Origin of the sequence: Cupriavidus neocaledonicus (assembly GCF_000372525.1) — a bacterium.
Classification (GTDB): Bacteria; Pseudomonadota; Gammaproteobacteria; order Burkholderiales; family Burkholderiaceae; genus Cupriavidus; species Cupriavidus neocaledonicus.
This window is the reverse complement of the sequence record NZ_AQUR01000074.1, coordinates 1-56,462: the sequence shown is the minus strand read 5'-3', so window position 1 is coordinate 56,462 and position 56,462 is coordinate 1. Positions and strand designations below refer to the sequence as shown.

Below are 56,462 nucleotides of genomic sequence, written 5' to 3'. Positions count from 1 at the left end.
GCGGCGGCCAAGGCGCTGGGGATCTCGCGCAATACGGTCTACCGCAAGATGGAAGAGGCGCGCGGACTGCCGCACCAGGGCAGCTGACCCGGGCGGCGCGCCGGTTCAGGCCAGCGGTCCACCCTGCATCCACGCGTCTTCCAGCTGGCCCCAGGCGCGCTGCAGGTTCAGCGGATGGCGCGTCGGGAAATGGCGCCAGTGGCGGAACGGCTCGGCCACCACGGCATCGGCAGCCTGGGTGGCATCGCGGCCCGCGGCCAGCGCGGCGCCGATGCCCTGCGCCAGCGCATCGAGATAGGCCAGCGTCGGCACCAGCGTCTGCGCGGGCGTGCCGGTCGCGGTGGCGACGACGGTGTCCGCCGGCAGCGCGATCAACTGCCGCAGCGCCCGGCGCCAGCCCTGCAGCGACGCTTCCTGCATCTCGGGCACACGTTCGCGGTACGCCAGGCCGCCGGCACACAGCAGCCGCAGCTGCGGCGCGTACAGCACGGTATCGGACGCGCTGTGCGCGGGCGCATGCACCTGCACCTGCCACGCGGTATCGCCGGTTTGCAGCCAGGCGCCGTGCTGCAGCGCCGGCTCCGGCAACACGATCGCGGTGCCGCGCATGGCCGCGTGCCCGAGCAGCGCGGCAAGACGGGCCAGGCAGTCCGTGCATCGTTGCCGCATCAACGCGGCGGTGGCCGCCGAAGCCAGGAACCGCGGCCGCGGCCGCAGCCCGGCAAAGGCGGCATTGGCCAGCACGTTCTCCGGATGGGCGTGGCTGTTGACCACCCAGCGCACCGGCTGCCGCGTCAGCGCGCGGATCGCGCCGAGCAGCGCCCTGCCCCACGCCGCCTGCGGCCCGGGATCGACCACCAGCACCCCCGCGCGCGTGACATGGACCAGGCAGGGCACCACCGCGCCGGCGTTGGCGCGCATGGCTTCGGCATTGGCGGCGCGGGCGACGTAGACGCCGGGCCGCAGCGGGTCCAGCACGAGCCGCGTGCCGGCCGCCGCGGCCGGCCAGGCGTCGAGCGCCAGCGCCAGCGCGGTCCCGAGAAAGGCACGACGCGTGGCCATCAGCGCTGCCAGGCGCTGGCGCGGATCGCGTCCGCGAGCGCGTCGCGCATGGCGCCGTCGGCCAGGTGCCCACCGTCGACCCAGGCCAGTCGTGCGGCCGGCATGGCGTGCCGCAGCCGGAGGGCATTGGCGGGCCGGCACACCGCGTCGGCGCGGCCATGCAGCAGCGTCACCGGCAGGCCGTGCGCGGCGATGCCCCGCGCCGCGCGCAGAAGCGCCGGCTTGCCCAGCCCGGCGCGGTGGCGCAGGTAGTGCGCCTGGATGCGGTACTTGCGCACCATGGCCAGGCGCTCGCGCGCGGGCTGAAGGCGTTCTTGTGCAACGCCGCGCAAGCCCAGCCGCTCCAGTTCGAGCCTGCGCCACGCCGTCGCAGTGTCCCGTTTTGACACAGCCGTCCCACTTTGCAACAGTCGAGACACCGTCAGCAGCCGCGCGCGCGCCTCGGGCAGCCGCTCGCCCGCCGGCGCGACGCGGCGCAGCAGGCTGGCGCCGGGGCGCGGCGCAAACAGGCCCAGCACGTCGTCGCGCCCGGTCAGGAAGGCGCCGCGCAATACCAGCGCCGCGACCGCATGCGGATAGCGCGCGGCATAGGCCAGCGCCAGCGCCGCGCCCCACGACCCACCCACCACGCCCCAGCGCGCGATGCCGAGCGCCGCGCGCAGCTGCTCCAGGTCGGCCAGCAGCGCGCCGACGTTGTTGCGCCGCAGGCCGCCCGCCGGCGTCGAGCGGCCGGCGCCGCGCTGGTCGGGCATCACCACGCGGTGCCGTTGCGGGTCGAACCATGCCGCCATCGATGCCGCGCAGCCGCTGCCCGGCCCGCCGTGCAGGACCAGCCAGGGCTCGCCGTGCGGCGGGCCGACCAGTCGCACGTGCAGGCGCTGCGCGTCGGGCGTGCGCAGGTGGAAGACGGTGGCGTCCAGGGTTGCGTCGGGCATGGTTGTTGCCTTTCCGGGCATTGCGGCAGACACGCTGCCATGCCGCGACGCTAATCACTAACCATGCCACCCAAGGAGACCGACATGACCTGGACCACGCCCGCCTACACCGAGCTGCGGCTCGGCTTTGAAATCACCATGTATATCGCCAACCGCTGACCGGCCGCGCGTTCCCCAGGCGGGCGCCGCCGGTGGTTGCCGGTATGGCGCCTGCGCGGGGCAGCCGTGATCCACCCTCGAGCGCTCGCGCCATGACAACCATCCGGGTACTGGGATCGGCCGCCGGCGGCGGCTTTCCGCAATGGAACTGCAATTGCCGCAATTGCGACGGCGTGCGCCGCGGCACCGTGCGCGCCACCCCGCGCACGCAATCGTCGATCGCGCTGTGCGGCGACGGCCCGGAAGCGATCCTGGTCAATGCTTCGCCCGACATCCTGCAGCAGCTGCGCCAGGCCGGCGCGCTGCAGCCCGCGCGCGCGCCGCGCGACACCGCGATCGCCGCGGTGCTGCTGATGGATGCGCAGATCGATCACATCACCGGCCTGCTGATGCTGCGCGAACATCGCCGGGCGCTGCCGCTCTATGCCACCGCCAGCGTGCTCGACGACCTGGCCGGGGCGTTCCCGCTGACGCGCATCCTGTCGCACTACTGCGGGCTGCAGTGCCACATGCTGCCCTGCGACGGCACCGCGTTCTCGGTGCCGCCGCTGGACGGCGTGGCGCTGACCGCGGTGCCGCTGCAAAGCAAGGCCCCGCCCTACTCGCCCAGGCGCCATGCGCCGCAGCCGGGCGACAACATCGGCCTGCGCATCGAAGACCGCCGCAGCGGCCGCAGCGCCTTCTATGCGCCCGGGCTGGGCCAGGTCGATGACCACGTGTTCGCGCAGCTGCGCCGCGCCGACGTGGTCCTGGTCGACGGCACCTTCTGGCGCGACGACGAAATGCAGGCGCTGGGCTTCTCCACGCGCAGCGCCGCCGACATGGGCCACCTGGCCCTGTCCGGGCCGGGCGGGATGATCGAGGTGCTGGACCGACTGCCCGCCCGCCGCAAGATCCTCATCCACATCAACAACACCAATCCGGTGCTGGCGGAAGACTCGCCCGAGCGTGCCGAGCTGACCCGGCACGGCATCGAGCTGGCCTACGACGGCATGGAAATCGCGCTATGACAGCCACCGTTGCCTGGACCCCGGCCGAGTTCGAGGCGCGCCTGCGCGCCCGCGAAAGCGGCTACCACATCCACCACCCGTTCAACCAGCGCATGGCGGCGGGCCAATGCACGCCCGCGCAGATCCGCGCCTGGGTGGCCAACCGCTTCTACTACCAGGCCAGCATCCCCCTCAAGGATGCCGCGATCCTGTCCAACTGCCCCGACCGCGCCACGCGCCGCGAGTGGGTGGTGCGCATCCTCGACCATGACGGCACCGATACCGAACCCGGCGGCATCGAAGCATGGCTGCGGCTGGGCCAGGCCGTGGGGCTGGAGCGCGACACGCTGCTGGATCACCGGCAGGTGCTGCCCGGAGTGCGCTTCGCCGTCGACGCCTATGTCAACTTCGCGCGCCGCGCGCCGTGGCAGGAAGCGGTGTGCTCGTCGCTGACCGAGATGTTCGCGCCGAAGATCCACCAGGAACGGCTGGCCGGCTGGCCCACGCATTACCCGTGGATCGAGTCCGGCGGGCTGGACTACTTCCGCTCGCGCATCCCGCTGGCGCAGCGCGACGTCGACCACGGCCTGCGCGTGACGCTGGACTACTTCCGCAGCGCGGCGCAACAGCAGCGCGCACTGGACATCCTGCAGTTCAAGCTCGACGTGCTGTGGTCGATGCTCGACGCCATCCAGCAGGCCCATCCATGACCGACGGCCCGCAAGACCTCGCCACCCCGACCCTGCACCGCACCTTCCGCCTGCAGTGGGAGGCCTCGCAGCAAAGCTGGGTGCTGCTGTATCCGGAAGGAATGGTCACGCTCAACGACAGCGCCGCCGCGATCCTGCAGCGCTGCGACGGCAACCACACCCTCGACATGCTGATCGACGACCTGCAGGCCGCCTTCGGCGTGCAGGGCATCGCGCCGGAGGTCCACGCCTTTGTCAAACATGCCACCGAACGCGGCTGGCTGGTCTGAGCCGGCGCCGCCCGGCCCGCCGCTGTGGCTGCTGGCGGAGCTGACCTACCGCTGCCCGCTGCACTGCGCGTTCTGCTCCAACCCGGTCGACTATGCCCGCCATGCGCAGGAACTGGATACCGCGCAGTGGTGCGACGTATTCAGCCAGGCGCGCGCGCTGGGCGCGGTGCAGCTGGGCCTGTCCGGCGGCGAGCCGCTGCTGCGCAAGGACCTGGAGACGCTGGTGCGCCATGCGCGCGGCCTGGGCTTCTACACCAACCTGATCACCTCCGGCGTGGGCCTGACCGATGCCCGCCTGGCGGCGCTGCGGGAGGCGGGCCTGGACCATATCCAGCTGTCGTTCCAGGACTCCACGCGCGAGCTCAATGATTTCCTGTCGAGCACGCGCACGTTCGAGCTGAAGCAGCGCGTGGCCAGGCTGATCAAGGCGCACGGTTATCCGATGGTGATGAACTGCGTGCTGCACCGGCATAACCTGCCGCACGTCGGCACCATCATCGAGCTGGCCGTGCAGCTCGGCGCCGAATACCTGGAGCTGGCCAACACGCAGTACTACGGCTGGGCCTGGGAAAACCGCCTGGCACTGATGCCGACCCGCGAACAGCTGATCGAGGCCGAGGCGGTGGTGCGGCAGTACCGCGCGCGCATCGGCCGGCAATGCCAGATCCTGTTCGTGGTGCCGGACTATTTCGAGGAACGGCCGAAGAAATGCATGAACGGATGGGGCACCACCTTCCTGGGCGTGGCGCCGGACGGCACCGCGCTGCCGTGCCATGCGGCGCGCATGCTGCCGGACCTACTGCTGCCCGACGTCAGGACGGAATCCCTGCACGACATCTGGCACCACAGCGACGCGTTCCGCCGCTTTCGCGGCACGCAGTGGATGCCGCAACCGTGCCGCTCGTGCGAGCACAGGGAGGCAGACCTGGGCGGCTGCCGCTGCCAGGCCTTCCTGGTCACCGGCGATGCCGCCGCGACCGACCCCGCCTGCGCGCAGGCTCCCGGGCACGGGCGGCTGCGCGAGATCGTGTTGGAGGGCCGGCTGGCGGCGGCGCGGACGAACGAATATCCGCTGGTGTTTCGAAGCGATGGAAACTCGTTGAGACTGGGTTCATCGCGGAGTTCGCGGGGATGAGGTTGGGCAGCGCGGACGGATGCGATTGACTTCGTGGATGCTCCGGCCCTCTCCCCCGCCCCTCTCTCGCAAGCGGGAGAGGGGAGAAAACCCGCAGCGTCATCAACGGCCTCGAACTTTCCAATTCCCGCTTGCGTACTCCCTCTCCCGCTTGCGGGAGAGGGTTGGGGTGAGGGCGGGAGCATCAACGAAGTGAAGGTCATCGCTATTGCCACCGCCGGCCCTCACCCCCGCCCCTCTCCCGCAAGCGGGAGAGGGGAGCAAACCAGCGGGGGCCCGCCCGCGATAGCGCGTGCGAGCGCAGCGACGCACTCCGTGCCAGTGCACAAGACCTGAGATTGGGAGCGCGTGCAGCGCAGCCGAAGGCGTCCCACCAATAACGCCGTTAGCAGGCGGCCACCGACCTAAAGTCGGGTTCGTCCATCCGACCTCGAACGCCAGGCACATCCAGGTAGCGTCAGCAGGGTCGAACCACCAACCGCCTCACCGCAAGTCACCACCGTTTGAACCACCAACGCCGCCTTAGCCAGCCGCTTAGGCAACGCGCTCTTTGCCTCCTTTCTGTCGCTCGGACAGAAAGGAGGTCGCCGGTTACGCCGGCGAAACAGCCACGCCCGCCAAGCACGACAAACCAAGAACCGACGGATGCGGCGAGCGCTGAATCAACGCCCGCGCCGGCGCCGCCGCAAGCGGGTCTTGCGCCGGCCGCCCACGACGGCCCCGCGGCCGACGCAGCGCCCGCAGCCCACGCCCCGCCCCGGCTCAACCGACCCCAAGCACCCACTCCGCCAGCTTCTTCGCATCATCCTCTCCCAGATTTCCATGCGGCGGCATGGGGATCCGGCCCCATGCCCCCTTGCCGCCCTCCCGGATCTTCTTCGCCAGCGACGCGGCCGCCTGGCCGTCGCCCTTGTAGCGTGCCGCCACCTCGGCAAACCCTGGCCCCACCAGCTTCGACTGCATGCCATGGCAGGAAAAGCAGCCGCTCTTGTCGGCCAGCGCCTGCATCTCCGCCGCCGTGGCGGCCAGCGCCGCGCCCGGCAACATCGCGCCAACCGCCGCCAGCGCCATCCATTCTTTCTTCATACCCGTATCCGTATCCGATGCTGTTGCTACCGGGCCGCGCGCACGCCCCGCATCGACGATGCAATGGCGTGCGCCGGCCGTGTCCCCCGTTACCCGTTCAGCTCTTGTGCAGCTTGAACACCCACACCGAGCCACCCTGCTCGAGGAAGTTCACGCGCTTGGCCACCTCGCCGCCCCACAGCGGCACCGCGCCGCCCCAGCCGGAGACCACCGCAACGAACTGCTCGCCGTTCTCTTCCCACGTGACCGGCGGCGCGACCACGCCGCTGCCGGTCTGGAACTGCCACAGTTCCTTGCCGGTCTTTGCGTCGGCGGCCTTCAGGTAGCCTTCGGGCGTGCCCCAGAACACCAGCCCGCCGGCGGTGGTCATGGCGCCGCCCCACAGCGGCGCGCCGTTCTTGATCTCCCAGACGATCTTGCCGGTCTTGGGGTTGATCGCACGCAGCGAGCCGATGTAGTCCTCGTTGAGCGGCTGGATGGTGAAGCCCGCGCCCAGGAACGCGGCGCCCTTCTTGTAGCTGATGGGCTCGTTCCAGATGTCCATGCCCCACTCGTTGGCGGGCACGTAGAACAGGCCGGTCTGCGGGCTATAGGCCATCGGCTGCTGGTTCTTGCCGCCCAGGAAGCCGGGCGCGGCGAACACCGACTTGCCCTTCTTTTCGCCGTTGGCGGCGGCCGGGTCACCGGGGCGGCCCTCGGCGACGTAGTTGGGGCGGCCGCTCTTCAGGTCGATGCCGGTGGCCCAGGTGATCTTCTTCACGAAGGGGAAGGCATTGACCAGCTTGCCGCTGCTGGCATCGTTGACGTAGAAAAAGCCGTTGCGGTCGGCCTTGCCGCCCATGCGCTTGCCGTCCAGGTCGAAGGTGACGAACTCGTTCACGCCGTCGAAGTCCCAGCCGTCGTTCGGCGTGTTCTGGTAGTGCCAGACGATCTTGCCGGTGGCCGGATCGAGCGCCACGGTGGAGGCAGAGTAGAGGTTGTCGCCCTTGCGGATATGGCTGTTCCACGGGCCGGGGTTGCCGGTGCCGAAGTAGGCCAGGCCGGTCGCCGGGTCATAGGTGCCGCCCAGCCACGTGGCCGCGCCGCCGGTCTTCCAGGTCTCGCCGGGCCAGCTGGCGTTCTGGGTACCGGTCATGCCGATCTCCGTCTTGTTGCCGTCCTTGTCGTACTTGTAGCCCATGTGGCCCTCGACCACCGGGCGCGACCACACCAGCTGGCCGGTCTTCGCGTCGCGCGCCTCGACGCGGCCGACCACGCCGAACTCGCCACCCGAGATGCCGGTCAGCACCAGCCCCTTGGCCACCAGCGGCGCAGCCGTGTACGAGTAGCCGGCCGCGTAGTCTTCGAGCTTCTCCTTCCACACCACCTTGCCGCTGTTCTGGTCCAGCGCCACCAGCTGCGCGTCGAGCGTGCCGAAAATCACCAGGTTGTCGTACAGCGCCGCGCCGCGGTTGACTACGTCGCAGCACGGCATGATGCCTTCGGGCAGGCGGTGCTCGTACTTCCACAGCTTGCGCCCGGTCTTCACGTCGAGCGCATAGATGCGCGAATACGACGCGGTGACGAACATCTTGCCGTCGTGGATCAGCGGCTGCGACTCCTGCCCGCGCTGCTTCTCGCCGCCGAACGAGAACGACCACGCCGGCACCAGCCGGCCCACGTTCTTCGTGTTGATGCGCGCCAGCGTGGAATAGCGTTGGCCCTGCGGGCCCATGCCCCACGACAGCACGTCGCCGGGGGATTTGGCGTCGTTCTCGATCATGGCGTCGCTGACCGCCGCGTGCGCGGCAACGCTCGCCGCAGCGGCCGCGATCGCCGCGACCGCCAGCCCAACTCGTATCGTCCTCATTGTCATCTCCTCTCTTGTTTTCGATTGCGCCGGTGCGCCACTGCGCCACACACCAGCACGCAAATGGCAAATCCCATGCCAGTGGGCCAGGGCCCGCTCAAGCGCCCGGTGGGCCATGGGCACGGCCGTGGTCCGCGCCAGCGTGCAACACTGCGTTGCAGCTGCGCCAGAATTGAACAGCCAGGACCGGCACCTTCACCGGCCCAGCGCGGCGTCCTCGTGCGCCGGGTAGAGATGGATCACGTTGCGCAGGTATTCGGCGGGCAGCGCGCCCCAGCGCGCATACGGCTCGGGCACCGGCATGGCCATGACCTCGGCCAGGTCGCGTCCCTGCGCCGCGGCCTCGCGCAGGCGCGCGTCGAGCCACTGCAGGTAGGCACGCGTCTGCGCGATGGCTTCCGTTCCGCCCAGTGCGGGGCCGTGGCTGGGCACCAGCAGTCGCGCCCCGCTCTGCTCCATCAGCGCCTGCAGGCGTGCCAGGCTGTCCAGCCAGCGGCCGATGTGCGCGTGCGGCGTGGTCGGGATGCGCTCACGGAACACCAGCCCACCGGCAAAGACGATGCCGGCGCCGCGGTCCAGCAGCACCAGATCCGCGTCGGTATGGCCTTCGAGGCGGATCAGTTCCAGCGTGCGGCGCCCGATCGTGCGCACGCCGGGTGCCAGTGCGTGGACCGGCGGCGCAGGCTCGGTGCCGCGCATCCAGTCGCCGCACAGGCGGTAGAGGTTATCGGCATAGGCCGCGCCCTCGCGGCGCGCGCCGTCGATGGTGGCGGGCAGCGCGCTGGCGCCCACGTCGGCATAGGCCTGGTTGCCGAAGAAGTAGTCGGGATGCAGGTTCAGGTTCAGCACCAGCCGGACCGGCGCGCCGGTCAGCGCGGCGATGGCGCGGCGCTGCTGCTCGCCGTACTCGCGCGACGGGCCGGTGTTGATCACCACCACGCCGTCGCCGGTGTCGATAAAGGCGGTATTGATGATGTTGCAGCCATTGGCCGGGGCGAAGTCGGCATTGGCGCCTTCCAGCAGCCACACGCCGGCGGCGATCTCGCGCGGAGCCAGGCGGTAGTCGGGCGGCTGCGCGGGCGCCGCGTGGGCCGCAGCAGCGGCCAGCCACAGCAACAGCGACAGCAACGCCGGCTTCATGGCGACACCCCCGCCGCGATGCGGTTGCCGTTGTTGTCATGACCGGTCACGGTCAGGCCCGGCACCACCGCCTCGCGCAGGTCGAACGAGAAGATCGGGTTCTCCGCCACGGGCTCGTGCAGCGTCAGCCGCAACAGCGGCTGCCGTGCCGCGTCGGCCAGCACTAGGGTCTCGAGATGGAACGCCGGGATGCCGGCGACCAGGCCGGTGTCCATCGGGTGCATCACGCGCAGCCGCACGCGCGCGCCGGCCTGGCCCAGGCCCGGAAACACGCGCGCCTCGACGCGGTTGAGGGTGCGGCTCCAGCTGCCGTCGCGGCGGGTCGCCCCGGGCACGGTGCAGCCACCGCCGCCGGCGTCGACCCATGTGCCGCCGACATGCCAGGTGCCGTCGCGCGTGCGCGCCGCCACCCGCACCGGCGAGGCCTGCTCCAGCTTGAAGCGCAACGACATTGACGGCCGCACCCGCAGCGGCTCGAACACCAGCACCGGGCGGATCGGGTTGCGGTCCACCGCCACCACGATGCGTTCGACCTCGCCCAGCGCCGACGCGTCGAAGGCAATCGGCACGCGCATCGGGTCTTCCGCGAAGGCGGGCGCGGTGACGCGCACGCGGCTATCGAACACCACCGGCCCCTGCTGCAGCAGCTCCTTGTGGATCCAGGCCCATTGCGGCGACTGCATGGGATCGGTTTGCGCCATGACCGCCCTGGCACCGGTCTGCGCGGATGCGATGGGACCGGCCAGCGCAAGCCAGCCCAGCGCCAGCAGCGCCACGCCCTGCCGGCGGCCCCTCATGCCGGCGGCCCGCGGCGCGCCATGCCGCGCTGCGGGTCATAGCCGCGCAGCGCCAGCGCAAAGAACACCACTGCGCTGGCCGCGACGATGGCCAGGCTGTGCGGCGCCAGCTGCCCGTACAGCGCGAAGCGGATCGCCTCGACCGCATGCGTGAACGGGTTCAGCCGCGCCAGCTGGTACACCGCGTCGGCGCCCGACTCCTGCAGGCGCCACAGCGGATACAGCGCCGAGCTGATGAAGAACATCGGGAAGATGACGAAGTTCATGGTCCCGGCAAAATTCTCCAGCTGGCGCACGTGGACCGACAGCAGCAGGCCGAGCGCGCCCAGCATCAGCGCCGCCAGCGTCATCGCGCCCAGCCCGGCCAGCAGGTGCAGCGGCGCGAAGCGGATGCCGAACCCCGCCGCCACCAGCAGGAACGCCGCCATCTGCAGCAGCGACAGCAGCGTGCCTGCCGCCAGCTTGCAGCCCAGCAGCCAGCCGCGCGGCAGCGGCGCGGTCAGCAGCAGCCGCATCACGCCCATCTCGCGGTCGTACACCATCGCCAGCGACGACTGCATGCCGTTGAACAGCGCGATCATGCCCAGCAGCCCGGGCGCGACATAGACCTGGTATTCGATGTAGGTCTGGTACGGCGGCGCGATCGCCACGCCGAGCGCGTTCTGGAAGCCGGCGGCGAACACCAGCAGCCACAGCAGCGGGCGCACCAGCGACGACAGCAGCCGCCCGGGCTGGCGCAGGTACTTGCGCAGCTCGCGGCCGCAGACCGCGCGCAGCGCGCGCCAGCGATGGCGCATCAACGGTGGCAGGGTGGCGGGCATGGTCATGGTGTCAGGTCGGGGCGCGGCACGCGGTGTCCGCTTCGTCGGCGCCCAGGGTGTCGAGGTTGTTTTTCGGATGCAGCACGCCTTCGGCCGGCGCCGTGCCGACCACGCCGTCCGGATGCGCCAGCAGCAGCGGCTGGCGCAGCTGGCGGTCCCAGCGCCGGAACGACAGCGGCGGGCCCTTGAAGCCGTCCACCACCACCTGCCCCGTGGCCAGCGCCTGGGCCTGCGCGGCAAAGCCCGCGGGCTGCCGCACCACGCTCTCGGCAATCGCCTTGACCGCGACCCACGCGGCCCAGTCGTAGCCGGTCATCGGCCGGCCCGCGGCGCGGGCGAAGCGCCGGTTGAGCTGCGGCCCGCCGTTGCGCTCCCAGGCCCAGTGCCACGCCTGCGCGCCCAGGCCGCTGGCGCCTATCACCGGGCGCGGCAGCTGCGTGGCATAGGGCAGGCCGCGCGCGAACTCTCCGTCGGCGTCGGCCACCACCACCACGTCGTAGTCGGCGCCGCCGCTCAGCAGCCTGACGTTGGCCTGGTCGCGCTCGCGCGGATCGTTGGACAGCCGGAACGCGCGCTGCGCGCTCCAGGCAATGCCGAAGCGCCGCGCCGCGCCCACCAGCGCGTCGCGCTGCGCGGCGTCCGCGGGGGACGGTCCGCTCAGCAGCAAGGCGCGACGCCACTTGCGCGCGGCCAGGTACTGCATCAGCGCGTCGGCGCGCATGCGCATGCTCGGCAGCGTATGCAGCAGGACCGGCGCGCACCCGGCGCCGCGCAGCGCATCGTCGTCGGCCGAGACATTGAACAGCAGCGCCTCGCCCGGCCTGACCGCGCCCGCCGCGGCGCGGACCGCGTCCGGCGGCAGGTCCAGCAGGATAAAGCGCGTGCCCTGGCGCGCCAGCGCCGCGACCAGCGTGGCCACCTCGGCTTCGGCGCGGGCCTGCTGCGCCTCGAGCCGCAGCGACTGGCCCGCGGCCTCCAGCGCAAAGCGCGCTTCCGCCGCCGCCACCTGGGCGCCGTCGAGCGCGCGGCCGTGCGGCTGGTCGGGATAGCGCAGCGCCAGGCGCCGCGGCGCATGGCGGGCATCGTCGGCCAGCGACACCACCGCCACGCGCACCTCGGCGGCGTGCGACGGCGCCGCCAGCGCCGCCAGCGCACATGCCAGCACGGCCAGCACCCGCTCAGTCATCGACCGCCACCGAATGCGGCACGCGGCCCGCCCTGAGCGTGGCCACCGCCTTGCGGCTGGCGGTGTCGACCACGCTGACATCGTCGGACAGGCCGTTGGCGACGTAGAGCCGGGCGTTGTCGCGGCTCAGCGCCAGCCCCCAGGCGCGCCGCCCCACCAGCACGTAGTCCTGCACGCGGCGCGACGCCACCTCCACCACCGCGACATGATTGGCGCGGCCCAGGCCGATATAGGCGTGGCTGCCGTCGCTGCGCGCCGCCATCCCGACCGGCGTCACCTCCTCGGCGCGCATGCCGCGCGGCGCAAAGGCGATGGTCTGCACCACCTCCAGCGTATCGGTGCGGATCACGCTGACACTGGCCGAGAGCTCGTTGGAGACCCACAGCTCCTTGCCGCCGCGCACCAGCAGCAGCCGGCGCGGCCGGTTGCCGACGCGGATATTGCGCACCACCTTGCGCGAGGCGACATCGACCACATGGACCAGGTTGGCGACCTCGGAGGCCACGTACACGTGCCGTCCGTCCGCGCTGACCCGGACGCCCTCGGGCTCCTCCCCCACCGCGACCGCGAACACGCGCTTGCCGGAGCCGGTATCGTAGGCCGACAGCAGCGCATCCTCTTCGTTCGACACGTAGAGCGTGCGGCCATCCTGGCTCAGGTCGAACAGCTCGGGGTCGTCGCCCACCGGCAGCGACGCCACGGTCTTGCGGGTGGCGACATCGACCACGTCGACGCGGTGGTCGTCGCTGCAGGCCACGTACAGCCGCGCGCGGTCCGGCGACAGCTGCAGGTGGCGCGGCCGCCGGCACTGGCGCCACGACGCCAGCTGCCGCCCGCTGCCGGCATCGTAGGCGGTCAGCGCGTCGTCCTTTTCGCTGGAGACAAAGACCTGCCCGGTGGCGGCGCGGGCGGCGGGCGCGGGGCCATCCTGGGCGCCCTGCGCGCCCTCGGCCACGCCGGCGGCAACCAGCAGCGCGGTCGCGAGCAGCCAGGCGCCGGCAAGCCAGGCGGGGGATGGCATCGGCTTCATGCGGTGGGCTCCGGTTGCGCCGTGCGCACGACCGACGGCGTCATGGCGAGGAAAGCGGCTTCCAGCGACGCCGCCGCGGTGACCCCCAGCAGCGCCGCCGGGGTGCCGTCGAAGCGCACCGCGCCGCGGTCGAGCACGATCACGCGGTCGGCCTGTTCCACCTCCTGCACCAGGTGGGTGGCCCACAGCACGCCGGCACCGTCGTGCCGCGCCAGGCGCCGGGTCTCGGCCAGCAGCTGCGCGCGCGCGGCCGGGTCCAGCCCCACCGTGGGCTCGTCGAGCAGCAGCATGGCCGGTTCGTGCAGCAGCGCGCGCGCCAGCTCGACCTTGCGCCGGCTGCCGCCGGACAGCTCGCGCACCGGCGCTTGCGCGCGCGCCGCCAGGCCGAAGGCCTGCAGCAGGCGCGCGCTCCGCTGCGCCGCCTCGCGCCGCGGCAGGCCGTGCAGGTCGGCATGGAAGCGCAGGTTGGCCAGCACCGGCAGGTCCAGGTCGATGGCGGGCTGCTGGAACACGATGCCGAGCTGCGCCAGTGCGCGCACCGGGTCGCGTCGCATGTCGCAGCCCATCACCGTGACCTGCCCGGCATCGGCGGCGAACAGGCCGCTGAGGATCTGGAACAGCGTGGTCTTGCCCGCGCCGTTGGGTCCCAGCAGCGCCACGAACTCGCCGCGGCGCACGCACAGCGAGGCCCCGTCGAGCGCGACACGGCCGCCGAACGCCTTGCGCACGGCGTCGCAAGCGAGCGCCGGTGCTGCGTGGATTGGCAGCGCGTTCATAGCTGCTCCTTCGCCCGCGCCGTGCCCGTGCGCGCGGCAAAGGTGCGCTCGGTCTCCCATGCCTGGCGCAGGAAGGCTTCGTATGGCGCGGTGCCCAGGTAAGTCAGCTCCTGGTCGTAGCGGGCCAGCTCGGCAAGATGGCGCGGATGCTGCATGGCGGCGCGGAACGCGTCGTGCAGCCGCCGGACGATGGCGGCATCGGTGCCGCGCGGCACGCCGATGCCATAAGGCGAGTTGTGGACCGCATCGGCGAAGCCCAGCTCGGTCACGGTCGGCACCTCGGGCCAGCGCGCCGAACGCTGCGCGCTGAATACCGCCAGCAGGCGCAGCTTGCCGGCCTCGACGAAAGGCGCGAAGCCGGTGGAATTGACGCCCGCCATCAGCGAGCCGTTGGCCACCGCCAGCATCTGGTCGGCGGTGCCGTGGTACGGCACGTGCAGGTAGCGCACGCCGCTGCGGCCCATCACATCCTCCATCGCCAGATGCGCGGTGGTGCCGATGCCGGTCGAGCCCACGGTGAGCTGGCCCGGATGCGCGCGGCCCCAGGCGATCAGCTCGCGCAGCGAGCGCCACGGGCTGTCGGCGGGCACGACGATGCCGAAGGTATAGCCCGAGATCATCAGCACCGGCTGGATGTCGCGCAGCGGCTGCCACGCGGTCTTCTGCTGGTGCGGGAACCGGTACACCGTCAGCGGCAGCTGGCCGATGGTGTAGCCGTCCGGGCGCGCGGCGGCAAGCAGCCCGCCCACCAGCGTGCCGCCGGCGCCGGGCCGGTTCTCCACCACGATCGGCTGCCCCAGCTCGCGCCCGGCCAGCTCGGCCAGCACGCGCATCGAGATATCGGTGGCGCCACCGGCCGGCCACGGCACCACCAGCGTGAGCGGACGCGACGGATAGGCGGGTGCGCCCTCGGCCCGCGCGAAGCCCGCCGGCAACAGGCCGAGGCAGATCGACAACAGGCAGGCAAGGCAACGGAACATGGCGGCGGCACGGGTCGGGGTTGCAATGCGAGTGACAGAGCAAGCCCGATACCATGTGCGTCGCAGCAAGACGTGCCGGACCCGGCGGATCTTGTCAGGCCGGCGTTCCACGGCGGTGGGCCGCCACCGCGTGGCGGCGCGTGGTGCAATGCGCCGCGCCGCACTGTGTCGCGATGGAACACTGGCCCGCTGGCGGCAACGCCAGGCTGTCCTGTTTTGTGACAGGCCGCAGCCCACGCCGTCGCCCAGTGCCGCGCCACGCGCCTGAACGGCGGCCGCCGCACGCGCCACGGTACGAAACCTGCTGAAGGCCTGCCGACAGGCGCGCCCGATGCAGGCATGCGCCGCCATCCGGAGGAGACGGACCATGCCAGCCATCCCGCGCCCTGCGCCGCCAGGCCAGCGGCCATCCCAGTTCCCGCGGCGCGTCGCGGCCCGCCTGCGGCGCCGCGCGGGCACGCGTGCCGCGATGCTGTCCGTGGCCATCACGCTGCTGTGCCAGCGCGCCGCTGTGGCGCAACAGGACACCGCTGTGCCAAACCAGGACAGCGCGGTGCTGCCCGAGGTGCTGGTGGTGGCCGCCGCGCCGCTGCCCGGCATCGGCGTCGCCAGCGACCTGGTGCCCTACACCGTGCAGACCGTGCGCGGCAGCGAGCTCGGCGGCGCGCGCGCCGGCAACCTGGCCGACTACCTGAACCGCCATCTCGCCGGCGTCAACGTCAACGACATCCAGGGCAGCCCGTTCCAGACCGACATCACCTACCGCGGCTTCCGCGCGTCATCGATCCCCGGCGTGCCGCAGGGGCTGTCGGTGTACCTGGACGGCATCCGCGTCAACGAGCCCTTCGGCGACGTGGTCAGCTGGGACATGATCCCGGAGGCGGCGCTGGCGAACGCGTCGCTGGTGTCCAGCGCCAACCCCGCCTACGGCCTCAACACGATCGGCGGCGCGCTCGCCATGACCACGCGATCCGGGCTGGACTCGCCCGGCTTCACCGCCGACCTGTCCTACGGCAGCCATGCGCGCAAGCGCGCCGACCTGTCCGGCGGCGTGCGCAGCGACGGCGGCTGGCACGCCTTCGCCGCCGGCACGCTGTTCCAGGAGCACGGCTGGCGCGACCATTCCGAGGGCCGGCTCGGCAATGTCTTCGCCAAGGCGGGCTACGCCGGCGCCAGCACCAGCTGGGACGTCTCGCTGCTGCACGGGCGCAGCACGCTGACCGGCAACGGCCTGGTGCCCAGCTATCGCGCGGCTGACGGCGGCACGCTGCCCGAGCTGTACCAGTCCAACCGGCGCGCGGTCTACACCTATCCCGACCAGACCCGGAACATGGTGACGCAGGCCGCGCTCAACGGCCGCCACTGGTTCGACGACAAGACCAGCGCCGCGGCCATGGCCTATGTGCGCAACAGCCGCCGCGACACCGTTAGCGGCGACGTCAACCCGGACTACGAGGCCTATGCCGAAGACTGCGAGGACGGCTTCAACGCCGACGGCAGCCCGCGCGGCGGCGACTGCGGCGTGACCCGCGCCGAAGGCGCTGCGCTGCACCCGGCGGTGCTGAATACCAGCCATATGCGGCAGCAGACCGTCGGCATGGCGCTGAGCCTGGCGCGGGAGGGCGAGCGCCACGTGCTCAATGCCGGCCTGACGCTGGACCGCAGCCGCCTCACCTATTCGCAATACGCACAGCCCGGCAGCTTCACCGACGACCGCGGCGTGGTCGCCGACCCTGCCGCGGCCAACGCCCTGTTCTCCGGCGTCAGCGGCAACGCGCGCACGTTCGGCCTGTACCTGTCCGATACCTGGTCGCTGACCCCCACCACCTTCCTGACCGCGTCGGCGCGCTGGAACCACGTCACCGTCAGCAATACGCTGCGCAACAGCGACGGCAGCGAACAGCCGCGCGAGAGCTTCACCTACCGCCGCCTCAACCCGGCGCTGGGACTGGCGCAGAAGCTGGGCGGCGGCGTCACGGTATTCGGCGGCTATGCGCAGAACAACCGCGTGCCGACCGTGCTCGAGCTCGGCTGCGCCGACCCGGAACGGCCCTGCCGCCTGCCGGCGGGCCTGCAGGCCGATCCCTACCTGAAGCAGGTGGTGTCGCACTCGTTCGAGGCCGGCGTGCGCTGGCAGCCGCGCCCGCACACCGAGGTCACAGCGTCGCTCTATCGCATCGACAACCACGACGACATCCTGTTCGTGCGCGCGCCGAATACCCGGCTCGGCTACTTCGCCAACTTCGACCACACCCGCAACCAGGGGCTCGACCTCGCCGCGCGCCACCGCCTCGGCGCGGTCACGCTGCGGCTGGCCTACAGCTACCTGCAGGCCACCTACCAGTCCGCCGGCGCGCTGGCCGCCGGCGAACGCACCATCGAGATCCGCCCGGGCATGCGCATGGCCGGACTGCCGCGCCATACGCTCAAGCTGAGCGCTGACTGGCAGGCGCTGCCCGGGCTGGTGCTGGGCGCCGACCTGGTGGCGGTGTCGGGCTCCGTCTCCAGCGGCAACGAGGACGGCCTGCGCAGCGACCCGCAGCCGGGCGAAGCGCCGCAGGCCGCCGACTGGCGCACGCCCGGCTACGCCACCATCAACCTGCGTGCGGCGTATCAGGTCAGCAAGCGCGTCGAGGTCTACGCGCGCGTGGCCAACTTGCTGGACCGGCGCTACGAGACCTATGGCCAGATCGCCAACGACGTGTTTCCCGGCGGCAGCCTGGTGCGGCCGCACGTGGCCCCGGGCGATGCCGCGAGCGCGCTGTTCGTGGCACCGGGGGCACCGCGCAGCTTCTGGCTCGGCGTGGTGCTGCGGATGTAGCGCCGGCGGTGTTCACGATTCCTTACAGACAATGGCGCTGGCACAATCTATTCTCCTGTCGCAAACGGAATCCCCCACAACAAGGAGAATGCAATGAAATCCGTCCTGGCCCTTCTGGTCGCGTGCAGCGCGCTGCTCGGTGGCTGCGTGGTCGCCCCTTACGACACCTACGGCGACGGCCCGCAGGGCTGCCCGCCGGGGCAGGCCAAGAAAGGCAACTGCCGCATCGACCCGTACGGCAACGAGTCGTTCTGCCCGCCGGGCCAGGCCAAGAAGGGCCGCTGCTAAGCCGGCGCGGGTGCCGGCCGGCTGTGCCCGCTTGCACCGGCAGGGCCGGCGGCCGGACAATGGCGGCTGCGGACATCCCCTCCTGCAGGAGCGCGCCATGCCACTCCGGTCCCTGCCCCGCCGTCAATTCGTCCTCTTTTGCATCGCCGCGGCCCTGCTCGGCGCCTGTGCCACGCTGCAGCCGGAGCAGACCGGCCGGCAGATGATAGGCAGCCCGGAAAGTGCGGTACGCCAGACTTTCGGGCCACCCACCGAGACTCACCGCCTGGCCGACGGCACCACCCGCTGGCTATGGTCGCGGCAACCCTTCGGCCATGAGGTCTACGCCGCCGATTTCGACGCCGCGGGCAGGCTGACCCGCTACCGCCAGATGCTGACCGAGGCCGAGATCTATCGCGCCCGGGTCGGGGTCTGGACCAAGCAGGACGTGCAGCAGCATTTCGGCCTGCCGCGCGAGCCGGTGCAGTATTACCCGCTGATGCAGCGCGAAGCCTGGTCCTGGCGCATGTACAAGGATGGCCTGCAGACAGCGCACTTCAGCTGCTACTTCGACAACGCCGGCGTGCTGCGCCAGACCATGATCATCGTCGATCCGCTCGGCGGCGACGCGCGCCGCGCGCGCTGACGCTGGCCCCGCCGCCGGTGCCAATGCCGGCAGCAGGGGCTCCCCGGCCCCGGCACCGTTTTGCGCGCAGAATGGAGGCGATGCGGCAATGCCCGCCAACCCTCCATGCGGAAGACCAACGTGACCACAGCCATCCTGCTCGAGAACATCCACCAGAGCGCCAACGCCCGCCTGGCCGAAGCCGGCCTGCAGGTCGAGCGCCGCACCGGCGCGCTGGCCGGTGCCGAACTGCGCCAGGTGCTGGCCGATCATGACGTGATCGGCATCCGCTCTGCCACCCACCTGCGCGCGGACGATATCCGCAGCGCGCCCGGGCTGCTCTCGATCGGCTGCTTCTGCATCGGCACCTCGCAGGTCGACCTCGACGCCGCCACCGCCGCCGGCATCCCGGTCTTCAACGCGCCCTTTTCCAATACCCGTTCGGTGGCCGAGCTGGTGGTGGCCGAAGCGGTGATGCTGCTGCGCCGGATACCCGAGAAGAACACGCTGGCGCATGCCGGCAAATGGGCCAAGGGCGCCGCCGGTGCGTTCGAGACGCGCGGCAAGACCATCGCCATCGTCGGCTACGGCAATATCGGCTCGCAGGTGGGCGTGCTGGCCGAATCGATGGGCATGCGCGTGGTCTACTACGATGTGCTCGCGCGGCTCTCGCACGGTTCGGCCCGCGCCGCCGGCTCGCTCGAAGAAGCGGTGTCGCAGGCCGAGGTGGTGACGCTGCACGTGCCCGCCACGCCGCGCACGCGCAACATGATCGATGCCAGCATCCTCGCCGCCTTCAAGCCCGGCGCGATCCTGATCAATGCCTCGCGCGGCAGCGTGGTCGACATCCCCGCGCTGGCTGCGGCGCTGCGCGAGAAGCGCCTGGGCGGCGCGGCCATCGACGTGTTTCCGGAAGAGCCCAGGACCAACCAGGATCCCTTCACCAGCGAACTGCAGAACCTGCCCAACGTGCTGCTGACCCCGCACGTCGGCGGCAGCACCGAAGAAGCGCAGGAGAACATCGGCACCGAGGTCGCGGCCAAGCTCGCGCACTTCCTGGCCACCGGCGGCACCATCGGCGCGGTCAATTTCCCCGAGGTCGATCCCGGCCCGCTGCATGCGCCGGCGCGCCTGCTCAACGTACACGGCAACGCGCCCGGCGCGCTGGCGGCGCTGAACACGCTGCTGGCGCAGGAAGGCGTCAACATCACCGGCCAGCATCTGCAGACGCGCGGCCACACCGGCTACGTGGTCACCGACCTCGACCGCGCGCCCTCCGGGCAGCTGATGCAGGCGCTGCAGACCCATGCCGGCTTCGCGCGCTCGCGCCTGATCCTGCGCGGGGCGGCTTAGCATTGGCCCGGGCCGTCGGCCATGAGCGCTGACATGGTCGCTGCCCCGCGCTCTTTAATCTCCACCAAACTGTCTGAAATCCCAAAATGGCTCTGCAGCAGGGACTATGCTGAATGCAGCCCACACGCATTGGTGGGCCTGCACGCTAGCGATGACAATGGCGGCGCCGCCTTGGCGCCGCACTAACAATCGTGAGGTTCAGCTATGTCGCTTGAACGGAGCAGGAAGGCCGCCCTGGTCGCGCGGCTCGCCGCAGCCACGCTGCTGGCAACCGCGGCGATCGGCAGCGCGGCAGCACAAACCGGCACCATTACGTTCCTCGGTGCCATCACCAACCCCTCTTGCGGATTACGTCCGTCCGCGGACCTGGTACAGGCCAGTTGCCGCCAGCCCTCGGGCCAGATCGTCTCGGCGCCCTTCGCCGTGGCACCGCACCAGCGGGCGACGCGCATCGGCGTGGCCACGCTGGAACTGCAACCTGCCCTCGCGGGCAAGCGCAGTGCGGTGCCGGCCTACCTGGTCATGGTGACCTATCTCTAGATGACAGCTCCGGCCGCGCGCGCGCTGCCGGAGCGCCTCAGCACGGCAACGCCGCGCGCAGGCTGGCCAGCATGTCGGCCACCATCTCGCGCAGCCCGTACTGCGCGCGCCAGCCCCAGTCCGCGCGCGCCACCGCGTCGTCGATCGAATCCGGCCAGCCCTGCGCGATCGCCTGGCGATAGTCCGGTTCGTAGCGGATGCGGAACTCCGGCACCTGCTCGCGGATGGCAGCGGCGATCTGCGCAGGCGTGAAACTCATGCCGGCGATGTTGTAGCTGCCGCGCTCGCTCAGCCGGTCCGCCGGCGCTTCCATCAGTTCGATGGTGGCGCGGATGGCATCGGGCATATACATCATCGGCAGGGCCTCGTCCTCGCGCAGGAAGCAGGTGTAGGGCTGGCCCTTGACCGCCGCATGGAAGATGTCGACGGCATAGTCGGTGGTGCCGCCGCCGGGCGGGGTCTTGTGCGAGATCAGGCCGGGATAGCGCACGCTGCGCACGTCGACGCCATGGTTGGCGTGATACCAGCGGCACCAGCCCTCGCCCGCCTGCTTGGAAATGCCGTAGACCGTGGTCGGCTCCATCACGGTCTTCTGCGGCGTATCCACGACTGGCGTGGTCGGGCCGAACGCCGCGATCGAACTGGGCCAGAACACCCGCTCCAGCCCGTTCTGCCGCGCCAGCTCCAGCACGTTGAGCAGGCTGGTCATATTGAGGTTCCAGGCCCACTGCGGCGCCTTCTCGCCGGTGGCGGACAGCGCCGCGGCCAGCAGGTAGACCTGGGTGATGCCATGGCGCTCGACCACCGTGGCCAGCTCGCCGCGGTCGGTGGCGTTGAGCATTTCGTGGGTCAAGTGCACGTGCCGGCCGGTGGGCACCACGTCGGAGGTGACCACGTTGGCGCGCCCGTAGCGCTCGGCCAGCGCCAGCGCCAGTTCGGAGCCGATCTGGCCGTTGGCGCCGACGATCAGGATCTTCGGTTTGGCATCCGCCATCAGATCAGCCCCAGTTCGCGGCCGGCCTGGCCGAAGGCGTCCAGCGCCGCCTGCAGCGTGGCCTCGTCATGCAGCGCGCTCATCTGCACGCGGATGCGTGCCTGCCCCTTCGGCACCACCGGATAGAAGAAGCCCACCACGTACACGCCCAGCTCCAGCAGCCGCTGCGCCAGCTGCTGCGCCTTGTCGGCGTCGTAGACCATGATCGGGATGATGGGGTGGTCGCCCGCCTTGACGTCGAAGCCGAGCCGGTCCAGCCCGGCGCGGAAGAACGTGGTGTTGCGCTCGAGCCGGTCGCGCAGCTCGGTGCTGCCTTCGAGGATATCGAGCACCGCGATCGACGCCCCCACGATGGCCGGCGCCACCGTGTTGGAAAACAGGTAGGGCCGCGAGCGCTGGCGCAGCAGCGCCACCACTTCCTTGCGCGCACTGGTGAAGCCGCCCGATGCCCCGCCCAGCGCCTTGCCCAGCGTGCCGGTGATGATGTCGATCTTGCCGAACACGCCGCGCGCCTCGTGCGTGCCGCGGCCGCGCGGGCCCATGAAGCCGGTGGCATGGCATTCGTCGATGCCCAGCAGCGCGCCATACTCGTCGCACAGCGCACGCATCTGGTCCAGGCGCGCGACGGTGCCGTCCATCGAGAACACGCCGTCGGAAAACACCAGCGTGTAGCGCGCACCGTCGGCGCGGGCTTGTTCCAGCTGCGCGCGCAGGTCGTCCATGTCGTTGTGCTGGTAGCGGTAGCGACGCGCCTTGGACAGGCGGATGCCGTCGATGATCGAGGCGTGGTTGAGCGCATCGCTGATGACCGCGTCCTCCGCCCCCAGCAGCGTTTCGAACAGCCCGCCATTGGCATCGAAGGCCGAGCCGTAGAGGATGGTGTCCTCGGTGCCGAGGAAGGCCGACAGTCGCGCCTCGAGTGTCTTATGCAGGTCCTGCGTGCCGCAGATGAAGCGCACCGAGCTCAAGCCGAAGCCGTGGGTGCGCAGCGCTTCGTGCGCGGCCTCGATCACGCCCGGGTGCGACGACAGGCCCAGGTAGTTGTTGGCGCACAGGTTGATGACCTCGCGGCCGTCGCTGGTGCGCACGCGCGCGCCCTGCGGGGTGGCGATCACGCGTTCGTTCTTGTACAGCCCGGCGTCGCGGATGGACTGCAGCTCGTCGCGGATGGACGCATAGAACGCCTGGGCATTCGGCATGGCTTGGCTCCGTTGGGTCGATGGGTCGATGAGGGTGACGGCGGATGTGCTACGATCCGATCGATAAATCGAACATGTTCTGTATATCGAACGTTTTGCGCAATATAACGAACATCATTCCATGACGCAAGCCCTGCTCCAGACCCCGCCGGCCGAGGGGCCGCCCGCCGTCGGCATGGCGCTGCAGGCGCTGCGCCAGCAGCAGCGGCTGTCGCTCGACGAACTGTCGCGCCGCGCCGGGGTGTCCAAGTCGATGCTGTCGCAGATCGAACGCAACCTGGCCAATCCGACCGTGGCGGTGCTGTGGCGCCTGGCCAATGCGCTCGGCGTGAGCCTGACCGACTTCCTCGCCGGCGGCGCCGCGGAGCGTCCCGGCGGCGGCATCACCGTGGTCCAGCCGCACGCGATCCCTTCGCTGAAGAGCCCGGACACGCGCTGCGACCTGCGCATCCTGGGCCCGATCGAGCTGGCCGGGCGCTTCGAGTGGTATGAGCTGACGATCCAGGCCGGCGGCGTGCTGGCCTCCGAGCCGCACGAGGCCGGCACCCAGGAACACCTGTCGGTGCTGAGCGGATCGATGACGGTGCGCGCGGGCGCCGATGAAAAGAAGCTGCGGCACGGCGAGACCGCGCGCTATGCGGCCGATGTCGCACATGCGATCTCCAATGGTGGCAAGACCACGGCCACCGCACTACTGGTTGTAGTGCATCCGGGCTGACGCGCAAAGGCAGGCGGCCGCGCCCGCCGCGGCGCGGCCCGGGCCGCTCAGCGTGCGCCGGCGGCAGCGAGGATTTGCTCGATCTGCCAGTAGCCGCGCTGGCGCGCATGCTGCAGCGGCGTGACGCCATCGCCGTCGGCGAGGTTCACGTTGGCCCCGGCCTGGACCAGCAGTCGCACGATCTCGGTATGGGCGGCACCGCCGTTGCCGAGGATGATGGCTTCGAGCAAGGCCGTCCACGTGAGCCGGTTCACGTGATCCACCGCCACGCCGGCCGCGATCAGCATGCGCACGGTTTCGACATGCCCGCGCTCGGCGGCGGGAATCAGCGCGGTGCCGCCGTAGCGGTTGGTGCTGCGCAGGTCGGCGCCGTGCGCCAGCGTCAGGCGCAGGATCTCGTTGAGGCCGCGCGCGCCGGCATACAGGTAGGGACTGTCGTGGATCGCGTCCTGCGCGTTCACGTCGGCGCCGGCATCGATCAGCACCCGTGCCGCCTGCACGCGGTTGTGGTGCGTGGCCAGCAGCAGCGCGGTGCGTCCCTGCGCGTCGCGCGCGTCGATGCTGGCGCCCTGGGCCAGCAGCGCGCTGACCTGCGCGGCGTCGCCGCGTGCCGCGGCCTCGCGCAGTTGTTGCTCGGGCGCTGCGTCCGCGGCGGCGGCAACGGATGTCAGCATCGCAATGAACAGGGACAGGGAAAGGGAAAGGAACCGGCGCGCCACCAGCATGTGGAATCCTTCAGGGGTGCATCGGCCGCATTCTGGCACGCCGCCCGCGCCAGGCGAAGTTAAGGATTCGAATGCGCGCCAGTGCCAACCGCAATAGCCAGGCGGCGCCCGAATACGCTCTATAGCAACCCGCGCCACCGTGCCCGCGCACGCTGTCCTATAGTCGCCAGGCCCGCATCACGTCCGCCTGCACGGGCCAGGCCCTGACCGGAGACAATGCGTGTCGACAACCGAAGCCTATCTGCTGGATTCCATCCGCCTCGCCATGGAGAACGTGCGCGAGCGCAATACCTGGCCCTTTGGCGCCGTGGTGGTCAAGGACGGCATGGTGCTGGCGCGCGCGGTCAACGAGGTCGATGCCACCTGCGACCCCAGCGCGCATGCCGAGATGCAGGCGGTGCGCGCCGCCAGCCGTGCGCTGGGCAAGCCCGACCTGAGCGGCTGCACCGTGTACGCCAGCGGCTATCCCTGCCCGATGTGCCTGACCGCGATGTACCTGGCCGGGGTCGAGGCGGTCTACTACGCGTATTCCAACGAGGATGGCGCCCCTTACGACCTGTCGGCCGAGCGCGGCTACGTCGAGCTGGCCCGTCCGCTCGACCAGCGCGAGATGAAGCTGGCCTACGTGCCGGCCCGCGACCAGGGCATCGACCTGTACGAAGCCTGGCGCGCGCGCCAGGCCTAGCAAGCGCGCCGGGGCATGACCGGGAGCGGATGGCTGCCGCTCCCCCTGCCCACGATGCCGGCTTGGCCATCGCCTTGTCACCGGGACCGGCTAATATGGGGATGACGGCGCTGCGACAGTGGGTCACATGTAACGGCGGGCGGCGGGGCGGAACCGCGCGCGACGCCTTCCGTCAAACCAGTGGATTGCGCGCGACACCGGCTGGGCCCCGTGGCTGCGCTGCGCATTGCAGCGCAACATGCGCAGCGCCTGCCGCGTCGTCTTGGCGACCCGTGTTACGCCCGTATTACCCCTTTCCGCCGGCGCGATGTCGCCGCGCAGACTCCCAGCAAACGCCCCCCTCTAGCCAAGGAGACGAACGTGCTGAGCCCGCATGAACTTGCCACGCTGCTGTTGCTGAGCGACGGCCCCGATTCCCTCGATTCCACCGATTCCCGCCAGATCGATCCCACCGACCTCAAGGCCCTGGTCGAAAAGCAATTCGTTCACCTCGAAGTCCTGCACGGCTGCCGCCAGGCGCCGCGCATCACCAGCCACGGCTATTCCATGCTCAAGGCCATGGGACGCTGAGGCTGAGGCCGCGGCGCGCGCCGACTTGCGGCAAGCGCCGTCCGGCCCACTTGCAACTCCACGGAGGACACCACGGAGGCCACGATGACATTGGACCCGGGGCCCGCTGCCGGGGTCGCGGCAGATCCCGACGCGGCGCGCCGCCGCTTCCTGCGCGACCTCGGGCTGCTGGCCGCGGCCGGCATCGCCCCCGGCACGGCCGCGGCGGCGACGCCCGCGGCCTGCCTGCTGACGCCGGCGGCCACCGAAGGCCCGTTCTACCTGGACGATGCCCTGTTACGCGCCGATATCCGCGACGGCCGTCCCGGCCAGCCCTTGCGGCTGCGCATGCGCGTGGTCGACGCCGGGCGCGGCTGCGCGCCGGTGCCGGGTGCCCTGGTCAGCATCTGGCACTGCGATGCCCAGGGCCACTACAGCGGCGAAGGCCACGGCGACCCGCAGGCGCGCTTCCTGCGCGGGGTCCAGCCGGCGGACAGCGACGGCGTCGCCGTCTTCACCTCGATCTATCCCGGCTGGTACGCGCCGCGCGCCATCCATATCCACTTCAAGGTACTGCTCGGGCGCGTGCAGGCGCTGACCAGCCAGCTGTATTTCAGCGACGCGCTCAACCGCCAGATCCTGGGCAGTCATCCGGCCTACCGCGCGCACGGCGTGCCGGCACGCGCCACCGTGCAGGACCCGATCGCGGGTCCGCGTCCCAACCTGATGGCAGTGCGCGAGGCCGCCGGCGCGCCGGGGATGCTCGAAGCCAGCTTCACGGTCGGCATCGCGCGCGCCTGAGCCCGCTTCACGCGCAAACCGCAGGCCCCTGCGGCTCCACGAAGTGCGCCGACGCACACCGCGCGGGTAATCCCTAGATTGTGGTTGCCTGTGCCTTTCCTACCATGAAGGGAATCACGGGCCACTCGCCCGGCAGACCTGCCCGTTCGCAGGCCTGCCGCGCGTGCGCTGACCCGGCATGCTCCAGCTTTTCCCGACTTTTCCGGTGTTCGCGTCAGTGGCGAGTGGCCTTGGTCCTCACGGCCGGCACGCTCGCGGGTAGTCCCACACTCATCAGAGGGAGACGGTCATGGCATCCAGGGCGAGGAAATCAGATGGGCGGAGCAGCGGCCGGGACAGCGGCGTGTCCCGGCGCGGCTTCCTGGGCGGCGCCGCCGGCGCTGCCGCGGGGGCGGCCGCCTTGGGCTTCCCGGCCATCGTCAAGGCGCAGGGGCCGGTCACGATGCGCTGGCAGAGCACCTGGCCGACCAAGGATATCTTCCACGAATTCGCCGGCGACTTCGTCACCAAGGTGAACGACATGTCGGGCGGAGACCTCAAGATCGAACTGCTGCCCGCGGGCGCGGTGGTCAAGGCCTTCGACCTGATCGACGCGGTCAGCAAGGGCACGCTGGACGGCGGCCATGGCGTGATCGCGTACTGGTATGGCAAGAACTCGGCGCTGGCGCTGTGGGGCTCGGGCCCGGCCTGGGGCATGGACCCGAACATGCTGCTAGCCTGGCACAAGTACGGCGGCGGCAAGGAACTGCAGCAGGAGATCTACCGCAGCCTGAACCTGGACGTGGTGTCGTTCCTGTACGGGCCGATGCCGACCCAGCCGCTGGGCTGGTTCAAGAAGCCCATCACCAAGCCGGAAGACTTCAAGGGGCTGAAGTTCCGCACCGTCGGGCTGTCGATCGATATCTTCACCGGCCTGGGCGCCGCCGTGAACGCGCTGCCGGCCGCCGAGATCGTGCCGGCGCTGGACCGCGGCCTGCTCGATGCGGCGGAGTTCAACAACGCCAGCTCGGACCGCGCGCTGGGCTTCCAGGACGTGTCCAAGATCTGCATGCTGCGCAGCTTCCACCAGTGCTCGGAGCAGTTCGAGATCCTGTTCAACAAGAAGCGCTACGACGCGTTGCCGGCCAAGCTCAAGGCGCTGATCGCCAACGCGGTCGAGGCGGCCTCGGCCGACATGTCGATGAAGGCCATCGACCGCTATTCCAAGGACTACCAGGCGCTGCAGCAGCAGGGCGTGAAGTTCTACGCCACCCCCAACTCGGTGCTGCAGGCACAGCTGAAGGTCTGGGACGAGATCGTGGCGCGCAAGGAAAAAGAGAACCCCATGTTCAAGAAGGTCAATGATTCGATGAAGGCCTTCGCCCAGCGCACCACACGCTGGCAGAACGATACCAACGTCGACTACCGGCTGGCCACCAGCCATTACTTCTCCAAGCGCGGCTGAGCCCCCCGGGACGCGCACCGTGCAGCGCCTGCTGCTGGGTATCGACTGGCTCAGCACCTTCGTCGGCCAGGCCGCGTCGTGGCTGATCATCGGGCTTACGCTGATGATCAGCTACGAGGTGTTCTCGCGCTATGCGCTGGGCACGCCGCACGCGTGGGTGTTCGACGCCAGCAACATGCTGTACGGCACGCTGTTCATGCTGGCGGGCGCCTATACGCTGGCCAAGCGCGGCCACGTGCGCGGCGATATCCTCTACGGCTTCCTGTCGCCGCGGCTGCAGGCCGGCATCGACCTGGTGCTGTACCTGGCCTTCTTCTTCCCCGGCGTGATCGCGCTGGCCTGGGCCGGCATCGACTTCTTCGAGGTCTCGCTGGCGCAGAACGAACACTCCTCCATCGCCGCCGACGGCCCGCCGATCTATCCGTTCAAGGCGGTCATCCCGCTGGCCGGCGCACTGCTGCTGCTGCAGGGCGTGGCCGAGACCATCCGCTGCATCATGTGCCTGCGCAGCGGCAACTGGCCGCTGCGCGAAGGCGATGTCGAAGAGGTCGACGTCGACAAGCTCAAGGAGATGGTGCAGGGCACGCCCACGGTCGAGCAGGCCGAGGTCCCGCCAGCGCGCGACAACCCGCCGGGAGCCGGCCGATGAGGAAGGAACTGTGGTTTGGCGTGTCGCTGATGGTGCTGATCGTCGGTGCCGTGGTCTGGTTCATGCCGGCTCCGGCGGACTGGACCAGCGGCCACCTGGGCCTGCTGATGCTGGCGCTGATCGTGGTGGCAATCATGCTGGGCTTTCCCACCGCGTTCACGCTGATGGGCATGGGCGTGCTGTTTTCCTGGCTGGCCTACCGCAACGCCAACCCCGAGATCGCGGTACAGCAGACGCTGGACCTGATGGTGCAGCGAGCCTATGCGGTGATGACCAACGATGTGCTGATCTCGATCCCGTTGTTCGTGTTCATGGGCTACCTGGTCGAACGCTCGAACCTGATCGAGAAGCTGTTCCGCAGCCTGCACCTGGCGCTGGCGTGGATCCCGGGCTCGCTCGCGGTGGCCACGCTGGTGACCTGCGCGATCTTCGCCACCGCCACCGGCATCGTCGGCGCGGTGGTCACGCTGATGGGCCTGCTGGCCTTCCCCGCCATGCTGCGCGCGGGCTACAGCACCTCGATATCGGCCGGCGCGGTGACCGCCGGCGGCTGCCTGGGGATCCTGATCCCGCCTTCGGTACTGCTGATCGTCTACGGCGCCACCGCGGGTGTCTCGGTGGTGCAGCTCTATGCCGGGGCCTTCTTCCCCGGCCTGATGCTGACTGGCCTCTATATTCTCTACATCGTGCTGCTGGCCAAGCTCAAGCCGGCACTGGCACCGCCCCTGGCAGCATCCGAACGCGTGGTGCCGCTGCCGCCGGTGGCGCGCACGCTGGAAGCACGCGGCGCCACCCATGCCCTGCCGGCGCTGGGCGCGGGCCTGATGCGCGCGCTCAAGGGCCCGCGCAATGCCGAGGTGCCGGCTGCCGTGTTCGCGCGCCAGCTCGGCATCGTGCTGCTGCCGGCGCTGGCGACAGCGCTGGTGATGGGCACGATCTATAGCGTGGCCACGGCGCCGGCTGCGGGCATCGCCGTCGAAGCGCCACTGTCCCTGGGCGGTGCCGAAGAAAGCAGCGCGGCGGTGGACGACCTGGCGGCGCCGCCGTCCGAAGAACCGGCGGTGCCAGCCGCGGCGGCACCGTCCACGCCTGCTGCACCGGCCACCTCGGCGACGCCCTCGGCCACGGACGCGCGGGCGCCATCGGCACCCGCCGCGGCAACCGCCGCAGCGCCGCGCTGGTTCTGGATCACGCTGGCGGTGGTGGGGCTGCTGCTGGTGTATTTCTACTGGCGCTTCAGCTTTGCGCGGGTCGAAATCTTCAAGATGCTGCTGACGTCGTTCTTCCCGCTTGCGCTGCTGATCCTCGCCGTGCTGGGCTCGATCGTGTTCGGGCTGGCCACGCCCACCGAGGCCGCCGCGGTCGGCTCGCTCGGCGGCGCGCTGCTTGCCGCCGCCTACCGCCAGCTGAACTTCCGCGTGCTCAAGGAATCGGTGCTGCTGACCGCCAAGACCAGCGCCATGGTGTGCTGGCTGTTCGTGGGTTCGTCGATCTTCTCGGCCGCGTTCGCGCTGCTGGGCGGGCAGGCGCTGGTCGAGCAGTGGGTGCTGTCGATGAACCTGTCGCCGGTGCAGTTCATGATCCTGGCGCAGCTGATCATCTTCCTGCTGGGCTGGCCGCTGGAGTGGACCGAGATCATCATCATCTTCATGCCGATCTTTATCCCGCTGCTGGATAATTTCGGCATCGATCCGCTGTTCTTCGGGCTGCTGGTGGCACTGAACCTGCAGACCGCCTTCCTGTCGCCGCCGGTGGCGATGGCGGCGTTCTACCTGAAGGGCGTGGCGCCGCCCCATGTCACGCTGAACCAGATTTTCGCCGGCATGCTGCCGTTCATGGGCATCCAGCTGATTGCGCTGGTGCTGCTCTACGTCTTCCCGGGAATCGGCCTCTGGCTGCCGACCGTGCTGTACCGCTGAAGTCGCTGCACCTCAACGCGCCGGAAGCCGTTTCCTATACTGGTTGGCAATGCCAACCGATGCCGCCCTCGCCAGCCCGCCTGCCGACACCAGCTTCCGCACCGACATTCCCGGGCGGCTCGACCGCCTGCCGTGGTCGCGCTGGCACTGGCGCGTGGCGATCGCGCTGGGCGTCGCGTGGGTGCTCGATGGGCTCGAGGTAACGCTGGTCGGCTCGGTCGGCGCGGTGCTGGAGCGGCCCGATACGCTCGGGCTAAGCGCGACCGAGGTGGGCTGGTCGGGCTCGCTCTACATCGCCGGCGCGGTGCTGGGGGCGCTGGTGTTCGGGCGCATGGCCGACCGGCTCGGGCGCAAGCGGCTGTTTCTGGCCACGCTCGCGGTCTACATGGTGGCCACGCTGGCGACCGCGTTCGCGCCCGACTTCGCCTTCTTTGCCGCCTGCCGCTTCTGCACCGGCCTGGGCATCGGCGGCGAGTATGCCGCCATCAATTCCGCCATCGATGAACTGATTCCCGCGCGCGTAAGGGGGCGCGTGAATCTGGCCATCAACGGCAGCTTCTGGCTCGGCGCGGCGCTGGGCGCGGGGCTCAGCCTGGTGCTGCTGGATGCGCGCGTATTCGGCCCGGTGTGGGGCTGGCGCGCCTGCTTCGCGCTGGGCGCGGTGCTGGCGGTGGCGATCGTGCTGGTGCGCCGGCATGTGCCGGAGAGCCCGCGCTGGCTTGCCACGCACGGGCGGCTCTACGAGGCCGAGCGCATCATCGCCGCGATCGAAGCCGAAGTGCGCGCCAGCCATGGGCCGCTGCCGCCGGTATCGCCCGATTGCGCGGCGCTGGCGATGCGCCGCCGCGCCGCGCCCGGCGTGGGCGAGGTCATGCGCCTGCTGCTGCGGCGCTTTCGCCAGCGCAGCCTGATCACGCTGGCGCTGATGGTGGCGCAGGCCTTCTTCTACAACGCCATCTTCTTCACCTATGCGCTGGTGCTGTCGCGCTTCTACGGCGTGCCGGAAGCGCGCGTGGCGCTGTATATCTTTCCGTTCGCGCTCGGCAACGCGCTGGGGCCGCTGCTGCTGGGCCCGCTGTTCGACCACGTCGGGCGCCGGCGCATGATCGCCGCCACCTACGTGCTGTCCGGCCTGGGCCTGGCGCTGACGGGCTGGGCCTTCGTGCAGGGCTGGCTCGACGCGCGCACGCAGGCGCTGTGCTGGTCCGCGGTGTTCTTCCTCGCCTCCGCCGCGGCCAGTTCCGCCTACCTGACCGCGAGCGAGGTGTTTCCGCTGGAGATGCGCGCCCTGGCGATCTCGGTGTTCTACGCCGTGGGCACCGGCACCGGCGGCTTCATCGCGCCGCTGCTGCTGGGCGCACTGATCGAGAGCGGCAGCCGCGCAGCGGTGGCAGGGGGCTACGGCTTCGGCGCGGCGCTGGTGATCGTGGCCGGGCTGCTGGCCTTGCGCTTCGGCGTCGATGCCGAACGCCGTCCGCTGGAGCATATCGCGCCGCCGCTCGGCAGCGACGAATAGCGCATCTGTGCGCCCCGCTGGCCTGCCGAATTAAGCAGTGCTACAGCCTCCTCTTACACATTCTTACAGCAAGCGAAGGGGCAACTGACTAGCCTTAACTCACCCGCGGCGGCCTGAGTGCGTGAATCTTTGCTTCAGCGGGCCGCCATGTCTTGGCCATCGACTGGCCATTGTTCAACTCTGCCTGGATGAAGCCGGGCAACTCCACGGGCTGCACGCCGCTGCATGCGGTATGTCGGTCCGATTGCAAAGTGCGCCGATACGGCTCAGCCACATCGCGCGTGCTGCAGACAACAAGCTGAATTGGGGACTTGCAAGCCGGGCCACGCGCGACAGCCCTTGCGCGACGCCACACGCTTGCCTGACGGATACGCTCGCCCGGCATCCATGCGCCGGATGCCGGCGGGGATGCTTTTTGACTTTTGCTTGCCGGAGAACAACACCATGGCCGACCAGCGCAACAACCCGCCGCCGCGCCCCCACTCACTGACCCCGGCCCTGCTGCGCCAACCCCCGGGCGAGGGGCTGGTGCAGCGCCCGCAGCCGGTCGCCGTGCCGCTGTGGCACATCGTGCCGCGCATGGCGGGCTACGGCGTGGTGCTGTTCATCATCTGGGCCGTGCTGACGATCATGTTTCCAAATGTGTTTACGCGTTCGTCGGAGCGCGCGGTGGTGAACAGCCCCGTCAGCCTGGTGACATCGCCGGTGGAAGGCGTGGTGATGAAGCAGATGGTGGCCGCGGGCCAGCCGTTTACGGCCAACCAGGCGCTGATGGTGGTGCAGAACCCCAACATCGACCGCTCGCTGCTGGTCGACCTGACCGGCAAGAAGCTCGACAACCAGCAGCGCTATGACTCCGCCAAGGCGCGGCTGGAAAGCAACCGCCGGCTGATGGCCGCCACCGACCAGGACCTGCAGCGCTACAACAGCGCCGCGCAGCGCGAGCACGCCACGCGCGTGCGCGCGCTGGAAGCGCGGCTGGCCTCGGCCAAGGCCCAGGAAGACCAGCAGCAGGAGGTGGTCAACCGCAACCAGGGTATGCAGTGGGCCGGCGCGGTCAGCGAGGCCTACACCAATGCCTCGCGCTATCAGCTGTCGATGCTGTCCAACGCCAAGGCCGCGGCCAAGGCCGAGCTCGACAACGCCATCGGCGAAAGCCAGGCGTCGCGCAACAAGGTCTATGCCTCGTCCACCGACGGCCCCAGCGCCACGCTCGCGCAGCGCCGCCAGGTGCTGGGCGCGGAAGCGGCACAGCTGACTGCCGAGCTGGAGCAGCTGGAAGCCTACGGCAAGTCCGTCGACGCCATGATCGCCACCGAGCAGGAACGCATCGAACGGCTGTCCAACCTGGAGATCCGCTCGCCCGAGCCCGGCACCATCGAAGACCTGATCGCGCAGCCGGGCATGCGCGTCGCCGCCGGCGCGACCCTGGCGCGCGCCAGCAACTGCGCGCAGACGCGCGTGGTGGCGGTATTCCCGCGCAGCCTGAGCGACAACCTGCTGCCCGGTGCGCGCCTGAACGTGCAGGTGGACGGCGTGCCCAGCGCGCTGCCGGCCTCGGTGGCCGAGGTGCTGCCGCGCGCGCCGGACGGCGACCAGGCGCGCTACTTCGTGCCGTTCCCGCCGATCGAGAAGAACGAGATCTATGTCATCGCCAAGCTCGACCGCCCGCTGGGCAACCTGCCGGCGAAGGCCGGCGCGGCGTCCGGCAGCGCCGCCGCGCCCGCCACCGCGGGCACGGCAGCGGCGGCGGCGCCGGCGCAGTCCGGACACTGCGGCATGGGCCGCTGGGCCCGCGTCACGCTGAACCAGAGCTGGCTGGGCCAGTTGCGCGCCTCGCTGTAAACGCCCGCGACAAGGAGAGCCGGATGCGATTGCCGATTTCGTCCGCACGCCTGCCCCGCATCGTCGCCGGCGCGCTGCTTCCCGCCCTGCTGGCACTGACGCTGTCGCCGAGCGCGGCGCGCGCCGCCGATCCCGCGCAGCTGGCGTTGCTGTCAGAAGGCTGCAAGGCGCTGGGCGATCAAGTCGCCCGCGCCGGCGGCAATGGCCCGCTGTTCCTGGCCAGCTACGAGCCCGCGCCCGGCGGCGAGCCGCTAGCGCCGGCGCTGCGCAATGCCGCCTTCGTCTACGACAACGCGCTGGCCGGTATCGCGCTGGTCGCGTGCAAGCGGCCCGCTGAAGCGCGGCGCATCGCCGATGCGGTGCTGCAGGCCACCCGCCAGGACCGCCACTTCCGCGACGCGCGGCTGCGCAACGCCTACCGCGCCGGCCCGCTGCCGGCGGGCCCGGCGCCGCTGCCGGGCTGGTGGGACGAACCCAGCAAGCGCTGGTTCGAAGACGCCTACCAGGCCGGCACCGCCACCGGCAACGTGGCCTGGGCCGCGCTGCTGCTGCTGGCGGTGCATGACGCCACGCGCGATGCGCGCTATCTCGACGGCGCCGCGGCGCTGATGGGCTGGGTGCATGCCACCGTGCCGGACCCCGCCGCGCCGGCCGGATATGTCGGCGGCTTCTTCGGCCATGAGCCCAAGCAGATCCGCCAGGGCTGGAAATCGACCGAGCACAACGTCGACACCTATGCGGCGTTCAGCTGGCTCGCCAGCCTGCGCAACGAGCCGCGCTGGCGCGACGGCGCGGCGCGCTCGCGCGGCTTTGTCAGCGCCATGTGGCAGCCACGCGAGGGCCGCTTCATCATCGGCACGCACGACGACGGGCGCGCGCCCAATGCCGGCCCGTCGGCGCTCGACGCCGTGCTGTGGCCGCTGATTGCCTTCCCCGACCCGCCGCAGGACTGGCGCCGCAACCTGGCCTGGGTCGAAGCCAAGCATCGCGCCGGCGCCGGCTACGGCTTCAAGGGCAACCCCGACGGCATCTGGACCGAAGGCACCGGGCAAGCCGCGCTGGTGCTGCAGGCCGCCGGACAAGCGCAGCAGGCCGCGCCGCTGTGGCCGCTGCTGCGCGCCCAGCGCGCACCGTCCGGCATGCTCTACGCCACGCCGCAGGCGCGCGTCAGCACCGGGCTGTCGATCGGTCCCACCTCCACCACCGAGGACTTCCACTACTTCCACCTGCCGCACCTGGGCGCCACCGCGTGGGCGGTGCTGGCCGCCGCGCGCTGGAACCCGTTCCGCCCGGGCGGCTGCCTGGAGCCGTCCTGCCCGCCGCCGGCGATCGCCGCCGCCAGCCCCACCCCCGACAAGGACCGATGATGTTCGCCCTCTTCCTGGAAAACCAGACGCTGCTGATCATCAACGGCGGCGTGCTGCTGGCCACGGTGCTGCTGTCGCTGCTGTGCCGGCACGAGCGGCCGGCGGACCGCATCCTGTTCGGCGGCGTCACCGCGCTGCTGCTGGGCGTGTACCTGACCTGGCGCATCCGCGAAACCCTGCCCGACTGGCAGATGACCTTCGCCAGCGTATGGGCCCATGTGTTCTTTACCTTTGAGTGCATGACGCTGGCCTACACGCTGCTGTCGATCGTGGTGCTGGCCCGCACCAGCAACCACACGCCCGATGCGGATGCGGGAGAAGCCGCGCTGCGCCGCGCGCAGCGAGTGCCGCCGGTGGACATCTTCATCGCCACCTACAACGAAGGCCTGGAGATCCTGGAGAAGACCATCGTCGCGGCGCTGGCGATCGACTATCCGGACTTCCGCGTCTGGGTGCTCGACGACACCCGCCGCGACTGGCTGCGCGAATTCTGCGAAAGCGTCGGCGCCAACTACGTGACGCGTCCCGACAACGCCCACGCCAAGGCGGGCAACCTCAACAACGGCCTGCGCCACAGCGCCGCCGCCGGCGGCGCGCCCTACATCCTGGTGCTCGACGCCGACTTCGCGCCCCATCGCAACATCCTGCTGCGCACCGTGGGCCTGTTCGGCGACCCGCGCGTGGGCGTGGTGCAGACGCCCCAGTTCTACTACAACGCCGATCCGATCCAGTACAACCTGCGCGCCACCGAATGCTGGGTCGACGAGCAGCGCGCCTTCTTCGACGTGATGCAGCCGGCCAAGGACGCGTGGGGCGCGGCGTTCTGCATCGGCACCTCGTTCGTGGTGCGGCGCGACCTGATCGACCTGATCGGCGGCTTTCCCACCGGCACCGTGACCGAGGACATCCACCTGACCTACCGGCTGCTGCCGCACGGCTATATCACGCGCTGGCTCAACGAGCGCCTGAGCGTGGGCCTGTCCGCCGAGGGCCTGCCCGAGTACATCAGCCAGCGCAGCCGCTGGGGGTTGGGCACGATCCAGGTGGCGCTGACCGCCGATGGTCCGCTGCGCGGGCGCGGCTACACCGGCATGCAGCGCCTGCACTATGTGCACGGGCTGCTGCACTGGCTGTCGCGCCCGTTCACGCTGATGCTGCTGGCGGGGCCGCTGCTGTACTGGTACTTCGGCGTCTCCACGCTGTACGGCGAGCCGCTGCAGTTCCTCGCCTACGGCCTGCCCGCGCTGGTGGCGTACTGGGCGTACAGCATCTGGATCACCGGGCAGCGCGCGCTGCCGATCTTTACCGAGGTGACGCAGATCGTCGCGGCGCTGGCGGTGACCGCGTCGCTGGCGAGCGCGATGTTCAAGCCGTTCGGGCGGCCGTTCAAGGTCACCAACAAGGGCCTGGACCGCTCCAGGCTGGTGATCCACGGCAAGTTCGCGGCGCTGTACGCCGGCCTGCTGGGGTTCTCCGCGCTGGGCCTCGGCCGCGCGCTGGTGGTCGACCCCGATGCGCAAGGGCTGGCCTTCAACACGATCTGGACCGGCGTCGCGCTGATGCTGTACCTGGCCTCGCTGCTGGTATGCGTGGAACTGCCGCGGCCGCGCAAGGAAGAGCGCTTCCCGCACCATGCCGCCGCGCTGCTGCGCGTAGATGGGCGCGAGTACCGCGTCACCACCCGGGACCTGTCCTGCAATGGCGTGGCCGTGATCACGCCGCTGGCGCCGGCCTTCCGCCCCGGCATGGAGGGCGCGCTGTGGCTCGAGCAGACCGGCTGGATCCCGTGCCGCGTGGTACGCCGCGACGGCCAGCTGCTGGGGATCGCGCTGCATGCCAGCATGGCCGCGCGGCACGCGCTGATCCGGCTGCTGTTCACCGATCCCGCCCACAACATTGCCCGACAGGGGCAGCCCAAACTGGCGATCTCGCGCTTCATGCGGCGCGCGCTGATGGGCTGACCCCTGCTGCTCCCTGTTTCTCTCTCTCCGGAACCATCCATGCGAAGCCTGCCCCGACTCCGCCGCCCCGCCCACCTGCCGCCACGCCTGCTGCTGCCCGGCGCGCTGGTGCTGGCGCTTGCCGCGTGCACGCTGGAGCCGCAATACCAGCGCCCCGAAGCCCCGATCCCTTCGGCGTGGCCCGACGGCGCCGCCTACCGCACCGCGCAGGCCAAGCCGGCAAACGGCGCGGCGCAGCCGGGCCAGCCAGCGCAGCGCCCCGGCCCCTCCGCCGCCGACCTGGGCTGGCGCGATGTCTTCGTCGACCCGCAGCTGCGCCAGCTGATCGAGCTGGCCCTGGCCAACAACCGCGACCTGCGCATGGCCACGCTGGCCATCGACGAAGCGCGCGCGCTGTACCAGATCCAGCGCGCGGCGCAGTTCCCCACCGTGGAGGGCAATGCCGGCATGGTGTCGCAGCGGCTGCCGCAACGGCTGCGCGCGGCGGGACAGTCGCCACAGATCACCACCTACAACGCCGGCATCGGCCTGACCGCGTTCGAGCTGGACTTCTTCGGCCGCGTGCGCAGCCTCAAGCATGCCGCGCTGGAGGAATACATGGCCACCGAAGAGGCGCGCCGCAGTGCGCAGATCAGCCTGGTGGCCGAAGTCGCCAGTGCCTACCTGACGCTGCGCGCCGACCGCGCACTGCTGCAGCTGTCGCAGGACACGCTCAAGACCCAGCAGGACGCCGCGGAGATGGTCCGGCGCGGGCACCAGGTGGGCGCGATGGCGCAGCTGGACCAGCATCGCGCGCAAACCCAGGTGCAGACCGCACAGGTGGGCGTGGAGCAGTACACCCGCCAGGTCGCGCAGGACGAGAACGCGCTGGCGCTGCTGATCGGCGGGCCGCTGCCCAAGTCCGTCACCGATGCCGGTGTCGCGCCCGCCAATCCGAATGCCGCCGCACCCGATCCGCTCGACGCGCGCCTGCTGATGCGCGAGTTCCCGGAAGGCCTGCCCTCCAGCGTACTGGTGCGCCGGCCCGACATCCTCGACGCCGAGCACCGGCTCAAGGCCGCCAACGCCAATATCGGCGCGGCGCGCGCGGCGTTCTTCCCGCGCATCTCGCTGACCGGCGCGCTGGGCGTGGCCAGCAGCAGCCTGGCGGGGTTGTTCTCGGGCGGCATGGCCTGGGTCTTCGCCCCGCAGCTGACGGTGCCGATCTTCGACGCCGGCCGCAACCAAGCCGGCCTCGACGCGGCCAACGTGCGCAAGGACATCAACGTCGCCAACTACGAGAAGACCATCCAGACCGCGTTCCGCGAAGTGGCCGACAGCATGGCGGCGCGCGCCACCTACGAGCGCCAGGTGCAGGCGCAGGAAGCGCTGGTGCGCGAAGGCAGCGAGACCCGGCGGCTGTCGGAGATGCGCTTCAAGAACGGCGTGGACGACTACTTCGGCGTATTCGATGCGCAGCGCCAGCTCTATACCGCGCAGCAGGCGCTGATCACCTACAAGCTGGCCGGGCTGACCAGCCGCGTGTCGCTGTACAAGGCGCTGGGCGGCGGCTGGCGTGAAGTGACCGAGGCCGCGCCGGCGGCAAGCGGCGGGACCAGCGCGGCGCCAGCTGCCCGCCCGCAAGCCGCGGCGCGTTCGCAGGCGGTAGCGCAGCCACAGGCCGTCGCGCAACCGCAGGCCATCGCTCGACCTCAGGCGGTGGCTCAGCCGCAAGCCGTCGCGCAGCCGCAAGCCGTCGCGCAGCCGCAAGCCGTTGCACAGCCGCAAGCCGTTGCACAGCCTCAAGCCGTTGCGCAGCCTCAAGCCGTCGCGCAGCAACCGCCCGGTGCACAGCAACAGCCCGCCGCGCAGCAGCAACCCGTGGCGCAACAGCAGGCGCCGGCACCCGCTCCGGCGGCGGTCCAGCCAGCCCCTGTCGCCACCGCGCCGCGCTGAGGGCTGCACGCGGCGGCGCGAAGCGCGGGTCAGAAGTACTTCAGCCAGCGCCAGTCACGCCGCGTCGCCTTCAGCGCCGCGAACCAGCGCACCGCCGGCCACAGCACCAGCACCAGCACGGCTGCCGCCAGCCACAGCTGCCAGACATGGTCCAGGCCGAACACGCGGCCCTGGTTCAGGCCCAAGCGGTAGACGCAAAGCTGGTACAGGCCCTGCAGCACATACAGGTGCAGCAGGTAGAAGAACATCGGCACCGCGCCGAACACGGCCAGGCAACGCGCCGGACGGCCGTCCTGCACGCGCTCCAGCCACGCCAGCAGCAGGCACCCCGAGCCCAGCGTCAGCAGCAGGAACAGCAGCGACGGCGGGTACTTGGTCACGTTGAGGAAGCTCATCGCGGTATGCAGGGCATCCGCGCCGGGCATCCATTTCTGTTCCTGGCCGTAGCCGTTGAGCGCGCGCAGCCACGCAAAGCCGGCCAGTCCCGCCAGGCCGCAGGCGGCCAGCCTTAGCTGGCGCGCGCGGGCCAGCATGGCCGCGGCAAACCACGGCCCCGCCGCATAGCCCAGCGCGATCACGCCGATCCACGGCAGCACCGGATATGAGGTGCGCACCCGCAGGCCATCGGCCACCTCGATCCAGGTGCGGTCGTGCAGGATCGCCCAGGGCACGTGCCAGGCGCTGTCAGCCGCAAAGTGCAACGGGCTCAGCAGGTTGTGCCCCGCCACCAGGGCAACGCCCAGCGCGACCAGCGCCGCGCGCGGCAGCCAGACCAGCGCCGCCAGCGCCATCATGCTCAGGCCGATGGCCCAGATCACCTGCAGGTAGATCACCTGCGGCGGCAGGCGCCAGGTCCAGGCGAGGCCCACCACGGTCAGCTCCAGCAGCACCAGGAACAGGCCGCGCCTGAGCAGGAAGCCGCTGACCGCGCGCCGGTCATGCCCGGCGTTGCCGTAGAGCCAGGCCGAGACGCCGGCCAGCCCGATGAATACCGGCGCGCACAGGTGGGCCAGCAGTCGCGAAAAGAACAGTGCCGGCGAGTTGGCGGCGACATCCATCGGATCGGCGACCGGTACGTGCAGGAAGAACATGTCCCGCACATGGTCCAGCAGCATGACCAGCATCACCAGCCCGCGCAGGGCGTCGATGGACAGCAGCCTGCGGGTGGCGCCGGAAACGGACCGCGCCGCTGCGGCAGGCGCCGTCACGGCCGGCAGGGGCTGGGATGCGTCGGTACGCGCCACGGGTGTCGGCATCGTCGGACCCTCGTCAATAGCTCAGCTGCACGCCCAGCCGCACGCTGCGGCCCGCGCCCGGCGCGACCCACAGGCTGTTGTACGAGCTGGCGTAATAGGTCTTGTCGAACAGGTTGCCGACGTTGAGCGACACGCGCACGTGCCGGCTGTATTGCCAGTACCCGTGCAGGTCCACCAGCACATAGGCGGGCAGCGAGAAGCTGTCCTGCACATCGCCCGGGCGCCGTCCGACATAGCGCAGGCCGGCGCCGGCGCCGTAGCGCTGCCCCACCGGCGCCGCGTCTTCGTACATCGCCAGCAGGCTGGCGCTGGTGCGCGGCACGTTGGACAACGGCGTGCCGGGGGCAAGGCGGGTGTCCTGCGTGATCTCGGCATCGGTCAGCGCGAAGCTGCCCGAGACGCGCCAGTGCGTGCCGAGCTGCCCGGCCACGTCGAGCTCGACGCCGCGGCTGCGTGCCTCGCCGGCGGCGACATAGAACGACGGATCGGCCGGGTCGGCGGCCAGCACATTGCGCTTGCGGATTTCGAACACGGCCAGCGTGGCGCCGGTGCGGCGGTCGTCGCTGTCGAACTTGACGCCGGCTTCCAGCGCGCGGCCGCGCTCGGGTTCGAACGGCTGGCCGGCGGCGCCGGTGCCGGCATTGGGGCGGAACGACTGGCTGGCATTGGCAAACAGCGACAGGTTGTTGCTGGCCAAATAGCTCACGCCCACGCGCGGCGACACCGCGTTGTGATGCTGCGTGGTGCGGGTTCCGCGCAGGTGGTCGTCCAGCGACTGGCTGAAGCTGTCGAAGCGCACCCCGGCCAGCACCCGCCAGCGCTCGCCCAGGCTCAGCTGGTCCTGCGCGTACGCGCCGACATTGTGCTGGCGCTCGTAGTTATCCATGTTCCACGCCAGCGGCGGCGCCGGCTGGCCATAGACCGGGTCGTAGATGTCGATCGCGTACGGCGCCGCGGCGCTGGGGTTCCTGCGCAGGATCGCCATGGTGTTGCCGAAGCGGTAGGCGTCGACACCCAGCAGCAGTTCATGCCCGACCGGGCCGGTGCTGAACTTGCCGGTCACGCTGGCCTGCAGCGAGACATCGTCGGACTGGAAATCGCGGTAGCGGTGCTGGCGCCAGAGCGTGCGGCCATCTGCGGCGAGCGCGGCCGCCTCGCTCGAATGCCCGGCCAGCGCGCCGCCGCGGTATGACAGGCCGAGCCTGCCCTGCCACTGCGGCGAGAACTGGTGCTCGACGCTGAGCTGGTGCGACTGGCTGTCCAGGCGCAGGCTGCCATCGCCGGGCTCGCCCAGGAAGCGCGAACGCGGAATGCGGCCCAGCTGGCCGTTGACGGCGACCACGCCGCGGTCCATCGGCGTGGTGTAGCGCTGGAATTCCGCCGCGTACTGCAGCACGGTGTCGTTGCCGAGCATCCACGTGAACGACGGCGCGACCAGGTAGCGCTGGCTGTGGATGAAGTCGCGGGTGCTGCCCTGGTGGTCGGCCACCGCGATCAGCCTGGCGGCGATGTCTTCGCCCAGCGGGCCGGTGACGTCGACGGTGGCGCGGTAGCCGTCGCGCGTGCCCAGCTCGAAGCCATAGCGCTGCGCGGGCCGGAACTGCGGCTGGCGCGTGACCACGTTGAAGGTGCCGCCGGGCTCGCTGCTGCCGTACAGCGACGAGGTCGGGCCCTTGAGCACCTCGACGCGGTCGATGGTGGCCGCGTCCAGCGGCGCGGTATAGCCGCGGTTGGCGGCGAAACCGTTGACCAGGTAGCCCGCGCCGGTGTTCTCGTTGCCGGTGAAGCCGCGCATGGCAAAGTTGTCCCACAGCCCGCCGAAGTTGTTCTGGCGCGCGACGCCGCTGACATAGTCGAAGGTCTGGTCGAAGCGGGTCGCGCCGAGGTCGTCGAGCATGGCGCGCGGCACCACGCGCACCGACTGCGGGATCTCGCGCAGCGGCGTGTCGGTGCGGGTCGCGCCCGTGGCGTCGGGCGGGTTGTATGATGCGGTGGCCGTGCCGGTCACGGACACCGTTGGCAGCGTAATATCGGTGGCCGGCGCCACTTCCGCCGCGTCGGCCAGGCCGGACATCGCCAGCATCAGGGCGGCTACGGGCCGCCGGGCTGGCACCGGGCGGAACACCCTGTGCAGGAACGAAAGCGGCACCGCGTGCCGGGCATGGCTGGGCTGCGCAAGCAGCATAAGGAACACCCCGAAAAAAACGAGTCGCCGCGGCGGCCATCCGACTGGCAAACCGCGGCGACTCACTAATGATAATAGATTCTCACTAAGATTCTAGGCATGGAACGCATGACCCGTCAACGCGGCGCCGTGATCGACGCGCTGCGCGAAGCCGGCCGGCCGCTGAGCCCGGCCGAGATCCTGGCCGCGGCGCAGCGCCAGGTGCCGTCGCTGGGCCTGGCCACCGTCTATCGCAACCTCCGTGCCCTGGTCGACGATGCGCGGGTGCACCCCGTGGAATTGCCCGGCCAGGCGGACCGGTATGAATTGGCGGAGGAACCGGGTGCGGTGACGCACCGCCACTATTTCCAGTGCCTGGCGTGCGATCGCGTGTTCCCGCTGGAAGGGTGCCCCGGCCACCTGGAGGAAATCACGCCGCCCGGCTTCGTGGTGGAGCACCACGAACTGACGCTGCTGGGGCGCTGCCCGGATTGCGCCGGCAAGCCCGGCAAGCGGCGCAAGGCCGCGGCTCGGGAGCACTGAGCCGCGGCAGGGGCCGGCCCGCGGCCGCACGCGGCGCAACTGTACTGAGCCGCCGGCGCGCACCTGTATATGGCGCCCGCGCCGCGCTTGCCGCATGATGCGGCAACCTTCGCGCAGACCCCAACATTCCTACCGGACCCGACCTTGCAGCACGCCACCGCACACCGCCACTCGACCCTGATTGCCGTACTGGCCCTGACCGGCTCGATGGCCTCGCTGTGCATCGGCACCTCGTTTGCCAAGAGCCTGTTCTCCGCACTGGGCGCGCAGGGCACCACGGCGCTGCGGGTGAGCTTTTCCGCGCTGATCCTGCTGGGCGTCTGGCGCCCGTGGCGCATGCCGCTGACGCGCGCCAACGCGCGCGCGATCGCGCTGTACGGGGCGGCGCTGGGTGCCACCAACCTGCTGTTCTACATGTCGCTGCGAACCATTCCGCTGGGGCTGGCGATCGCGATCGAGTTCACCGGGCCGCTGGCGGTGGCGGTGCTGTCGTCGCGGCGCGCGATCGATTTCCTGTGGATCGCGTTCGCGGTCACCGGGCTGCTGCTGTTGCTGCCGGTGGGCGATGCCGCCGGCACGCTCGATCCGGTCGGCATCGGCTATGCGCTGGCCGCGGGCGTGGGCTGGGCGCTGTATATCGTGTTCGGGCAGATGGCGGGCAACGCCCACGGCGGGCAGGCGACCTCGTTGGGGCTGACCATGGCCGCGCTGGTGGTGCTGCCGTTCGGGCTGGCGCATGCGGGCACGGCCATGTTCAGTCCGACGCTGCTGCTGTTCGGGCTGGCGGTCGGCATCCTGTCGAGCGCGATTCCCTATTCGCTCGAAATGGTCGCGCTCAAGCGCCTGCACCGGCGCACCTTCGGCATCCTGCTGAGCATGGAGCCGGCCATGGGCGCGCTGGCCGGGCTGGTGTTCCTGCATGAACAGCTGAGCACGGTGCAGTGGCTGGCGATCGCCAGCATCATCACGGCCTCGGTCGGCTGCACCATGACTTCGCGCGGCAAGCGCGAGGCCGGCTGAGCAGGTTTGGCGCGGCAGCTCAGCGCGCGCTGAACCAGTCCGCCGGCAGCCGTTGCGCGCTGCGCGCCGGCTGGGCCAGCGCCAGCGAGACTTCATGCAGGAAGCTGTCGTGCGGATTGCGGCGGCTGGCAAAGCCCAGCCCTTGCAGGATGGCCAGCATGCGCCGGTTCTCGCTGAGCACGTCGCCGCGCAGGCCATGCAGGCCGGCCGCACGCGCCAGCTCGCACAGCCTGGCGATCAGGCGCCGGCCCAGCCCCTGCCCCTGCCAGGCGTCGGCCACCACCACGGCGAACTCGGCAATCTGGCCGGACACGACATATTCGGCGCTGGCGACGATGGTCTGGCTGCCGTCTTCACCGGGCGCGACCACCACCAGCGCCACGCCATCGTCCCCTGGCGCAGCCAGGCCGGCGACGATTTCGTCCACCACGCGCCCACCGGTCAGGAAGCGGAAGTAGCGGCTTTCCCGCGACAGCGCATCCACCATCGCCCGCAACGCCGCACTGTCCTGCACCCGGGTGCGGCGCAGCGTCACCTGCGTGCCCCGTCCCGCCGTCCAGCTTTCCGTCACGCCGCCGCGCGCCAAGGCCCGGTTATCCATGCTGCCACCTCTAGATTCATAATCTGTAGCCAGAGTATAGGAGATAACCTGACTTTTGCAAATGAAGTCAGCATGCTATGCTTCACGGCATCATGACCCCTACTGCGTCCGATCTCCGCCATTGCTCGATTGCTTCCACGCTGTCGCTGATCGGCGAAAAGTGGACGATCCTGATCCTGCGCGACGTTTTCCACGGCGTGACGCGCTTCGACGACTTCCTGCGCCGGCTGGAATGCTCGCCCGCGGTGCTGTCGGCGCGGCTCAAGACCCTGACCGATGCCGGCCTGCTGCGCAAGGTCGGCTACCGCGAACCCGGCGAACGCGAGCGCTTCGAGTACCGCCCCACCCGCGCCGCGGTGGAGCTGCTGCCGGTGCTGGTTGGCCTGATGCAATGGGGCGACTGCCACCTGGCGCCCGACGGGGGCCCGGTCGAGATCCGCTCGCGCGCGAATGGCAAGCTGGTGCGCGCGGCGCTGGTCGACGAGGACGGCGCCGAGGTGTCGCCGCGCGACATGCAGATCATCCCGGTGCAAAAGCCCGCCGGAGCCTGAGGCCACGGCCTGCCTGCCCCTGGTGCCGCGCCGCACCAGCGCAATTCATCGCACTGCACCATGAGCGTGCCGCGCGTCCCCGCCCCGCCCCACCACAGCGCATCCAGGCCGCTTGCGCCCCCGCCGCCAGGCCTCCAGACGCCCTTGCCCGTCACATAACCCGCTGGCACACCCCTTGCGTAATCGGGTCCGGGCCCGTCAACGGCGACCGGCCCGCCCCCACATACACAGCCCCTATCCCATGTAGCGGCTGTCAGGACAACGGCGTCCCCTGAACCGGCTTCACGGCCGGTTTGCGGGACGCCATTTGTTTTTGGAGCAAGTGACGATGACCGGCAAAGCCACCCGCATCGAGCTGCTGAGCTTGAGCACTCCGCAGATGCGCGCCTTCCACCTGACCTGGATGGCGTTCTTCGTGTGTTTCTTCGCGTGGTTTGCCTGCGCCCCGCTGATGCCGTTGCTCAAGGGCGAGTTCGGCCTGAGCACCGGCCAGATCGCCAACATCAATATCGCCGCGGTCGCGGTGACGATCCTGGTGCGCCTGGTGATCGGCCCGATGTGCGATCGCTTTGGCCCCCGCAAGACCTACACCGGCTTGCTGGCGCTGGGGGCGCTGCCGGTGCTGGGCGTGGCGCTGGCGCAGAACTACGAGACCTTCCTGGTGTTCCGCCTGCTGATCGGCGCGGTCGGCGCCAGCTTCGTGATCACGCAGTACCACACCTCGGTGATGTTCGCGCCCAACGTGGTCGGCACCGCCAACGCGGCCGCGGCCGGCTGGGGCAATGCCGGCGGCGGCGCCGCGCAGGCGCTGATGCCGCTGGTGCTGGCCGCGGTGCTGATGCTGGGCGCGGACCATGCCTTCGGCTGGCGCATCGCGCTGCTGGTGCCGGGCGTGCTGATGCTGGTGATGGCCGTCGTCTACTACCGCTTCACCCAGGACTGCCCGGAAGGCAACTACTCGGACCTGCGCGCGCGCGGCATGCAGATCAGCGGCAAGGATGGCGGCAAAGGTGGCGGCTGGGCCAGCTTCCGCGCCGCCAGCGCCAACTACCGCGTGTGGCTGCTGTTCATCACCTACGGCGCCTGCTTCGGCGTCGAGATCTTCATCCACAACATCGCCGCGATGTACTACGTCGACCGTTTCGGCCTGAGCCTGAAGGCCGCCGGCATGGCCGCCGCGAGCTTTGGCCTGCTGGCGCTGTTTGCCCGCGCGCTGGGCGGCTGGCTGTCGGACAAGACGGCGCGCCGGCGCGGCCTGGATGCGCGCGCCACGCTGCTGTTCGCGCTGATCCTGGGCGAAGGCCTGGGCCTGCTGTGGTTCGCGCAGGCCGGCAACGTTGCCATGGCGGTGGTGGCGATGCTGCTGTTCGGCCTGTTCACCCACATGGCCTGCGGCGCCACCTACGCGCTGGTGCCCTTCATCGACCGCAAGGCGCTGGGCGGCGTGGCCGGGATCATCGGGGCGGGCGGCAACGTCGGCGCGGTGGCCGCGGGCTTCCTGCTCAAGGGCCTGGGCAACGTGCAGCAGACCCTGATGGTGCTGGGCGTGCTGGCCACCATCGCCGCGCTGTGCGCCATCGCCATCCGCTTCAGCGCCGAGCACAAGGCGCGCGAGCAGGCGCTGTACGACAGCGCGCTGGCCAACTGATTGCCAGGCATCGCCCCACAGCAATATCAAGCAGCAAAGACTGACTACCGGACAAGGAAAGCATCATGAAACTGATCATCGTCGGCCACGGCATGGTAGGTCACAAGTTCCTGGAATGCCTGGCGGAAGCGGGCGCGCAGAACCTGGAAGTGACCGTGCTGTGCGAAGAACCGCGCCCCGCCTACGATCGCGTGCACCTGTCCGAGTTCTTCTCAGGCAAGTCGGCCGCAGACCTGTCGCTGGTGCCGGCGGGCTTCTTCGAACAGCACGACAATATGCTGCTGCGCCTGAACGCCCGTGCGGTGGAGATCGACCGCGCCGCGCGCACGGTCAAGGTCTCCACCGGCGAGACGCTGTCCTATGACAAGCTCATCCTCGCCACCGGCTCGTACCCGTTCGTGCCGCCGGTGCCGGGCAAGGACCGCAAGGACTGCTTCGTCTATCGCACCATCGAAGACCTCGAGGCGATGCAGGAATGCGGTGCGCGTTCGAAGACCGGCGTGGTCGTCGGCGGCGGCCTGCTTGGCCTCGAATGCGCCAAGGCGCTGCGCGACATGGGCCTGCAGACCCATGTGGTCGAGTTTGCACCGCGGCTGATGGCGGTGCAGGTCGACGAAGGCGGCGGCCGCATGCTGCGCCAGAAGATCGCGGGCCTGGGCGTGACCGCGCACACCGGCAAGAATACGGTCGAGATCGTCGACGGCGAGGACGGCACCCATCGCATGGTGTTCGCCGACGGCACCCATCTCGACACCGACATGATCGTGTTCTCCGCCGGCATCCGCCCGCGCGACGAACTGGCGCGCGCCAGCGGCCTGGAAGTCGGGGCGCGCGGCGGCATCGCGGTCGACAACCACTGCCGCACTTCCGACCCGGACATCTACGCGATCGGCGAATGCGCGCTGTGGGACGGCAAGATCTACGGCCTGGTGGCACCGGGCTACGACATGGCACGCGTGGCCGCGCGCCACCTGCGCGGCGAGGCGGCCGAGTTCGGCGGCGCCGACATGAGCACCAAGCTCAAGCTGATGGGCGTCGACGTGGCCAGCATCGGCGACCCGCACGGCACCGTGCCGGGCGCGCGCATCTACCAGTTCAGCGACGACCGCAAGGAGGTCTACAAGAAGCTGGTGGTGTCCGACTGCGGCAAGTACCTGCTGGGCGGCGTGCTGATCGGCGATGCCAGCGAGTACGGCACGCTGCTGCAGATGATGCTGAACAGGATCGAGTTGCCCGAGTCGCCCGAATTCCTGATCCTGCCGGACAGCAGCGGCAAGGCCAGGCCGGCGCTGGGCGCCGACGCCCTGCCCGACACCGCGCAGATCTGCTCGTGCAACAACGTATCGAAGGGCGAGATCTGCGCCGCCGTCTGCGATGGTTCGACCAGCATCGGCGCGCTCAAAAGCTGCACCAAGGCCGGCACCGCCTGCGGCGGCTGCGTGCCGCTGGTGACGCAGATCATGAAGGCCGAGATGAAGAAGCAGGGGATGGCGGTCAACAACCATCTCTGCGAACACTTTCCGTTCTCGCGCCAGGAGCTCTACCACCTGGTGCGCGTGGGCAAGTTCAAGACCTTCGACGCGCTGCTGGAAGCGCATGGCAGCGGCCTCGGCTGCGATATCTGCAAGCCCACGGTGGGCAGCATCCTGGCGTCGTGCTGGAACGAGTTCGTGCTGAAGGAAGAGCACGCCAGCCTGCAGGACTCCAACGACTACTACCTGGCCAACATCCAGAAGGACGGCACCTACTCCGTGGTGCCGCGCATGCCGGGCGGCGAGGTCACGCCCGAAGGCCTGATCGCCGTCGGCCAGGTCGCGAAGAAATACGGCCTCTACACCAAGATCACCGGCGGCCAGCGCGTGGACCTGTTCGGTGCGCGTGCCGAGGAACTGCCCTATATCTGGGAAGAGCTGATCGCCGCCGGCTTTGAATCCGGCCATGCCTACGGCAAGGCGCTGCGTACGGTGAAGTCGTGCGTGGGTTCCACCTGGTGCCGCTATGGCGTGGGCGATTCGGTCGGCCTCGCGATCGAACTGGAAAACCGCTACAAGGGCCTGCGCGCGCCGCACAAGATCAAGTTCGGCGTGTCCGGCTGCACCCGCGAATGCGCCGAGGCGCAGGGCAAGGACGTCGGCGTGATCGCCACCGACAAGGGCTGGAACCTGTACGTCTGCGGCAACGGCGGCATGAAGCCGCGCCACGCCGAATTGCTGGCGAGCGATCTCGACCACGACACGCTGGTGCGCTACATCGACCGCTTCCTGATGTTCTACGTGCGCACCGCCGACCGCCTGCAGCGCACCAGCGTCTGGCGCGACAACCTCGAAGGCGGACTCGACTACCTCAAGGCGGTGGTGCTGGACGACAAGCTCGGCATCGCCGCCGAGCTGGAAGCCGAGATGCAGCACGTGGTCGACACCTATGAAGACGAGTGGAAAAAGGCCGTGACCGATCCCGAGACGCGCAAGCGCTTCCGCCACTTCGTTAACAGCGACCGCCGCGACGACAACCTGGTCTTTATCGAAGAGCGCGGCCAGATCCGCCCGGCCACGCCGGAGGAACGGAACTTGCGACGTTCCCGGCTGAGCCACATTCCCGTGGTGTCCATGCCCGCGAAAGCCGCCTGACCGTGCCCGCAAACAAGGAGAACGTGATGAGCCATCCCCACCATGCCGAAACGTGGACCGCCGTCTGCACCGTGCGCGATATCGTGCCCAATACTGGTGTGTGCGCGCTGGTCGGCGACCGCCAGGTCGCGGTCTTCCGCATCGGCCGCGGCGACGAGGTCTACGCTATCGACAACTTCGATCCCAACGCGCAGGCCGCGGTGCTGTCGCGCGGGCTGGTCGGCAACCTGGGCGAACGGCTGGTGGTGGCCTCGCCGATCTACAAGCACCACTTCGACCTGCGCACCGGCGAATGCCTGGAGGCGCCCGAGCAGTCGGTCAACGCCTACGCCGCGCGCGTCTATGACGGCAAGGTATGGATCGCCGCCGGCGTGGAAGTGCGCGAGGCCGAGGAAGAACTCGCCGCCTGACCCTGCCGCTCCGATCCATGCTGCCCCTGTCCACCTGCCCTGCCAACGGAGATGCCGGCATGACGCCTTCCGCCAATCCTCAAGCCCGGCCACGCCTGGTCGTGGTCGGCAACGGCATGGCCGGCATGCGCACGGTCGAGGAACTGCTGCGCCTGGCGCCGGACCTGTACGACATCACGGTGTTCGGCGCCGAGCCGCACGGCAACTACAACCGCATCCTGCTGTCGCCCGTGCTGGCCGGCGAGAAGACGGTGGCGGACATCATGCTGAACACGCGCGAGTGGTACGAAGAGAACGGCATCGAGCTGCTCGCCGGCGATCCCGTGGTCTCGATCGACCGGCCGCGCCGCGTGGTGCGCTCCGCCGCGGGGCGCGAGGTGCGCTATGACCGCCTGCTGCTGGCTACCGGCTCCAAGCCGTTCATCATCCCGGTGCCGGGCCACCAGCTCGACGGCGTGATCGCGTTCCGCGACATCCAGGACGTCGAGACCATGCTGGAGGCCGCGCGCAACCATCGCCACGCGGTGGTGATCGGCGGCGGCCTGCTGGGGCTGGAGGCGGCCAACGGCCTGCTGCGCCAGGGCATGGACGTGACCGTGGTGCACCTGGCCGACTGCCTGATGGAGCGCCAGCTCGACAAGCCGGCCGCGACGCTGCTCAAGGGCGCGCTCGAACGCAAGGGCCTGCGCTTCCTGCTGAGCGCGCAGACCGCAGAGATCCTCGGCAGCGAGCGCGTCACCGGAGTGCGCTTCAGGGACGGCAGCGAGATCCCCGCCGACCTGGTGGTGATGACCGCCGGCGTGCGACCCAATATCGAACTGGCCGCCGGCGCCGGCCTGCACTGCGAGCGCGCCATCGTCGTCGACGACACGCTGCAGACCTACGACCCGCGCATCTACGCCGTGGGCGAGTGCGTGCAGCATCGCCAGGCCACCTTCGGACTGGTCGCGCCGATCTGGGACCAGGCACGCGTGTGCGCCGCGCACCTGGCCGGCGCCGGCCATCGCCGCTACGTGCAGCAGGCCACCGCGACCAAGCTGAAGGTGACCGGTGTCGACCTGTACTCCGCCGGCGACTTCATCGGCGGCGAAGGCAGCGAAGACCTGGTACTGCGCGACGCGCGCCGCGGCGTCTACAAGCGCCTGGTGCTGCAGGACGGCCGCCTGGTCGGCGCGGTGCTGTACGGCGACGTGCAGGACGGTGCCTGGTACTTCGAGCTGATCCAGCAAGGCACGCCGGTGGCGGCGCTGCGCCAGCGCCTGCTGTTCGGCAAGGCACAGTGCGAAGCGCTGGCTGCCTAGCGTCAACCAAGCCATATAACGCCCCCGCACGGAGAACGCGTGAACCTGTCCGACATCCCGGTTGTCTCTGCAACCCCGACCACTACCACCGCCACGACCTGCCCGTACTGCGGCGTCGGCTGCGGCGTGCGTGCCACGGTGCGCGCCGACGGCCAGGTCGAGATCGCGGGCGACGCGCAGCATCCGTCCAACCAGGGCCGGCTCTGCGTCAAGGGCTCGGCGCTGGGCGAAACGGTCGACCTGGAAGGCCGCCTGCTCCATCCCCAGCTGCGCGATGACGACGGCCGGCTGCGGCAGGTGTCGTGGGACCGCGCGCTCGACACCGTGGCGCAGGGCTTCACCGATATCATCCGCCGTCATGGTCCGGATTCGGTCGCGCTCTACGTCTCGGGCCAGCTGCTGACCGAGGACTACTACGTCGCCAACAAGCTGATGAAGGGCTTCATCGGCAGCGCCAATATCGACACCAACTCGCGCCTGTGCATGTCGTCGGCCGTCGCCGGCCACAAGCGCGCCTTCGGCGAAGACCTGGTACCGGGCAACTACGAAGACCTGGAACTGGCCGACCTGGTGGTGCTGGTGGGCTCCAATACCGCGTGGTGCCACCCGATCCTGTTCCAGCGCCTGTCCCGGGCCAAGGAAGCGCGCCCGGAGATGAAGATCGTGGCGATCGACCCGCGCCGCACCGCCACCTGCGAACTCGCCGACCTGCACCTGGCGATCCGCCCCGGCACCGACGTGTGGCTGTTCAACGGGCTGCTGAGCTACCTCGCGCGTGAAGGGCACGCCAACGCCGCCTTCGTCGGCGCCAGCACCGCGGGACTGGACGAAGCCCTGCAGGCCGCCGACGCCACCTGCGCCGATCCTGCCGCGGTGGCACGCGCCTGCAAGCTGAACGTGCAGGAAGTGCTGGACTTCTACGCCCTGTTCGCGCACACCGAAAAGACCGTGACCGCCTTCTCGCAGGGCGTCAATCAGTCGTCGGCCGGCACCGACAAGGTCAACAGCATCATCAACTGCCACCTGCTGACCGGCCGGATCGGCCTGCCGGGCACGGGCCCGTTCTCGCTGACCGGCCAGCCCAACGCGATGGGCGGGCGCGAGGTCGGCGGCCTGGCCAACATGCTGGCCGCGCATATGGAGCTGGCAGACCCGCTGCATCGCGAGGTCGTGCAGGGCTTCTGGCAAGCGCCGGCGATCGCAGACCGCCCTGGCCTCAAGGCGGTGGAGTTGTTCGAGGCCATCGAGGCCGGCCGCGTCAAGGCGGTCTGGGTGATCGCCACCAACCCGGTGGTGAGCCTGCCGGATGCCGACCAGGCTCGCCGCGCGCTGGCCAGGTGCGAACTGGTAGTCAGCAGCGATATCGTCGAGCGCACCGACACCAACGCCGCCGCGCATGTGCTGCTGCCCGCGCTGGGCTGGGGCGAGAAGGACGGCACCGTGACCAACTCCGAACGGCGCATTTCGCGCCAGCGCGCCTTCCTGCCGGCGCCGGGCGAAGCGCGCGCCGACTGGGACATCCTGTGCGAGGTGGCACGCCGCATGGGCTTCAGCGGCTTTGACTATGCCGGGCCGCACCAGATCTTCGACGAACATGCGCGCCTGAGTGCATGGCGCAACCATGATGCGCCGCGCGCGTTCGATATCGGTGGGCTGGCCGGCCTGGATCGCGCGCACTATGACGCGCTGGAACCGGTGCAGTGGCCGGTGCCCGCGCGTGGCGCCCACGATGCCGGGCGCTTGTTCGGCGATGGCCGCTACGCCCACGCCGACGGCCGCGCCCGCTTTGTCGCCACGCCGCCCCGTGCGCCGGCCCACGCGCCCGACGACGACTTTCCGCTGATCCTGAACACCGGCCGCGTGCGCGACCAGTGGCACACCATGACGCGCACCGGCAAGTCGGCCAAGCTGGCCGACCACCTGCCCGAACCCTTTGTCGACATGCATCCTCAGGACGCGCTGCTGTGCGGCGTGGGCGAGGGCAAGCTGGCGCGCGTCAGCACGCGCTGGGGCGCGATGGTCGCACGCGTGCGGCATGGCGGCGGCATTCCGCGCGGCAGCGTGTTCGTGCCGATCCACTGGAACGGGCAGTTCAGCTCCGATGCGCGCGTCGGCGCGCTGGTCAATCCGGTGGTCGATCCGGTTTCCGGCGAGCCCGAGTTCAAGCACACGCCGGTGCGGGTCGAGCCGTTCGGCGTGCACTGGCATGGCTTCATGCTGAGCCGCCGCGCGCTGCCGGCCGAAGCGCTGACCTACTGGACGCGCGTGCAGGGCCGCCAGTTCCAGCGCTATGAATTCGCCGGCCGCGACACCGTCGCCGATCGCACCGCCTGGGCGCGCGCGCTGCTTGGCGTGACCGACCCGGACGCCGACTGGCTGGAATACGAGGACCGCGCCGCTGGCGTGTACCACGCGGGCCATGTCGTCGACGACCGGCTCGAGGCCTGCGTTTATGTGTCGACGCGTCCCGAGCTGCCGTCGCGCGCCTGGCTCGCCGGCCTGTTCGGACGCGAGCGGCTGGAAGACACCGACCGCATCGGTCTGCTGCTCGGACAGCCGATGGAGAAAGGCGCCGACACCGGCCCGACGGTGTGCTCGTGCTTCGGCGTGGGGCGCAACACCATCTGCGATGCGGTGCGCAAGCATGACCTGAAGACACCCGCGGAGATCACGGCCTGCCTCAGGGCCGGCGGCAACTGCGGCTCGTGCGTGCCCGAGCTGAAAAAACTGCTGGTGGAAGTGCGCGTGGCCGAGGCAGCCTGATCTTTCGCCAGGCATTAGGCATCCTTTACGAGAACCAGATTGCTGTCGCCACGGCTTGCCGCCATGCTAGCCGCGCACACCGCGACAAGCCGCCCCGGACCCACGGCGCGGCAACAATCTGGAGACAGCAATGAAGGATGCGAAGTATTGGCACGCCGGGCCGCGATGGCTGGCGGGCGTGCTGGTGACGGCTTCGGCCATGGCGGGCGCCTGCGGCGCGGCAGCGGCCGACGCCTATCCGGCCAGGCCGATCACCCTGGTCGTGCCCTACTCCGCCGGCGGCCCGACCGATGTGGTTGCGCGCACGCTGGCGCAAGCCATGTCGCAAGACCTCGGCCAGAGCGTGGTGGTGGAAAACCGCACCGGTGCCGGCGGCACCGTCGCCGCCGCCTTTGTCGCCCGCGCCCAAGCCGACGGCTATACGCTGCTGATCCACCACAACGGCATGGCGACCGCGCCGGCGCTGTACAAGAAGCTGTCGTATGCGCCGCTGAAGGACTTCGAGTACGTCGGCCAGGTGGCGGACGTGCCGATGACGCTGATGGGCCGCAAGGACCTGCCGGCCAGGACCGTGCCGGAACTGATCCAGTACGTGACGCAGAACAAGGACAAGGTGTCGTTGGCCAATGCCGGCCTGGGCGCCGTGTCCCAGCTGTGCGGACTGCTGTTCGAACAATCGGTGCACGTGAGGCTGAACGCCATTCCCTACCAGGGCGCGGGCCCCGCGCTGACCGCGCTGCTGGGCGGCCAGGTCGACCTGCTGTGCGACCAGACCACGGCCACCCTGCCGCATATCCAGGCCGATCGCGTGCGCCTGTTCGGCGTCACCACGCCGGGACGGATCAAGGCGCTGCCGCAGGCCCCGACTCTGCAGGAAGGCGGCCTGAAAGGCTTTGACGTCAAGGTATGGCACGGCATCTACGCGCCCAGGGGCACGCCGCCGGCCGCAGTCGAACGCCTGACCAGGGCATTGCAGAAGGGGCTGAAGGATCCTGCCGTGATCAGGAAGCTGGACGGACTTGGCGCGGAAATCGTCCCGGTCGACAAGCAGACGCCTGACGGCCTGCGGACGCTGCTGAAGGCGGAAAGCGACAAGTGGCAGCCGCTGTTGAGGTCGATGAAGGTCGAGGCCGACTAGGCCGACGCTCCTCTGCCGGCAATACGTTAGAATCTTTCATCTCCCGGGCGGACCTTCCTGGTCCGCCCATCCCGCCTGACTGGTGCCGCCGCGCACCGCTTCTGTCTGCGCCCGACTCTGCGGCGCCGCTCAATTTCCCGATTTAGGTGGTTTTTGCCATCGATGCCGTCGCGTTGCCGTCTCTACGCGCGCTTCGGCTGTCCGTCATCTCACCCGGAGTTTCCCAATGTCATCGCCGTTCCTTCTGCCCGTCCTGGCCCTTGCCGTCTGCATGGTCGGGGCAGCGGAGTTCATGCTCGCACCGATGCTGGCCCCGCTCGCCGCGGCCTTCGACACGTCTCCGGCGCATGCCTCGGGACTGGTCTCGGCCTATGCCTTGTCCTACGCCGCGGCGGCACCGCTGATGGGTTGGCTCTCGGATCGCGCCGGACGCCGCAAGGTACTGCTCGCTGCCATGCTGCTGTTCGCGGCGGATAGCTTTGCGCTGACGCTGGTGCCGACACTGCAGGCCGCCATGGCACTGCGAATTCTTGGCGGCCTCGCCGCAGCCGCCACGATCCCGACCGTCTTCGCGCTGATCGCCGAGCGGATCCCCCCGGCGAGGCAGGCAGGCGCCATGGGTGGCGTCATGCTTGGCATGACCGCGGGCATCGCGGCTGGGCCCGCCGTGTCAGGTTTGCTGGCTGAAAGCTGGGGCTGGCGCGCGCCATTTCTGTGGATCGCTGGCTGCTGCCTGGCGGCCTTCGGAGCGGGCTCCTGGGTGATTCCGCGCGATCTGCCACCCGCCTGCATGAGCATGACTAAGGATCCGTCAATCAACAACGCAGGCGACGGCATCTTGGGTCTTCTGCTCGCAAAAGGCGCCTGGAATGGCAGTGCAGTCGCGGGCTACGTCTTTGCGGGAGAAGTCCTGCGAATCCGATACGGGCTGGAGGTGGGAGCCGTCGGCATTGCCGTTTCCGTATTCGGTCTGGGGCTGGCGCTCGGCAATATGCTGGCAGGACAGGCCCGCAGACGTTACCAGCGCGAAGAAAACATCCTGACTTTCGCTACCGTGGTGGTCGCCGGTTCCATGACCTTATTCCTGACGGCCGCGATCGGGCTGTCGGTGGCGCTGGGATGTCTGCTGACCTGGGGAGCGGCGCTGGGTATCGCGGCACCTGCCAGCACCGCCCTCCTCGCGCAAAGGGCCGGTGCCAACAAAGGAAAAGTGCTCGCGGTGTCGGAAAGCATCAATAACGTGGCCGTACTGATGCTGTTGCCGGTCGCTGCAAGCGCGTCGGCAACATACGGTGTCACGCCTGACGCGGCATTGCTGGGCGGAATCTGCATGGCCGGCGCCATCGGGAGTGCCACGGTACGGCGTCGGCAGCTCTAAGAGAAAATGCGAGCGCAGCGTTTAGGCCGCGCCAAAGACAAAACCCCTCGCAGCACACGCTGTCGAGGGGTTTTGCAGTATAAGAGCCTGGCGATGACCTACTTTCACACGGGTAATCCGCACTATCATCGGCGCGGAGTCGTTTCACGGACCTGTTCGGGATGGGAAGGGGTGGTTCCAACTCGCTATGGTCACCAGGCATGAGGGGTTGTGGCGCTGTCGGGT

At 70.0% G+C, this 56,462-nt stretch carries 50 protein-coding genes and 1 rRNA gene (1 of these 51 running past the window's edge); 33 read left to right on the top strand and 18 right to left on the bottom strand.

Going from position 1 to position 56,462, the window contains the following annotated elements:
* Positions 1-87 carry the final stretch of a sigma-54-dependent Fis family transcriptional regulator gene (locus tag A3AG_RS0104660; protein WP_018004304.1) on the top strand. It extends 1,941 nt beyond the left edge of the window, so only the last 87 of its 2,028 coding nucleotides appear in the window; its start codon lies beyond the left edge, outside the window; the stop codon is at positions 85-87.
* A gap of 18 nt (positions 88-105) precedes the next feature.
* Here the strand turns inward: A3AG_RS0104660 and A3AG_RS0104655 are convergent, their stop codons facing one another.
* Together A3AG_RS0104655 and A3AG_RS0104650 are read right to left on the bottom strand one after the other, a co-directional pair.
* On the bottom strand, positions 106-1,062 hold the full coding sequence (locus A3AG_RS0104655) for an MBL fold metallo-hydrolase (protein ID WP_018004303.1): 957 nt from the start codon (positions 1,060-1,062) through the stop codon (positions 106-108).
* Positions 1,062-1,997 carry an alpha/beta fold hydrolase gene (locus tag A3AG_RS0104650; RefSeq protein ID WP_026163944.1) on the bottom strand — a complete coding sequence of 312 codons (936 nt, stop codon included), beginning with the start codon at positions 1,995-1,997 and terminating at the stop codon, positions 1,062-1,064. Before A3AG_RS0104650 ends, A3AG_RS0104655 begins: the two co-directional genes overlap by 1 nt.
* Positions 1,998-2,081: 84 nt before the next feature.
* On the opposite strand from A3AG_RS0104650, the gene pqqA reads away from it, so the two are divergent.
* From pqqA to pqqE, 5 genes are all read left to right on the top strand, one after another.
* Positions 2,082-2,156, top strand: a complete 75-nt coding sequence (gene pqqA / locus A3AG_RS31355) for a pyrroloquinoline quinone precursor peptide PqqA (protein WP_012355514.1) — start codon at positions 2,082-2,084, stop codon at positions 2,154-2,156.
* A gap of 92 nt (positions 2,157-2,248) precedes the next feature.
* On the top strand, positions 2,249-3,166 hold the full coding sequence (gene pqqB / locus A3AG_RS0104640) for a pyrroloquinoline quinone biosynthesis protein PqqB (RefSeq protein ID WP_018004300.1): 918 nt from the start codon (positions 2,249-2,251) through the stop codon (positions 3,164-3,166).
* Complete coding sequence (gene pqqC, locus A3AG_RS0104635) at positions 3,163-3,855, top strand: pyrroloquinoline-quinone synthase PqqC (protein ID WP_018004299.1); 693 nt, start codon at positions 3,163-3,165, stop codon at positions 3,853-3,855. The genes pqqB and pqqC overlap by 4 nt, the downstream gene beginning before the upstream one ends.
* Positions 3,852-4,124 carry a pyrroloquinoline quinone biosynthesis peptide chaperone PqqD gene (gene pqqD / locus A3AG_RS0104630; protein WP_018004298.1) on the top strand — a complete coding sequence of 91 codons (273 nt, stop codon included), beginning with the start codon at positions 3,852-3,854 and terminating at the stop codon, positions 4,122-4,124. The genes pqqC and pqqD overlap by 4 nt, the downstream gene beginning before the upstream one ends.
* Positions 4,096-5,259, top strand: coding sequence for a pyrroloquinoline quinone biosynthesis protein PqqE (pqqE, locus tag A3AG_RS0104625; protein WP_018004297.1), 1,164 nt, complete (start codon positions 4,096-4,098; stop codon positions 5,257-5,259). The genes pqqD and pqqE overlap by 29 nt, the downstream gene beginning before the upstream one ends.
* A gap of 762 nt (positions 5,260-6,021) precedes the next feature.
* Here pqqE and A3AG_RS0104620 read toward each other — a convergent pair.
* The 9 genes from A3AG_RS0104620 to A3AG_RS0104580 all read right to left on the bottom strand — a co-directional run bounded on the left by A3AG_RS0104620 (position 6,022) and on the right by A3AG_RS0104580 (position 14,924).
* Positions 6,022-6,345, bottom strand: coding sequence for a c-type cytochrome (locus tag A3AG_RS0104620; protein WP_018004296.1), 324 nt, complete (start codon positions 6,343-6,345; stop codon positions 6,022-6,024).
* A 97-nt stretch (positions 6,346-6,442) separates the two neighbouring features.
* Positions 6,443-8,194: a PQQ-dependent methanol/ethanol family dehydrogenase gene (locus A3AG_RS0104615; RefSeq protein ID WP_018004295.1), complete on the bottom strand. Its 1,752-nt coding sequence runs from the start codon at positions 8,192-8,194 to the stop codon at positions 6,443-6,445.
* Between the two features lie 195 nt (positions 8,195-8,389).
* Entirely contained in the window at positions 8,390-9,334 is a 945-nt protein-coding gene (locus A3AG_RS0104610) for a quinoprotein relay system zinc metallohydrolase 1 (RefSeq protein ID WP_018004294.1), read from the bottom strand.
* Positions 9,331-10,131 (bottom strand): quinoprotein dehydrogenase-associated SoxYZ-like carrier, encoded by an 801-nt coding sequence (locus A3AG_RS0104605; RefSeq protein WP_018004293.1) that lies wholly within the window; start codon positions 10,129-10,131, stop codon positions 9,331-9,333. Before A3AG_RS0104605 ends, A3AG_RS0104610 begins: the two co-directional genes overlap by 4 nt.
* On the bottom strand, positions 10,128-10,958 hold the full coding sequence (locus A3AG_RS0104600; protein ID WP_018004292.1) for an ABC transporter permease: 831 nt from the start codon (positions 10,956-10,958) through the stop codon (positions 10,128-10,130). The genes A3AG_RS0104605 and A3AG_RS0104600 overlap by 4 nt, the downstream gene beginning before the upstream one ends.
* 4 nt (positions 10,959-10,962) lie before the next feature.
* Entirely contained in the window at positions 10,963-12,138 is a 1,176-nt protein-coding gene (locus tag A3AG_RS0104595) for an ABC transporter substrate-binding protein (protein WP_018004291.1), read from the bottom strand.
* Complete coding sequence (locus A3AG_RS0104590; RefSeq protein ID WP_018004290.1) at positions 12,131-13,168, bottom strand: PQQ-dependent catabolism-associated beta-propeller protein; 1,038 nt, start codon at positions 13,166-13,168, stop codon at positions 12,131-12,133. The genes A3AG_RS0104595 and A3AG_RS0104590 overlap by 8 nt, the downstream gene beginning before the upstream one ends.
* Entirely contained in the window at positions 13,165-13,944 is a 780-nt protein-coding gene (locus A3AG_RS31350) for an ABC transporter ATP-binding protein (protein ID WP_018004289.1), read from the bottom strand. The genes A3AG_RS0104590 and A3AG_RS31350 overlap by 4 nt, the downstream gene beginning before the upstream one ends.
* Positions 13,941-14,924 carry a tripartite tricarboxylate transporter substrate binding protein gene (locus A3AG_RS0104580; RefSeq protein ID WP_018004288.1) on the bottom strand — a complete coding sequence of 328 codons (984 nt, stop codon included), beginning with the start codon at positions 14,922-14,924 and terminating at the stop codon, positions 13,941-13,943. Before A3AG_RS0104580 ends, A3AG_RS31350 begins: the two co-directional genes overlap by 4 nt.
* Positions 14,925-15,291: 367 nt before the next feature.
* On the opposite strand from A3AG_RS0104580, the gene A3AG_RS0104575 reads away from it, so the two are divergent.
* The 5 genes from A3AG_RS0104575 (at position 15,292) to A3AG_RS0104555 (ending at position 20,530) form a co-directional block, all read left to right on the top strand.
* The gene (locus A3AG_RS0104575; protein ID WP_026163943.1) at positions 15,292-17,745 is read left to right on the top strand and encodes a TonB-dependent receptor; all 2,454 of its coding nucleotides are present in this window, start codon (positions 15,292-15,294) and stop codon (positions 17,743-17,745) included.
* Positions 17,746-17,838: 93 nt separating this feature from the next.
* The gene (locus A3AG_RS0104570) at positions 17,839-18,033 is read left to right on the top strand and encodes a hypothetical protein (protein ID WP_018004287.1); all 195 of its coding nucleotides are present in this window, start codon (positions 17,839-17,841) and stop codon (positions 18,031-18,033) included.
* A 97-nt stretch (positions 18,034-18,130) separates the two neighbouring features.
* Positions 18,131-18,658: a hypothetical protein gene (locus A3AG_RS0104565; protein WP_018004286.1), complete on the top strand. Its 528-nt coding sequence runs from the start codon at positions 18,131-18,133 to the stop codon at positions 18,656-18,658.
* Between the two features lie 105 nt (positions 18,659-18,763).
* Positions 18,764-19,990 (top strand): phosphoglycerate dehydrogenase, encoded by a 1,227-nt coding sequence (gene serA / locus A3AG_RS0104560; protein WP_018004285.1) that lies wholly within the window; start codon positions 18,764-18,766, stop codon positions 19,988-19,990.
* A gap of 204 nt (positions 19,991-20,194) precedes the next feature.
* Positions 20,195-20,530, top strand: a complete 336-nt coding sequence (locus tag A3AG_RS0104555) for a hypothetical protein (protein WP_018004284.1) — start codon at positions 20,195-20,197, stop codon at positions 20,528-20,530.
* A 37-nt stretch (positions 20,531-20,567) separates the two neighbouring features.
* On the opposite strand, the gene A3AG_RS0104550 is transcribed toward A3AG_RS0104555, so the two are convergent.
* Both A3AG_RS0104550 and kbl read right to left on the bottom strand, forming a co-directional pair.
* Positions 20,568-21,524 (bottom strand): L-threonine 3-dehydrogenase, encoded by a 957-nt coding sequence (locus A3AG_RS0104550; RefSeq protein ID WP_018004283.1) that lies wholly within the window; start codon positions 21,522-21,524, stop codon positions 20,568-20,570.
* Positions 21,524-22,723 (bottom strand): glycine C-acetyltransferase, encoded by a 1,200-nt coding sequence (gene kbl / locus A3AG_RS0104545; RefSeq protein ID WP_018004282.1) that lies wholly within the window; start codon positions 22,721-22,723, stop codon positions 21,524-21,526. Before kbl ends, A3AG_RS0104550 begins: the two co-directional genes overlap by 1 nt.
* A gap of 121 nt (positions 22,724-22,844) precedes the next feature.
* Here kbl and A3AG_RS0104540 point away from each other — a divergent pair, with 121 nt between their 5' ends.
* Complete coding sequence (locus tag A3AG_RS0104540; protein ID WP_018004281.1) at positions 22,845-23,441, top strand: helix-turn-helix domain-containing protein; 597 nt, start codon at positions 22,845-22,847, stop codon at positions 23,439-23,441.
* Between the two features lie 47 nt (positions 23,442-23,488).
* On the opposite strand, the gene A3AG_RS0104535 is transcribed toward A3AG_RS0104540, so the two are convergent.
* Positions 23,489-24,166, bottom strand: a complete 678-nt coding sequence (locus A3AG_RS0104535) for an ankyrin repeat domain-containing protein (protein WP_018004280.1) — start codon at positions 24,164-24,166, stop codon at positions 23,489-23,491.
* 220 nt (positions 24,167-24,386) lie between these two features.
* Here A3AG_RS0104535 and A3AG_RS0104530 point away from each other — a divergent pair, with 220 nt between their 5' ends.
* From A3AG_RS0104530 to A3AG_RS0104480, 11 genes are all read left to right on the top strand, one after another.
* Positions 24,387-24,851, top strand: coding sequence for a nucleoside deaminase (locus A3AG_RS0104530; RefSeq protein ID WP_018004279.1), 465 nt, complete (start codon positions 24,387-24,389; stop codon positions 24,849-24,851).
* Positions 24,852-25,211: 360 nt separating this feature from the next.
* Positions 25,212-25,421: a hypothetical protein gene (locus A3AG_RS0104525; protein WP_018004278.1), complete on the top strand. Its 210-nt coding sequence runs from the start codon at positions 25,212-25,214 to the stop codon at positions 25,419-25,421.
* A gap of 84 nt (positions 25,422-25,505) precedes the next feature.
* On the top strand, positions 25,506-26,201 hold the full coding sequence (locus tag A3AG_RS0104520) for an intradiol ring-cleavage dioxygenase (RefSeq protein WP_018004277.1): 696 nt from the start codon (positions 25,506-25,508) through the stop codon (positions 26,199-26,201).
* A gap of 289 nt (positions 26,202-26,490) precedes the next feature.
* Positions 26,491-27,645, top strand: a complete 1,155-nt coding sequence (locus tag A3AG_RS0104515) for a TRAP transporter substrate-binding protein (protein ID WP_051073474.1) — start codon at positions 26,491-26,493, stop codon at positions 27,643-27,645.
* 19 nt (positions 27,646-27,664) lie between these two features.
* Complete coding sequence (locus A3AG_RS0104510; protein WP_018004275.1) at positions 27,665-28,294, top strand: TRAP transporter small permease subunit; 630 nt, start codon at positions 27,665-27,667, stop codon at positions 28,292-28,294.
* Positions 28,291-30,213: a TRAP transporter large permease gene (locus tag A3AG_RS0104505; protein WP_018004274.1), complete on the top strand. Its 1,923-nt coding sequence runs from the start codon at positions 28,291-28,293 to the stop codon at positions 30,211-30,213. Before A3AG_RS0104510 ends, A3AG_RS0104505 begins: the two co-directional genes overlap by 4 nt.
* 49 nt (positions 30,214-30,262) lie before the next feature.
* Positions 30,263-31,729, top strand: coding sequence for an MFS transporter (locus A3AG_RS0104500; protein WP_018004273.1), 1,467 nt, complete (start codon positions 30,263-30,265; stop codon positions 31,727-31,729).
* 444 nt (positions 31,730-32,173) lie between these two features.
* Positions 32,174-33,574: an HlyD family secretion protein gene (locus A3AG_RS0104495; protein ID WP_018004272.1), complete on the top strand. Its 1,401-nt coding sequence runs from the start codon at positions 32,174-32,176 to the stop codon at positions 33,572-33,574.
* Positions 33,575-33,597: 23 nt separating this feature from the next.
* Positions 33,598-34,941 carry a hypothetical protein gene (locus A3AG_RS0104490; protein ID WP_018004271.1) on the top strand — a complete coding sequence of 448 codons (1,344 nt, stop codon included), beginning with the start codon at positions 33,598-33,600 and terminating at the stop codon, positions 34,939-34,941.
* Positions 34,941-36,902 carry a glycosyltransferase family 2 protein gene (locus A3AG_RS0104485; RefSeq protein ID WP_026163941.1) on the top strand — a complete coding sequence of 654 codons (1,962 nt, stop codon included), beginning with the start codon at positions 34,941-34,943 and terminating at the stop codon, positions 36,900-36,902. Before A3AG_RS0104490 ends, A3AG_RS0104485 begins: the two co-directional genes overlap by 1 nt.
* Positions 36,903-36,941: 39 nt before the next feature.
* Entirely contained in the window at positions 36,942-38,837 is a 1,896-nt protein-coding gene (locus A3AG_RS0104480; RefSeq protein ID WP_018004269.1) for an efflux transporter outer membrane subunit, read from the top strand.
* Positions 38,838-38,866: 29 nt separating this feature from the next.
* On the opposite strand, the gene A3AG_RS0104475 is transcribed toward A3AG_RS0104480, so the two are convergent.
* Both A3AG_RS0104475 and A3AG_RS0104470 read right to left on the bottom strand, forming a co-directional pair.
* Positions 38,867-40,093: an acetyltransferase domain-containing protein gene (locus A3AG_RS0104475; protein ID WP_051073473.1), complete on the bottom strand. Its 1,227-nt coding sequence runs from the start codon at positions 40,091-40,093 to the stop codon at positions 38,867-38,869.
* Between the two features lie 13 nt (positions 40,094-40,106).
* Entirely contained in the window at positions 40,107-42,278 is a 2,172-nt protein-coding gene (locus A3AG_RS0104470) for a TonB-dependent siderophore receptor (protein ID WP_026163938.1), read from the bottom strand.
* A gap of 99 nt (positions 42,279-42,377) precedes the next feature.
* Here A3AG_RS0104470 and A3AG_RS0104465 point away from each other — a divergent pair, with 99 nt between their 5' ends.
* Both A3AG_RS0104465 and A3AG_RS0104460 read left to right on the top strand, forming a co-directional pair.
* The gene (locus A3AG_RS0104465; protein WP_018004267.1) at positions 42,378-42,800 is read left to right on the top strand and encodes a Fur family transcriptional regulator; all 423 of its coding nucleotides are present in this window, start codon (positions 42,378-42,380) and stop codon (positions 42,798-42,800) included.
* Between the two features lie 207 nt (positions 42,801-43,007).
* The gene (locus tag A3AG_RS0104460; protein ID WP_240619790.1) at positions 43,008-43,820 is read left to right on the top strand and encodes an EamA family transporter; all 813 of its coding nucleotides are present in this window, start codon (positions 43,008-43,010) and stop codon (positions 43,818-43,820) included.
* 19 nt (positions 43,821-43,839) lie between these two features.
* Here the strand turns inward: A3AG_RS0104460 and A3AG_RS0104455 are convergent, their stop codons facing one another.
* Positions 43,840-44,421 carry a GNAT family N-acetyltransferase gene (locus tag A3AG_RS0104455; RefSeq protein ID WP_018004265.1) on the bottom strand — a complete coding sequence of 194 codons (582 nt, stop codon included), beginning with the start codon at positions 44,419-44,421 and terminating at the stop codon, positions 43,840-43,842.
* Positions 44,422-44,498: 77 nt separating this feature from the next.
* On the opposite strand from A3AG_RS0104455, the gene A3AG_RS0104450 reads away from it, so the two are divergent.
* From A3AG_RS0104450 to A3AG_RS0104415, 8 genes are all read left to right on the top strand, one after another.
* Positions 44,499-44,972: a winged helix-turn-helix transcriptional regulator gene (locus A3AG_RS0104450; RefSeq protein ID WP_018004264.1), complete on the top strand. Its 474-nt coding sequence runs from the start codon at positions 44,499-44,501 to the stop codon at positions 44,970-44,972.
* A 328-nt stretch (positions 44,973-45,300) separates the two neighbouring features.
* Positions 45,301-46,620, top strand: a complete 1,320-nt coding sequence (locus A3AG_RS0104445; protein ID WP_018004263.1) for a NarK family nitrate/nitrite MFS transporter — start codon at positions 45,301-45,303, stop codon at positions 46,618-46,620.
* A 65-nt stretch (positions 46,621-46,685) separates the two neighbouring features.
* A complete protein-coding gene (gene nirB / locus A3AG_RS0104440; RefSeq protein WP_018004262.1) occupies positions 46,686-49,247 on the top strand; it encodes a nitrite reductase large subunit NirB in 2,562 nt (853 codons plus the stop codon).
* Positions 49,248-49,273: 26 nt separating this feature from the next.
* On the top strand, positions 49,274-49,657 hold the full coding sequence (gene nirD / locus A3AG_RS0104435) for a nitrite reductase small subunit NirD (RefSeq protein ID WP_026163936.1): 384 nt from the start codon (positions 49,274-49,276) through the stop codon (positions 49,655-49,657).
* A 59-nt stretch (positions 49,658-49,716) separates the two neighbouring features.
* Positions 49,717-50,958 carry an NAD(P)/FAD-dependent oxidoreductase gene (locus A3AG_RS31345; RefSeq protein WP_018004260.1) on the top strand — a complete coding sequence of 414 codons (1,242 nt, stop codon included), beginning with the start codon at positions 49,717-49,719 and terminating at the stop codon, positions 50,956-50,958.
* 39 nt (positions 50,959-50,997) lie between these two features.
* A complete protein-coding gene (locus A3AG_RS0104425; protein ID WP_018004259.1) occupies positions 50,998-53,721 on the top strand; it encodes a nitrate reductase in 2,724 nt (907 codons plus the stop codon).
* A 130-nt stretch (positions 53,722-53,851) separates the two neighbouring features.
* Complete coding sequence (locus A3AG_RS0104420) at positions 53,852-54,859, top strand: tripartite tricarboxylate transporter substrate-binding protein (protein ID WP_018004258.1); 1,008 nt, start codon at positions 53,852-53,854, stop codon at positions 54,857-54,859.
* Positions 54,860-55,085: 226 nt separating this feature from the next.
* Positions 55,086-56,237, top strand: a complete 1,152-nt coding sequence (locus A3AG_RS0104415) for an MFS transporter (protein ID WP_018004257.1) — start codon at positions 55,086-55,088, stop codon at positions 56,235-56,237.
* An 85-nt stretch (positions 56,238-56,322) separates the two neighbouring features.
* Here the strand turns inward: A3AG_RS0104415 and rrf are convergent.
* Positions 56,323-56,436, bottom strand: a 5S ribosomal RNA gene (rrf, locus tag A3AG_RS0104410).
* Between the last annotated feature and the right edge of the window lie 26 nt (positions 56,437-56,462).

Bases quoted from the DNA above. Each gene is read 5' to 3' on its own strand.
- pqqB (WP_018004300.1), top strand. From the start codon at position 2,249: ATGACAACCATCCGGGTACTGGGATCGGCCGCCGGCGGCGGCTTTCCG.
- A3AG_RS0104485 (WP_026163941.1), top strand. From the start codon at position 34,941: ATGTTCGCCCTCTTCCTGGAAAACCAGACGCTGCTGATCATCAACGGC.
- A3AG_RS0104500 (WP_018004273.1), top strand. From the start codon at position 30,263: ATGCCAACCGATGCCGCCCTCGCCAGCCCGCCTGCCGACACCAGCTTC.
- pqqC (WP_018004299.1), top strand. From the start codon at position 3,163: ATGACAGCCACCGTTGCCTGGACCCCGGCCGAGTTCGAGGCGCGCCTG.
- A3AG_RS0104420 (WP_018004258.1), top strand. From the start codon at position 53,852: ATGAAGGATGCGAAGTATTGGCACGCCGGGCCGCGATGGCTGGCGGGC.
- pqqE (WP_018004297.1), top strand. From the start codon at position 4,096: ATGCCACCGAACGCGGCTGGCTGGTCTGAGCCGGCGCCGCCCGGCCCG.
- A3AG_RS0104600 (WP_018004292.1), bottom strand. From the start codon at position 10,958: ATGACCATGCCCGCCACCCTGCCACCGTTGATGCGCCATCGCTGGCGC.
- A3AG_RS0104505 (WP_018004274.1), top strand. From the start codon at position 28,291: ATGAGGAAGGAACTGTGGTTTGGCGTGTCGCTGATGGTGCTGATCGTC.
- nirD (WP_026163936.1), top strand. From the start codon at position 49,274: ATGAGCCATCCCCACCATGCCGAAACGTGGACCGCCGTCTGCACCGTG.
- nirB (WP_018004262.1), top strand. From the start codon at position 46,686: ATGAAACTGATCATCGTCGGCCACGGCATGGTAGGTCACAAGTTCCTG.
- A3AG_RS0104610 (WP_018004294.1), bottom strand. From the start codon at position 9,334: ATGAAGCCGGCGTTGCTGTCGCTGTTGCTGTGGCTGGCCGCTGCTGCG.
- A3AG_RS0104595 (WP_018004291.1), bottom strand. From the start codon at position 12,138: ATGACTGAGCGGGTGCTGGCCGTGCTGGCATGTGCGCTGGCGGCGCTG.
- A3AG_RS0104620 (WP_018004296.1), bottom strand. From the start codon at position 6,345: ATGAAGAAAGAATGGATGGCGCTGGCGGCGGTTGGCGCGATGTTGCCG.
- A3AG_RS0104570 (WP_018004287.1), top strand. From the start codon at position 17,839: ATGAAATCCGTCCTGGCCCTTCTGGTCGCGTGCAGCGCGCTGCTCGGT.
- A3AG_RS0104565 (WP_018004286.1), top strand. From the start codon at position 18,131: ATGCCACTCCGGTCCCTGCCCCGCCGTCAATTCGTCCTCTTTTGCATC.
- A3AG_RS0104520 (WP_018004277.1), top strand. From the start codon at position 25,506: ATGACATTGGACCCGGGGCCCGCTGCCGGGGTCGCGGCAGATCCCGAC.
- A3AG_RS0104515 (WP_051073474.1), top strand. From the start codon at position 26,491: ATGGCATCCAGGGCGAGGAAATCAGATGGGCGGAGCAGCGGCCGGGAC.
- A3AG_RS0104415 (WP_018004257.1), top strand. From the start codon at position 55,086: ATGTCATCGCCGTTCCTTCTGCCCGTCCTGGCCCTTGCCGTCTGCATG.
- A3AG_RS0104450 (WP_018004264.1), top strand. From the start codon at position 44,499: ATGCTTCACGGCATCATGACCCCTACTGCGTCCGATCTCCGCCATTGC.
- pqqD (WP_018004298.1), top strand. From the start codon at position 3,852: ATGACCGACGGCCCGCAAGACCTCGCCACCCCGACCCTGCACCGCACC.
- A3AG_RS0104490 (WP_018004271.1), top strand. From the start codon at position 33,598: ATGCGATTGCCGATTTCGTCCGCACGCCTGCCCCGCATCGTCGCCGGC.
- A3AG_RS0104465 (WP_018004267.1), top strand. From the start codon at position 42,378: ATGGAACGCATGACCCGTCAACGCGGCGCCGTGATCGACGCGCTGCGC.
- A3AG_RS0104495 (WP_018004272.1), top strand. From the start codon at position 32,174: ATGGCCGACCAGCGCAACAACCCGCCGCCGCGCCCCCACTCACTGACC.
- A3AG_RS0104650 (WP_026163944.1), bottom strand. From the start codon at position 1,997: ATGCCCGACGCAACCCTGGACGCCACCGTCTTCCACCTGCGCACGCCC.
- A3AG_RS0104460 (WP_240619790.1), top strand. From the start codon at position 43,008: ATGGCCTCGCTGTGCATCGGCACCTCGTTTGCCAAGAGCCTGTTCTCC.
- A3AG_RS0104455 (WP_018004265.1), bottom strand. From the start codon at position 44,421: ATGGATAACCGGGCCTTGGCGCGCGGCGGCGTGACGGAAAGCTGGACG.
- A3AG_RS0104580 (WP_018004288.1), bottom strand. From the start codon at position 14,924: ATGTTCCGTTGCCTTGCCTGCCTGTTGTCGATCTGCCTCGGCCTGTTG.
- serA (WP_018004285.1), top strand. From the start codon at position 18,764: ATGCGGAAGACCAACGTGACCACAGCCATCCTGCTCGAGAACATCCAC.
- A3AG_RS0104535 (WP_018004280.1), bottom strand. From the start codon at position 24,166: ATGCTGGTGGCGCGCCGGTTCCTTTCCCTTTCCCTGTCCCTGTTCATT.
- A3AG_RS0104575 (WP_026163943.1), top strand. From the start codon at position 15,292: ATGCCAGCCATCCCGCGCCCTGCGCCGCCAGGCCAGCGGCCATCCCAG.
- A3AG_RS0104590 (WP_018004290.1), bottom strand. From the start codon at position 13,168: ATGAAGCCGATGCCATCCCCCGCCTGGCTTGCCGGCGCCTGGCTGCTC.
- A3AG_RS0104475 (WP_051073473.1), bottom strand. From the start codon at position 40,093: ATGCCGACACCCGTGGCGCGTACCGACGCATCCCAGCCCCTGCCGGCC.
- A3AG_RS31345 (WP_018004260.1), top strand. From the start codon at position 49,717: ATGACGCCTTCCGCCAATCCTCAAGCCCGGCCACGCCTGGTCGTGGTC.
- A3AG_RS0104655 (WP_018004303.1), bottom strand. From the start codon at position 1,062: ATGGCCACGCGTCGTGCCTTTCTCGGGACCGCGCTGGCGCTGGCGCTC.
- kbl (WP_018004282.1), bottom strand. From the start codon at position 22,723: ATGCCGAATGCCCAGGCGTTCTATGCGTCCATCCGCGACGAGCTGCAG.
- A3AG_RS0104615 (WP_018004295.1), bottom strand. From the start codon at position 8,194: ATGAGGACGATACGAGTTGGGCTGGCGGTCGCGGCGATCGCGGCCGCT.
- A3AG_RS0104540 (WP_018004281.1), top strand. From the start codon at position 22,845: ATGACGCAAGCCCTGCTCCAGACCCCGCCGGCCGAGGGGCCGCCCGCC.
- A3AG_RS0104550 (WP_018004283.1), bottom strand. From the start codon at position 21,524: ATGGCGGATGCCAAACCGAAGATCCTGATCGTCGGCGCCAACGGCCAG.
- A3AG_RS0104480 (WP_018004269.1), top strand. From the start codon at position 36,942: ATGCGAAGCCTGCCCCGACTCCGCCGCCCCGCCCACCTGCCGCCACGC.
- A3AG_RS0104605 (WP_018004293.1), bottom strand. From the start codon at position 10,131: ATGAGGGGCCGCCGGCAGGGCGTGGCGCTGCTGGCGCTGGGCTGGCTT.
- A3AG_RS0104555 (WP_018004284.1), top strand. From the start codon at position 20,195: ATGTCGCTTGAACGGAGCAGGAAGGCCGCCCTGGTCGCGCGGCTCGCC.
- A3AG_RS0104445 (WP_018004263.1), top strand. From the start codon at position 45,301: ATGACCGGCAAAGCCACCCGCATCGAGCTGCTGAGCTTGAGCACTCCG.
- A3AG_RS31350 (WP_018004289.1), bottom strand. From the start codon at position 13,944: ATGAACGCGCTGCCAATCCACGCAGCACCGGCGCTCGCTTGCGACGCC.
- A3AG_RS0104470 (WP_026163938.1), bottom strand. From the start codon at position 42,278: ATGCTGCTTGCGCAGCCCAGCCATGCCCGGCACGCGGTGCCGCTTTCG.